Source organism: Pedobacter nyackensis (genome assembly GCF_900176505.1).
Lineage (GTDB): Bacteria > Bacteroidota > Bacteroidia > Sphingobacteriales > Sphingobacteriaceae > Pedobacter > Pedobacter nyackensis.
The window spans coordinates 25237-82907 of sequence record NZ_FWYB01000002.1 but is presented as its reverse complement, the minus strand read 5'-3'; the positions used below and the strand labels follow the sequence as shown (position 1 = coordinate 82907).

Here is a 57671-nt window from a genome sequence, read left to right as displayed (position 1 = left end):
CTAAGAAAGCAGAAACTTTCTCTACTGCTGCTGATAACCAGCCTTCAGTAGAAATCCATATCCTACAAGGAGAGCGTCCTATGGCTGCTCAAAACCGTACGATTGGTCGTTTCATCTTAGATGGTATTCCACCAGCTCCACGTGGTGTTCCTCAGGTAGAAGTTGCATTTGATATTGATGCGAATGGTATCTTACACGTAAGTGCTAAAGATAAAGCTACTGGTAAAGAGCAAAAAATCCGTATTGAAGCTTCTTCAGGTTTAACTGATGAAGAGATCAAAAGAATGAAAGAAGAAGCAGAACAAAATGCTGATGCTGATAAAGCAGCTAGAGAAGAAGCTGAAAAAATCAACAGCGCTGATGCTTTAATCTTCTCTACTGAGAAACAATTGAAAGAGTTTGGCGATAAACTTTCTGCGGATAAAAAAGCTCCTATTGAAGAGAGTTTGAATAAACTGAAAGATGCACATGCTGCAAGAAACTTTGCTGATATCGACGCAGCTCAGGCAGAATTGCAAAATGCATGGAATGTCGCTTCTGAAGAGATGTACAAAGGTGGTCAGGAAGGCGCACAGCCAGAAGCTGGTGCTGATGCTCAGGCTGGCGGACAAGCTGCTGATAGCAATGATAATGTTACTGATGTAGACTTCGAAGAAGTAAAAGACGACAAAAAGTAATCGTTAATCTCCATAAAAAGAATGGCCCCTGATGAAATTCATCAGGGGCCATTCTTTTTAGAATTTAAAACGGATTAGTTCCAAAGATTTTGAGGATAAGTTCCATTTTTCACAAGCTCATCTATACAGCTTTGTACAAAAGGTTTGTCTTCTTTATAGGTTACGCCAAACCACTGACTGTCGGTTGGGATAACTTTGAATGATGCTGTATTGGTTTTAACCAGGTTCTCACCGATTAGAGGAATAAAGAATTCAGCTTTAGGTTTGTCTTTGTTTGCTAATGCAAACGCTTTAAACATATCTTCAGTTAATTTAAAAACAGCTGGTGTGAAGCCCCAGAAGTTCATAGAAACAGGGGTGTCATACTCTAAAGGATATTCAACACCATTTTCTTCAAAAACAATGGCACCATCTTTTTTATAAACCTGCGTACGTTCTGTAATTTCTTCCAGGTAACCTGCTGAATTCGTTTTACATACTCCGCGTGAAACAGAACCAAAGTCTGACAAGGTTTTTCCAATCTTATAACCAACAATCGAATAATTGCTATCAGTAGCTTCCTCATTTAAAAAGTCTACCATTTTCTTAAAGGCGTCAAAACCATAATAGTCGTCGGCATTTATTACACAAAATGGTTCTTTTATTGCTTTTCTGGCTGCAAGAATTGCGTGTGCTGTTCCCCATGGTTTTTCACGGTATATTTCTTCTTCGATACCGAATTGTTTTAGATCGAAATTTTGAAACACGTAATCTGTTTCAATTTTGCCTTCTAATTTAGGCTCGAAAATAGCTTTAAAGTTATCGACAAATTCTTCTTTAATGATGAAGACTACTTTGCCAAAGCCTGCTTTTATCGCATCGTATATGGAATAATCGATGATGGTTTCATCGTTCGGACCGAAGCCATCAATTTGTTTCATGCTGCCATAACGGCTTGCCATCCCGGCTGCTAATATGAGTAAAGTGGGTTTCATTCAATTAAAATAATGAAAAGGTTAATAATCAATGTAGAGTGTAAATATTTTATGAAGCTAAAATACATTTTTTGATTTATGTAGCGGCAGTTTTTTAACTTAAAATCCAAATATACCCTTGCTTCCGCTACTTCTTGGCTTTTTACCGGTTAACATGCCAAACAGTCCACGCACAATTTCTTTGCCTATCTGTCTGGTTATTGTAGCACCCATTACTTGTTCAACAATACTTTTTTCTCCTTTTTTAGGAGTGGGGTCTTCAGTCTGTTGTTCGCCTTCCTGTTCTATTTGTTTATCATTAATCCTTTTGGTTAATATGTCATAAGCACTTTCCGGATCAATGGTTTCCTGATATTTCGCTGTCATAGGGCTGGCTTGAACAAGTGCATTATAATCAGCTATTGCTAAAGGGCCCATAATAGCTTTGGGAGGGGTAAGCATAGTGGCCGCTACCTCCGTAGGGATTCCTTTTTCGTTTAGTACAGTTATCAGTGCCTGTCCGGTCCCTAAGGAAGTTAATACCTGGTCTATTTTATAGAAATCTGAGCGAGGATAGGTATTGACAGTTTTCTTTAAGGCGTCAGCATCGTTAGGTGTAAATACTCTTAAAGCGTGCTGTATGCGATTGCCTAATTGCGACAATACGCTTTCAGGTATATCTGTAGGTGATTGCGTGCAAAAGAAGACGCCTATGCCTTTAGATCTAATTAGCCTGATGATGGTTTCGATTTGTTCTAAGAATGCTTTAGAGGAGTCTTTAAAGAGTAAATGGGCCTCATCAAAAAAGAATACCAATTTGGGCTTGTCAAGGTCACCTGCCTCAGGCATATTGTAGAATATTTCGGTAAGCAGGCTTAGCAGATAGGTGGAATACAAAACGGGTTGGGCCTGGACATCGGAAATGTTTAGCAGGCTGATGGTTCCTTTGCCATCAGTTCGTTCGAAAAGGTCCTGGATATCAAATGAACGTTCGCCAAACATTGCGCCTAAGCCTTGTTGTTCTATAGTAACGATCTTTCTTAGAATGGTTCCGGTGGTGGCTGTTGATATTTTTCCGTAGCTACTTTTAATTTCCTCTGCACCATCATCCTCAGATAGATAGGAAACTAGCTTTTTTAGATCGTTGAGATCGATGACAGGCATCTTGTTATCATCTGCATATTTAAAGATAACTGCAAGAACACCGGTTTGCGTATCATTTAGATCAAGGATTTTGGCTAATAAGGTCGGTCCGAATTCTAATACTGTGGCACGCATTTGTGCCCCGAGCTTACCTGATAAAGAATAAAGTTCGACAGGGAAGCCGGCTGGGTTGAACGGTTTGCTCAGTTGTGTTGCTCTTTCTTCAAGTTTAGGGTTACTTAGGCCAGGCTGATTTAAGCCGGATAAGTCGCCTTTTACATCGAGCATGAATACAGGTACACCAGCATCGGACAGCTGTTCGGCAAGCAATTGCAGCGTACGGGTTTTACCAGTGCCCGTGGCTCCGGCTACGAGGCCATGTCTGTTCATCATATGCAGCGGGAGATTCACTTCAGCCTCGGCTAAAACTTCGCCATCCAATATACCTGCTCCTAAATAAATGTACGAACCACTTGGTTTATAGGAGGCTTTAATCTTTTCTGTAAAGTTTGCTGATTGATTGCTCATAGGTAAAGTCATTTTTATAAATGTAATAAAAGTGACTTAAGTAAAAAAGGAAAGGCGTGCCTGAATTATTCAGACACGCCTTTCCTTTTGAAATTTTAAAGACTATCTATTGTATTTGAAATCGTGATCTTTCTTGATATTTAATAAAGAATGATAGATCAGGCTAATTACGTTGTCAACATCTTCTTTATGGATCATTTCAACCGTGGTATGCATATAGCGCAACGGCAGAGATATCAAGGCAGAAGGAACTCCTCCGTTAGAATACGCAAATGCATCAGTATCGGTACCAGTTGAACGTGAAGATGCTTGACGTTGGAATGGGATGTCGTTCTTTTCTGCAGTTTCGATCAATAATTTGTTCAAGTTAGTTTGAACTGCCGGTGCATAGGAAACTACTGGTCCCAGGCCACATGCAAGATCTCCTTGCGTGATTTTATTAATCATTGGTGTCGTTGTATCGTGTGTTACGTCGGTAACGATAGCTACATGAGGTTTAATCCTATCGGCAATCATTTCTGCACCACGAAGACCGATCTCTTCTTGTACAGAGTTTACGATATATAGACCAAAAGGCAATTTCTTTTTATTTTCATGAAGCAAACGAGCTACTTCAGCGATCATGAAGCCACCCGCTCTGTTGTCCAGGGCTCTGCCTACATAGTAACGGTCGTTTAAAACCATGAATTCATCTTCATAGGTAATTACGCAACCTACATGAATGCCAAGTTTTTCAACTTCATCTTTTGATGTACAGCCGCAATCCAGGAATATATTCTTTAGTGCCGGAGCTTCTTCTTTTTCTCCACCACTACGAGTGTGAATAGCTGGCCAGCCAAATACGGCTTTCACCATCCCTTTATCGGTATGTATGTTTACGCGTTTAGAAGGAGCGATCTGATGATCAGAGCCACCATTACGGATCACATAAATGAGGCCTTCAGGGGTGATGTAATTTACAAACCAGGAAATTTCATCAGCATGTGCTTCAATAACTACTTTAAATTCAGCTTTAGGGTTTATTACACCTACGGCAGTGCCATAATTGTCAATAAAACTTTCATCAATATAAGGTTTTAAATAATCCAGCCATAATTTCTGACCAGGGTACTCAAAACCAGTTGGAGAGGGATTATTGATGTATTTTTCAAAAAAAATAAGTGATTTTTTATTAACCACAGCCACGTGATTTTTCTTGTCGTCTTTCTTTTTAGCCATTATCGTTTTTTTATTGTAAGCAAATATATAAATCAGGCCGTAAGCCTCAAGTTAATTATTAAGTTGTAACTCCATAATGACAAAATCGATGCCATTACTTACTGTGCGTTGATCTGTCTGGGTGAGGCCAAATTTTTCATAAAATCCTGCAGCGGAGACACGGGCGTTGCACCATATTTTTTCTGCTCCCATATCCTTCATGTAGTTTATGATATGGTTTAGTAATAGTGAGCCATAGCCTTTGCCTTGTGCGCTTTCGATCGTCGCGAATTTTCTGAACTGATATACTTTACCTTTATTAAATACGGAAACAACAGCTGTTAACCGATTACGGGTGAAGAGTCCAAAGTGTATTCCTTCTTTATCGTTATCGAGTTTAATGGCATCATAGGGTAGGGTTGGATACATGACCTCATGTCTGATGCGCCAGGCTAAATCAACTCTGATCTGCTCAATCTGAACTTCCTCCATGTTAAGCTTTTATTTTATGACTGTAAAAATTGTAAATGAAGATGTTTAAAAGGACAACCAGGGCAGTTCCGAGGCAGAATAATGGCCATTGACCTTTATCCCAAAGCCATAAACCAAATGCCGAGCCAACGGAGGCCCCCACAAAGCTAACCGACATAAATATGGTATTCAATCGGTTTCGTGCTTCGGGTATTAGGGTATAAATTCTTGTCTGGTTGGTTACGTGTATAGCTTGTTGTCCGATATCAATCAAAATTATTCCGGCTACGAATAGATAAAGGTGACTTTTGGTGAAATAAAAGGTAGCGATACTTATGAGTTGTAAAACCAATCCGATCAGTAAATTCTTTCGAGGGTTTTTGCCGCTGCTTAGCTTGCCAACCAATGGGGCGGCGAGTGCACCTGCGGCTCCAGCGATGCCAAACAGGCCAATCTGTAAAGTTTGAAAACTAAAGGGTGGATTGGCCAGAAACAACACCATGGTTGTCCAGAATGCACTAAGAACGGAAAAGGCTAAAAAGTTAATGACTGATGCTTCGCGCAGGATTGGTTGTGTTTTTATATAATGCCACATAGACAGCATGAGTTCTCTATATGAACCTTCAAATGAAGGTCTGCTTAGAGGAAAGCGTTTAGCCATTAATAATAGGAGAAGGGAACAAATGCCTGCTGCGATGAAGTACATGGTCCTCCATCCCCATAAAAACCCGATACTACCACTTACTGCTCTTGATGCTAGGATGCCAATGAGCAATCCGCTCATGATGATGCCGATGGTTGGCCCCCGTTTTTCATCAGAAGTCAGGTTAGCTGCCATTGGCAAGATGAGTTGTGGAACGATAGAGCTTGCTCCAATCAATACACAGGCAATCTGCAGTAGTAAAAAAGAGTGTGAAAAGGCGGCTAGCAGTAGGGATGCTACTGCCAGGCCGGTTATCATTAATATTTGTTTGCGTCGCTCAAACATATCACCGAGCGGTACAATTAGAAATAAACCTAGTGCATATCCTGCCTGTGTTAAGTACGTGATTTTTCCGGCGTGACTTTCAGTCAGGTTAAATTCGCGGGCGACTAATATCACTAATGGCTGACAGTAGTAAATGTTTGCTACTATTAGTCCTGTACAAAAGGCCATTAATAATACATCCGTCCGGCTAAGTTGCATTTACAAAGGTATATTTCCGTGTTTTTTACGTGGGTTGTTTACCACTTTATTTTCCAGCATTTTAAATGCTTTAATTAATTTGTTACGGGTTTGAGCGGGCTCAATTACTTCGTCTACAAAACCACGTTCTGCAGCCCTGTAAGGGTTCGCAAAAGTATCTGAATAGAGTTTTTCTTTTTCCAACCACTTTTCTTCAGGTTTTTCGGCCGTAGTAATTTCTTTTTTGAAGATGATTTCTGCAGCACCTTTGGCTCCCATTACGGCGATTTCTGCAGTAGGCCAGGCGTAATTTAGGTCGGCGCCAATGTGTTTGGAATTCATCACATCATAGGCACCACCGTATGCTTTTCTGGTGATTACTGTGATGCGTGGGACGGTTGCTTCACTAAAAGCATAAAGTAGTTTTGCTCCATTGGTGATGATACCATTCCATTCCTGGTCAGTACCCGGTAAGAAGCCCGGTACATCTTCAAGAACAAGCAAGGGGATATTAAAGCAATCGCAAAAACGAACAAACCTTGCTGCTTTGGTAGAAGCATTGTTGTCTAATACTCCCGCCAGGTATGCAGGCTGATTGGCCACAATACCTATGCTTCTTCCAGCCAAACGTGCAAATCCTATTACAATGTTTTCTGCATAATCTTTATGCACTTCTAAAAAGCTATCGCTGTCTGTGGTTGATTCAATAATACTACGCACATCATAAGGCTGATTGGCATTTTGAGGCATAATATCATTCAGCTCCGGACGATTTTCATCGGTCATTTCATAAGGTAGCTGAGCTGGTATTTCTTCACAATTTTGTGGCATATAGCTCAATAATCTTTTTACATGGTTGATGGCATCGAGCTCATTGCTACATGCAAAATGTGTTACCCCCGACTTAGTAGCGTGGGTTGATGCTCCTCCTAGTTCTTCCGAGCTTACTTCTTCATGTGTTACTGTTTTTACCACATTTGGGCCGGTAACAAACATGTAAGAAGTGTTTTCAACCATTAATGTAAAATCGGTAATTGCCGGAGAGTACACTGCACCACCAGCACAAGGGCCCATAATGGCCGATAGCTGAGGTATAAGTCCTGAGGCCTGTACGTTTCTGTAAAAAATATCAGCATAACCACCTAATGAAACCACACCTTCCTGGATACGTGCACCACCGCTATCGTTTAAACCGATAAGCGGAGCGCCATTTTTCATGGCCATATCCATTATTTTACAGATTTTTTCGGCATGAGTTTCAGATAATGAACCTCCAAATACAGTGAAATCCTGTGAGAATATATAAACTAATTTACCATTGATATTGCCGTACCCGGTCACTACACCGTCGCCTAAATATTTTTCGCGCTCCATTCCGAAATCGGTGCTGCGATGGGTAACCATCATTCCGATTTCTTCAAAAGAATTTTCATCCATCAGGAAATGGATTCTTTCTCTGGCTGTAAGTTTACCTTTTTTATGTTGACTTGCAATTCTAGCTTCACCACCACCGGCATAAGCCTTTTTAATTTTATCTTGTAGTAATTCTATCTTATTCTTCATCAAAAAATGATTTTATCAAATGCCATAAATATATGCGTTACCAGCGATATTGCAACCTCATAGTAAACACATCGTCTTTAAGATCGCTTAAATAGCTAGGTAATTGAGTCGGGGCATTAACAACATGCTCGTTATAAACCGTTAATTTTATTCTAGAGCTAACCTGTGCGGTTATACCATAACCAAGTGTATTAAATTTAATATCGCCAGCCGTTGTATTGTTATTGTTTGCACCAATCTCTATATCTTTAACTTTTGTATTTGGATCATAAGAATCGTAAGAAACTAATGCCGTAAATCTGCTTTTTGCTATTTGTTGAGTTAACCAAAGGTAATATCCAGAAAACGAGCGTAGATAAAGATCGGTAGCCGGCTGAGCCGAGAAGCTTTGGCTTGCATAAGGACCTTTTATGCTTCCTGAGCTTGCAACTCCAGGTTGTGTTCCGCCAACAAACTCAGCTTTAAATAAGGTAGAGCCAAATGTATTGTCGTATTGTACCTGTAGATTTGCCCCTAAATAATTACGTTTTGCGTTTAAACCAACATTAGTAGGACTGGTGTTCTTTACAAAACCATTATCACCATTCGTGTAATAGCTTTCGGTATTGTTTCTCACAGTACCTTTATAAAAGGAACCGCCAAAACCTATATGCATCTTTTTGTTTGCAAGACTGTCGAATTTAAAGCCAAGGTTCCCTACCAGATCTTTTTTCGAATCGTAATCTCTTGATGAGTGTCCACTTCCATTAATTACGGCCAGTTCGGCAGTTAAAAAATGGAATTTTTTCTCAGGGTTAAAAGTTATCATAGCTCCCAAATCCCTTTCACGTGGCATTAAGGTTTGGAAGACCCTGGCTCTTTCCGGGAAATCCCTGTAACCGGATGAATATACGATGGAGTGACCAAAAGGACGGTTAAATAAACCTGCTGTAAATTCTAATGATTCTAAACCTGGTTTATGTAATTGTATGAATGCGTCCATCAGCTGAACACCATTTTGCGTAGCATCAATTTGAAAAACAATATTTGAATAATTATCCGCACGGTCAATTTTTAGTCTTCCTCTTCTAATCATAAAGCGATCTTTGGAGTTCTCTGCAAAGTCACCACCAGAGAAAGAAGAAATCCCAGCCGATTGAGCTCTTTGATATTGTGTTTGTAAATAACCTGTAATAGTTATTTCGTGTGGAATATTGGTTGAGGGAGCATTATTGCTTTGTGCAAATATTAAAAACGGGAACAAAAGCAATAAACTAAATATAAATAGTTTCATAAAAATGGTGAAAGTGAGTAAGGCGCCAAAATTACGCTTAATGCTTCATTTTATATATAATTATTAAGCTGATTTTAAACTTTCTAATTTAATTTTGGCAGTTATTATTAACGAAATTACATTTTTATTACAACTTCATTTGCTAGTTAAGTTATTTTGGAGTTATTTTTGAGAAGTTCTAAAAAACAAAACAGAGATAAATGTTCCTAAGGAAATATCGTTTATTTATTATCATCACCTTTTTGGGCATCTTTTCAGCAAAGATGATGATATCTGGTGCGCCTGTGTTTTTTAACCACATCGACAAAGAGATCATGAATTCAGTGATTATGCAAATTGAAGTAGAGCATAGTGCTGATGGCGATAGTGGGAAAGCAAAGGTGAAGCTTTGTGATTTCAAAACGGAGCTATACAACGATTATAGCTTCCTGGCTGTACTTAGTTATGGTGTCGTTAGCAATAGTTTTATTGAGCACTTTAAGCGCTACGTCGACCCATTCCACCCTTTAGTTCCTACTCCTCCTCCTAACCACTGCTAATTTTTATGGGCATAAATTCCTCTTGTAGGGATAACTATGCAATTTTTTTTAAAAATTAGTTAAATCATTAAACTTAGTTTTATGCAAAGTGGAAACTCAGTCTTTTCTAGACTGGAAGTGAAGAAGTATATCTTAAAAAAGAATTTAAAACGCGATCTGCCTTCCAGTATCGTCGTATTTTTAGTAGCATTACCCTTATGTTTGGGTATTGCGTTAGCCTCTGGTGCCCCGTTATTTGCGGGTTTAATTACAGGTATCGTTGGGGGGATCGTCGTTGCGAGCTTTAGTGGTTCGCAGTTAAGTGTGAGTGGTCCGGCTGCCGGATTAACCGCAATTGTTTTGGGAGCTATAGGTCAATTGGGAGGGTATCAAACCTTTTTACTTGCCGTAGTTCTGGCGGGAGCAATGCAACTTGTTCTGGGATTATTAAAAGGTGGTACAATTGGTAATTATTTCCCCTCCAGTGTTATTGAGGGGATGTTGGCTGCAATTGGACTGACCTTAATTCTTAAACAATTACCTCATGCCTTAGGTGTAGATTCAGATTTTTTTGGCGACGAGAGTTTTTTACAAAAAGATAGTGAGAATACTTTTTCTGCTATCGGAAGTGCCTTAAATCATTTTACGCTAGCGGCTATAGTAATTAGTAGTTTGTCTATCCTGGTGCTTATTTTTTGGCCTAAGTTTAAAAAGCTTAGTGCTATTCCAGCTCCGTTAGTAGTGGTAATTTTAGGTGTAGGCTTAAGTATTGCCTTTCAGGGGACAGGTTATGCTTTGAGTGCACAGCAGATGGTAGAGATTCCGGTAGTAAATGGATGGGGAGAATTTAAAGACCTGTTTGTAGCACCGAATTTTTCTGAGATCCTGAATGGTAAAGTATGGATTGTAGCCGCTACTATCGCAGTTGTTGCTAGTTTAGAAACCCTTTTAAGTATAGAGGCGGTAGACAAAATTGACCCGATTAAACGAGTATCACCAACCAACAGAGAATTAATGGCGCAAGGTGCCGGAAATATGTTTAGTGGTTTACTGGGTGGTTTACCTTTGACTTCGGTTATTGTACGTAGTTCGGCAAACGTTAATGCTGGCGGAAGAACCAAGATGTCAGCTATTTTTCATGGGGTATGGTTACTTTTATCTTTACTTTTTATTCCGGGTCTGATAAATATGATACCTTTGGCATGTTTAGCTGCAATACTATTGGTAACAGGTTATAAACTTACAAGAGTGGCTTTATTTAAGCATATGTTCCATAAAGGATGGGATCAGTTTATCCCGTTTGTGATTACTATTGTAGCTGTATTGCTTACCGATCTTTTGAAAGGTGTAGCCATAGGGATGTTATTCTCGGTGTTTTACCTGCTACGTACTAACATGCGTAATCCGTTCTTCTACAAAATTCAGGAAGAAGGAAATAAAAAGAATATCAGAATTAAGCTGGCAGAAGAAGTATCTTTCTTGAATAAAGCTGCCATACAAATCGTGTTGAATAAAATTCCGAAAGAAACTAATGTGATTATTGATGGAACTAATTCGAGGTATATTGACCCGGATGTGTTAGAAACCATTTTTAATTATAAGCATAATGCTTACACGAAGGGGATTATTGTTGTCTTAGAAAATGTTAAACAGCAATACATCGTTCCAAAATTGAATAATAAAGTCATTGAAGAAATTACTAATTAAAATATTATGTGCGCTAAATTAGAAAAACCAGATACAGACAAAATAACATACGAAGGTTTATTACAGGGAAATAAGGATTGGGTAGCGGAGACGCTTAAAGAGGATCCAACATTTTTCGAAAGACTTTCTGCAGGTCAGGCCCCTCCGGTTCTTTGGATTGGATGTTCTGACAGCCGTGTGCCGGCGAATCAAATTACGAATACAATGCCTGGTGATATCTTCGTACACCGTAACATTGCAAATGTAGTAGCACATACAGATATGAATATGCTGAGTGTGTTGGATTATTCTGTTAATGTATTAAAAGTAAAACACGTTATCGTGTGCGGCCATTATGGTTGCGGCGGCGTAAATGCTGCTTTGGGCGATAAGCAGGTTGGTTTGATTGACAACTGGCTAAGGAATATCAAAGACGTTATCCGAATGCACGAACGTGAGATGCAAACGATTAAGGATCCGCAAAAAAAATCGAACCGTTTGGTTGAATTGAACGCAATAGAAGGTGCTGCCAACGTTATGAGCACATCTATCGTACAGAATGCATGGGCTTCAGGGCAGGAACTAAGTGTACATGCCTGGGCATATAGTCTGGAAACCGGATTGATCAAGGATTTGCAGGTAAGCGCATCGGGGCCAGAAGATATTTCTCCGGTGTTTAAAATGCAAGCCCAAAAATAGCAGAGCATAATTTTAACATTTAAAAAGCTAAAGGCTTTTGGCATAAATTTAATGTCAAAAGCCTTTTTTATTAGTCGTTTAATCTCACTGCAAAACAGCCGATATCATGATAAAGATTGGTCTCCGGCATTCGTCTTTCATCTCAGGGTATTCGTCCAACGTGTTTTGCGAAGGTTGAGGCTCTGAGATTTGTACAATACGGAGATTTGAATCAATTAAGGTGTTAACTATGGTTTCCATAGTTCGGTGATATTTAATAACCGTATGTCCTAAAAAGTTCGTTTCCCTTATACCTTCGATTTGGTAATCATCTACGGGCCAGTGCAACCTGTTTCCTGATTGATCAGTATACCAATCTTGTTCTGAACGGCATGTGAAAATTGGATGCTCTTGCGAAAATATTAAGCTGCCCCCTGGTTTAAGGTACTTGCTGATTTTTTTGCAAACCAGGTTAAAATCTTTTACATAGTGAAATGCGAGGGAGCTGATGATAATGTCGAATTCCTGAGCTGCAAAGTCAATCTCTTCAATTGCTATCTGGAGATATTCAATGTCAAGATCTTCGGATTTCTTTTTCGCACTTTCAAGCATTTTGGCAGAAAGATCAATTCCAATCACTTTTTGTGCACCCATCTGCTTGGCATAAATACAGTGCCAGCCGAGTCCGCAACCCAGGTCAAGTACGTTTTTCCCTTTAAAATCAGGCAACATTTTTTGTAATATGTGCCATTCTCCTGCAGCATTTAGTCCGGTAACAGAACGAGGCATATCCCCATAACGTTCAAAAAAATCAGGGTCGTCGTATTTGTTTTGTTTCATATAGGCGGAAGTATAAATGTCGAAGTACAAATATAGTACTTCATTTTCACCGGTCTTGGGAGTTTAAGAGATTACAAAGACGCTTAAGCAACATCATGTTCTTCATAAGATGATCACATCCTATGCCGTAAAATAAAAGCCCTTCCGGATCACCAGAAGGGCTTTTATTTTGTCATCAAAAGTTTCGTCGCCGTATTGTAACCAAAAAAATTACCTTCTCCGAGGAGGCCTTAGGCGCTGTTGCCCTTTCGCAACAGATGCCAGACTCCGAAGAGAACGGTTATTTTTTTAATCATTAGACGACAAAAACGGATATCTGTAATCCTTTGGTGGATCAAAAGTCTCTTTAATCGCACGTGGAGAAACCCAACGTAAAAGATTGATCATCGATCCTGCTTTATCATTTGTACCAGATCCTCTGGCACCACCAAATGGTTGCTGACCAACAACTGCACCTGTACACTTATCATTGATGTAGAAGTTACCTGCTGCATTTCTTAAAGCGTGTGATGCTTTCTCAATCGCATAACGATCCTGAGCAATTACAGCACCTGTTAACGCATAGATAGAAGTAGAGTCAATAATTTCCAATACCTGATCAAAGTCTTTGTCCTCATAAACGTAAAGCGTTAAAACAGGACCAAATAACTCTTCGCACATCGTTGTGTATTTCGGATCGTCAACCACTAAAACTGTAGGCTCAATAAAGTAACCTTTAGATTTGTCGTAACCACCACCTGCCATAATTTCTACGCCTTTATCTTTTTTCGCTTCGTCGATATATTTAGTCAACTTGTCAAAAGAGTTCTCGTCGATTACCGCATTGATGAAGTTACCGAAATCTTCTGTACCGCCCATTTTAAAGGTAGCCAGGTCGCGCAACATATATTCTTTAACCTTTGGCCAGATGCTCTTAGCTACGTACACACGTGAAGCCGCAGAACATTTTTGTCCCTGGTATTCAAATGCACCACGGATAATTGCAGTACTTGATGATTCCGCTTCAGCAGAACCATGGATTAAAATGAAATCCTTACCACCTGTTTCACCAACAATACGTGGATAAGTTTTAAATTTATGAATGTTGTTACCAATAGTTTTCCAGATGTTTTGGAATACGCCGGTAGAACCAGTAAAGTGGATACCTGCAAAATCAGGGTGACTAAAAATCACATCACCTGCATCAGGACCAGATACATATACCAGGTTGATTACGCCATCAGGTAAACCAGCTTCTTTAAAGATCTGCATCAATACGTTTGCTGCATAAATTTGCGTGTTTGCTGGCTTCCATACTACCACGTTACCCATCATTGCAGCCGAAGTAGGTAAGTTACCTGCAATAGCAGTAAAGTTGAATGGTGTTAAAGCAAATACGAAACCTTCAAGCGGACGTTGCTCAACTCTGTTCCATGATCCTTTAGGAGAAACCGGAGGTTGTTGCTTGTAAATATCCGACATATAACTCACGTTGAAACGTAAGAAGTCAATCAACTCACATGCTGCATCAATTTCCGCCTGGTAAGCATTTTTACTCTGCCCAAGCATGGTTGCTGCATTTAATTTATAACGATAAGGACCAGCAATTAAATCTGCTGCCTTTAAAAATATTGCTGCACGGTGCTCCCAAGCCAGGTTTTCCCAGTTGGCTTTAGCTGCCAAAGCAGCTTCAATTGCTTGTGTTACATGAGCTTTCTCGCCCTTGCTATATTGTCCAAGAATATGCTGGTGATCGTGTGGAGGTGTAACTTTTCCTTTATTGTCAGTATGTACTTCCTTACCTGCAATATGCATTGGTATTTCAATCTGTTTAGAGCGGGCGTCTGCAATAGCCGCTTTTAAAAGTTCACGTTCTTTGCTTCCCGGAGCATAACCCAAAATGGGCTCGTTTACAGGAATTGGTACGTTAAAAAATCCTTTAAGCATGATATTATAAATTGTTTTTACAAAGGTAGTTTTTTATTTTATTAGAGAGGTAACGCTCATTCTGCATAATCTTCATAGAATACGCTGTAATAATTCTTATTTTTGAATCCCAAGCATGATTAAATACCTGAGATTACTGTTGTTCCCCTTTTCTATCCTGTACGGGATGGTAGTTATATGCAGAAATAAACTGTATGATTTAGGGGTATTTAAATCCACTAGCTTTGATATCCCTATCATTAGTGTCGGTAATCTGGTTGTTGGCGGATCGGGGAAAAGTCCGGTAACCGAATACCTGGTGCATTTGCTTGGCGATCGTAAAATAGCGATTTTAAGCAGGGGGTATGGCCGACAAACCAAGGGGTTTGTACTGGCAGATTATATGGCAACTGCAGCAACTATTGGCGATGAGCCTATGCAGTTTTATAACAAATTCCCTCAGGTAACAGTAGCCGTTTGTGAAGACCGCATAACCGGGATTAATCGGTTAAAGGATCATCACGATCTCATCCTGATGGATGATGCTTTTCAGCATCGCAAGGTAAAACCGGGGTTTAGCATCTTGCTTTTTGAATACCATAAATTATTAAGCCCCCAGTTCCTGCTACCCGCGGGAAATTTAAGGGAACCATTTAGTGGATATAAAAGGGCACAAACACTGCTCGTTACTAAAGCGCCTACGGTTATCAATGCTGCCGAAAGACTAAAATGTACCGGGAAGTTTGACGACAAAGCTGAAACAGAAGTGGCTTTTTCTTTCATCACCTATGGGAGTTTAAAGCACCTATATTCCGCTGAAGAGCGGGACTGCAATACCATTTTAGCCGAATCATCGGTTTTCTTATTAACCGGAATTGCGAATCCAACACCTTTATGCGAGCACCTAAATCGCTTTACTAGAAATATTTATCATCATGATTATCCAGACCATCACCGGTTTAGCAAGCAGAATATTCAACAGCTGGTAAATGCTTTCCAAAGTGGATCAATTAAAGAAAAAATCATTGTCACAACAGAAAAGGATGCACAACGTTTATTAGATGTTACTTTCAAAGAATTACTTGTAAATTTACCAGTCTTTTATTTGCCAATTAAAATAGAGTTGCAAAAAGAAGATAAAACTACATTTGATCAAAAGATTTTAGACTATGTATCAAGCGCTACACGAAACAGTTGAATATATAAAACGCAAAACCGATAATTTTCAACCTGAAATTGGAATTGTTTTAGGCACAGGTCTTGGTGGCCTGGTTAGTGAAATAAAGGTCGAATACAAGTTAATGTATTCCAATATCCCTAATTTTCCCATTTCTACACTGGAGTTTCATTCAGGGAAATTAATCTTTGGAACGCTGAACGGTAAAAAGGTAATTGCGATGCAAGGCCGATTACATTATTATGAAGGGTATAGCATGCAGCAAATTACTTTTCCAATCAGGGTAATGAAGGCGCTGGGAATACACTGTTTATTTGTTTCCAATGCTGCAGGTTCTTTAAATCCAGCGTTTAAAAAAGGTGATTTGATGGTCATCAATGATCACATCAACCTGCAACCTGAAAGCCCGTTAAGAGGACATAATGATGCAGATATGGGACCAAGGTTCCCGGATATGAGTCAGCCATACAGCCGAAAACTGATTAAGAACGCAATGGCAATTGCTAAAAAAGAAGGCATCAATTGCCATCAGGGCGTTTACGTTTCGGTAACAGGTCCCAACCTCGAAACTAAAGCAGAATATAAGTATCTTAGAATAATTGGTGGTGATGCCGTTGGTATGAGTACCGTGCCGGAAGTTATTGTAGCCAACCACATGAGTATCCCTGTTTTTGCCATTTCGGTATTAACTGATGAAGGTTTCCCGGAAATCCTGATGCCGGTTAGTCTGGAAGAAATATTGGCGACAGCAAGTGCTGCCGAACCTAAGATGACAAAAATATTGAGCCAGTTAATTTCAACGCTGTAATGTATAAACGCATTGTTTTATTTGTTTTATTGCTGTTTTGCATCAGTGCAGGGCAATTGTATGCCCAGGATTTAAAAACTACAGTGAGAGACAATAAGGAGCTTGATTCCTTGAGGAAGAAGGAAGAGGGGGGGCTGGACTCCGTAATTTTTACTTCAAAATACGTTAGGTATACCACGCTTAAATTATCTAAGGATAGTATACAAACCATGGCCTTGGATACAAGCTTAAATGGTTTCCAGAATTTTAGCGTGCTTGTTCAGCCTCGCCGACCAACCGTTGGTACGGGTAATATGGGACTCGCAGCAATGCCCATGTTATTTGAACCGAGAAAAAGTATCGGTTTTGACCCGGGGTTTCATGTACTTGATTATTATGCCATGACGCATGATGATGTGAAATATTATCAGGCCAGAACCCCATTTACCAGTCTTTACTATGCTACTGCAGGTGATGCGGAACAAGTTTTTAAAGTGATCCACTCGCAAAATATCAGTAAGAACTGGAATTTTGGGGCAAACTTTAACAGGCTTGGTGCTAATGGTATCTATTCCCGACAAAGGGGAGATGATCTAAATGGAGCACTTTTTACCTGGTATCAGACGCCCAATAAACGCTATAACCTTTGGGCTAGCGGCGTATTCAATACTTTAAAGGCTGCAGAAAATGGTTCGATTTATAATACAGAGGTTTTTACAAGGCCATCTATCGACAGGATTGCCGAACGAACAAGATTAAATGAATCCAGGCAAATATGGCGTCAGGGTTCATTCCTCATTAAACAATCTTATTTTGTTGGTCGCATAGACAGTACTGCTCAGGAAATATCGGATAAAATACTGCCTACCAATAAAATTGCCTATACTTTCAGTTACGATAGAAAAAACTACGCTTTCCAAAAGAATGAGGCAGATGACTTCACCGTGCTTCCAAAAGGATCTGCCGACGAGGTATTTACCAACGACAGTACCAGTTACAGCCGTATACAGAATGAGTTTGTCTATAGCTTTTTTCTAAGAGGGAAGTCGAGCAGCTTTATTAAAAATGAGCTGAAACTGGATGCTGGTATCAGACACGAATATTATAATTATACACAGCTAAGCAGGTACAGCGACAATACTGATTTTTACAACTATAACGCAACTTTTCAAAATGTTACTCTATTGGGGGCTGCGGGATATAGGTTTAGTAACCGCATTGACCTGAATGTAGATGTACAGCAGATTTTTCAAGGCAGAAATGCCGGTGATTTCCTTTATGAAGCGACAAGTAATGTGTTATTGAGTAATAAAGTAGGTAGGGTAGTACTAGGAGGATATTTTGAAAATAAATCTCCTGAGGAAATCTATAACAGATACTTTGGTAATCATTACAACTGGATTAGGAATTTCGATCGTACCAAAACAGTCAATTTATCTTTTAAATACATGAATGATAAATTAAAGTTGGACGCTTCTGCCAAATACTATCTGATTACGAATTACCTGTTTTTTAAAAATAATATTCCTGAAGGTTCAACTATTGCTGATAGTGTTACCATTTCCCCTGATCAGCTAAGTGGAAATATTAACTTATTGAAAATTGAAGTTGGCAAGAAATTCAAATTCGGTAAATTTCATTTAGATAGTTACATCGTTTATCAGAAAACGGATAATACAAGCGTGCTCCGTACGCCCGAGTTTTATACTTTTAACAGTTTTTATCTGGATCAAACCTTCTTTAAGGCACTCAAAACTAATATTGGTTTTGATATCCGTTACAATTCGCCTTATCAAAACTATTCCTATTCACCTGCTGCCGGTCAGTTTTTCGTAGGTGAAGGCAGGATATTTGATAGCACACCTATTCTGGATGTCTGGGTAAGGGCTAGTCTAAGAAAGGCCAATCTGTTTGTTAAATGCGATTATGTTAACCAGGGTTTCCCTTCTAAAGGTTATTATACCATTAACCAATATCCAATGCAGGATCGTTTGCTGTTTAAGTTCGGGGTGCAGTGGAATTTTTATGATTAAGTTTTCTGCGGTTTCTTTTTAGCCGCAGGGAACAACACATTGTTCAATATGAGTCGGTATCCCGGTGAGTTTGGATGTAAGTTTAAGTCTGTAGGCGGATCGCCTACAGCATGCTGATAATCCTCGGGATCATGGCCGCCATAAAAAGTAAATTGTCCCTTACCGATTTCTCCATTTAGGTAGCGTACTTCCTCTGCACCTTTATTTTCACCCAATACGGTTATGTTCGGTTTTACCAGGCTCTTTCTAAAAGCGGTGGTCTGCCCCATAAATCCTTTGATTACCTTATCATGGTTTTGAGTCAGCATGGTTGGCACCAGGTCCCATTTGGCTGAAAAATCAAATAGGGTAAAGAAATCATTGCTTTGAACCAACGTTCTGGTCTGGGTTACATCAATATCAGAAAATTCATAATTGGCAGGGTTCAGGTCCAGCTGAAAATCTTTAAAAGCAAAGGTCCTGTTGAAGTTGAGTTTTGCCTGTGCCTGCGCATCAGCAGGATCGCCATCAAACATGCTTTCACAAATGTCTAATCCTTCGGCACTCAAGGCAATGTCATAACTGTCCGTTCCCGAGCACATGGCAAATAAAAATCCGCCTCCGGAACAAAATTCTTTTATCCTTTTGGCTACAGCCAATTTCATTTCAGAAACCTTTTTAAAACCGTTTCTTTTCGCTGCGGCCTCCTGGTTTTTTACATCTTCACGGTACCAGGTCGCATTTCTGAAAGCACTCCAGAAACGGCCATACTGACCTGTAAAATCTTCATGGTGCATGTGTAGCCAGTCGTAGCCCGATAGTTTATCTTTTAATACTTCATCGTCGTATAGGACGTCGTAAGGAATCTCTGCATAGGTAAGCACCAGTGTTACGGCATCATCCCAGGGTAGTTTGCTTTTTGGTGAATACACGGCTATTTTAGGCGCTTTTTCGAGCTTAACCATTTCCATGTTTACCTGAGGATCGCTAATCTCGTTTAATATGGCAGTGACTTTCCCGTCGGCCAGTACCTGGTACGATACGCCCCGTGCTTTGCATTCATCTTCAACAGCTTTATTGTACTTAATTAAAAAGCTTCCCCCTCTGTAATTTAAAAGCCAGCTTACATCTGCTTGCTGTTTAATGCCCCAATAGGCTATGCCATAAGCCTTCAAATGGTTTTTCTGATCCTCATCCATATAAATCAGAATAGAGGAGGCCTTAAGCCCTATACTGAAGCATAACAAGGCCAATAAAAGACTTAAACGTTTTGATGTGATAAAGCCACGCATAGATACGAATCTAATTATATAACGCTGTAAAAAGAAGAAATGATCTTCATTAAGTTTGGTTTTTTATTTTAGGCATAGGGGATGATCGAATAATTAGTTAACATTGAGTTGAATTTTAATTAACTTTAGTTAGGGATGTTTGCTTAACTTTAATGGGGAAATAATTATTATGGCTGCTTATGGCGCATACACGGATCAGGAATTAACCGTCTTATTAAAGGAAGGGGATCGTTTGGCGTATACTGAAATCTATGATCGGTATTGGCCAATTATGTTCAGACACTCCCGAAAAATGTTAAGAGATGATGAAGAGGCTACTGATGTTGTACAGGATATTTTTACCTTACTTTGGGCCAAAGCATCTGAAATGGTTTTTACCACCTCAATCCGCTCGTTTCTTTATGCCGCTACCCGCAATAAGGTGATCGATCTGATCAACAGAAATAAAGTAAAAGTAAACTACCTCGCTAATCTGCAGGAGTTTTATGATAAAGGAGAGTTTGTTACAGAAAATAGTGTTAGGGAACGTGAACTGATTAACAGAATTGAACTGGAAGTGGCAAAGCTTCCCAAAAAGATGCGAAAAGTGTTTGAACTGAGCCGTAAACATCATTTGTCATATAAAGAGATTTCGGATGTGACAAGCATTTCAGAAGGTACGGTTAAAAAGCAGGTACATAACGCTATAAAAATACTCCGCTTAAAATTACACCTGACGGTACTATTGGGCATCACTCAAATGCTCATGTTGATCAACAGAATATTTTCTTAAAATAAATCTACCACTTTGATTTAAGCTATTCGTCATAACCTTAGATGGATGTAATAGCATCTTGTTGCGTATGGAAAATGAAATTGCTAAAGGTTTAATTGAAAAATATGTAAATGGTACCTGCACTGCGGAGGAAAAGGCTATTGTAGAAAGCTGGTATTTGAATTTAGCACTTGAAGCAAATGATGATGACCTGGATGCTCCTGATTTTGAAAAGGCTTTCTCCAGACTGAGTAAATCACTTCCCTTACAAAGAGAGAAGCAATTTAATTTTAAAAGGCTGACAGCTGCGGCGGCAGTATTGTTGTTACTGGCTGCGGGAGGCTGGTTTTTTAAGGCAAGATATGAAAATGAAAGTGGTAAAGAAGCCAGTCTGAGTTTAAAAAGAAATGATGTAGCTCCGGGTAAAAATATTGCAGTGCTTACCCTGGCAAATGGTAAAACAATTCGCTTAAGTGATGCAAAAACCGGAGTTGTTATTGATGCCGATGCTCTGACCTATAATGATGGCAGTAAAATTTCATCCGCTTCTGCGGAATCTTCAATCCTAGATAAAGCGCTGTTGAAAGCAAGTACCCCACGTGGAGGTACCTATCAGATTACTTTACCAGATGATACTAAAGTATGGTTAAATTCGGCTTCATCACTTAAATTTCCGCCATCTTTTAAAGGTCATAGCACGCGGAGGGTGGAGTTAAGTGGAGAGGCTTATTTTGAAGTGGCTAAGATGGAACGAATGCCTTTTGTAGTGGTTACGGATAAACAGGAAGTTGAGGTCTTGGGCACGCATTTTAACGTGAATAGTTATGCTGATGAAGAGGTTACTAAAACCACCTTATTGGAGGGGAGTGTAAAGGTTAGTGCTATTGGTAAAAATATGGTTAAGGCCATTAATAAGCTTAAGCCGGGTCAGCAATCAAGGATAAATAATAGCCTACCAGGGAAAATGATTATTGAACCAGCTAATATAGAACAGGTAATGGCCTGGAAGAATGGATACTTTCACTTTGAGAATGATAACCTGCCTACGGTTATGCGCCAGCTATCGCGTTGGTACGACATAGAAATTGTTTATCAGGTCGACAGGATGGATGATGAGTTTATCGGGGATATTCCGCGAAATGTAAAGCTTTCGGAAGTGCTAAAGGTACTTGAATATGGCAGTGGAGTACATTTTAAAATTGAAAACAGAAAATTGATCGTAACAAAATAAAAGAGCAGTATTACCAAACAACCCAAATATAAACTTAAACCAAACGGCATATGAAAAGATAAATACAAACCCGTACAGATCTTTTTGAAGGAAAGAACCGGACCCTGGTGACACAGGGGCCGGTTTGTCCATCCAAATTAGAATGGAACATAGTTCCGGTCGATCGCAGAAAATACCTTGTTAAATAATTAATGGATAAACCAAAACATTCAAAAATATGAATTTTAATTTATGTAGGAAAGCCCCTGCCTTAAGGTGGCTGTTCTCACCCAAGAATTTATTGAAAATGAAACTTATAGTAATCTTACTTATCATTGGCTGCCTCCAGGTATCAGCTGAAGGCTATTCCCAGAAGATTACGCTCAACGAAAAGAACGCAACTTTCAATAACCTATTTGGAAGTATCAAAAAACAAAGTGGTTATACTTTTTTTTACAATAATAAACTCATCAAACAGGAAGGAAGAATAAGTGTATCGATAAAAGATGGAAGCATTGAAGATGCACTTAACCTGATTTTTAAGAACAGACCTTTTTCTTATGCCATTATGAATAAAATGGTGGTGATTAAAAAGAAAACCCCGGGGTTAATTGAATTTATAAATATCTCCTCTTTTATAAATATTAAGGGGAAAGTGGTGGATAAAGAGGGCAACCCCCTGCCAGGTGCATCTATCCTGGTTAAAGGTTCGGGTAAAGGTACTTCTTCCGGCCCATCTGGCGAGTTTGCTATTGATGCAAAAGCTGGGGATGTATTGGTGGTAAAATTTTTAGGCTATGTATCGAAGGAAGTAAGCGTAACTGCTGCTACCAGTACTTTGAATATTGTGCTTGAAGCAGAATTACAGGATCTTTCTGAAGTCGTGGTAACTGCATTGGGCGTCAAGAGATCTGAAAAGGCCCTGGGCTATGCAGTGCAAAAAGTTGCAGGAAAAGAATTACAAACGGTTAAAGGTGTAGATTTGGGTACTTCATTAACAGGAAGGGTTGCAGGATTGGTAATCAAAAATTCAACAGAATTTAATGCCCGCCCAGCTATTGAGCTTCGGGGAGAAAGTGCGCTGCTCGTGATTGATGGTGTTCCTTATGAAAATATGACTTTGCGGGATGTGCCAACGGATGACATTGAAAGCATGGATTTATTGAAAGGGTCAACAGCTTCTTCATTGTATGGTTCACGTGCAAAAGGTGGGGTGTTAATGATCACCACAAAAAAAGGAGCTGCCAGCAATGGCTTCTCTGTAGACGTGAACAGTAATACCATGTTTCAATTGGGCTATCTGGCTATTCCAGAAGTGCAAAGTTCGTATGGACGTGGTCAGAATGGACAAATTGATAACGATTATGTTTGGGGCCCAAGGTTAAATGCCGGAAATACAGCCAGGGATTGGAATCCTGAAACCAAGCAATTTGAAGAAGGCAGACCATTGGTATCTGTAGGAAAGGATAACCTGAAGAATTTTATGAACACAGGTATCGTTACCAATAATAATGTCGCGCTGGCACAAAGCAGTGAAAATGGAAGTTTCAGAGTAGGCTTAAACCATATTTTCCAGAAAGGTCAGTTTCCAAATCAGAAGTTGAATATTTTGAACTTCACTTCTGGTGGGGAAATAAAGATCAACGATCAGTTTAAAGTAGAAGGTCGCTTTGGAATCAGTAGGGGCTCTACCCCTCAAATGTGGGGTAGTGGATACGGTGATCAGGGTTATTTATACCAGTTGATCATGTGGACCGGTACAGAATATGATATCCGGGATTATAAAGATTACTGGGTGGTACCTGATAAAACGCAGAATTGGATGTATACCAATTGGTATGATAACCCATACTTAATTGCAAACGAAAAGTTGAACGGTGAGACCAAGAACAAGTTGAATGCCAGCGTAACAGCTAATTATAAATTCAACAGCGACTTTAACCTGATGCTGCGTTTGGGCTACGACAATTTTAACGACCGGATTACCAAACAGAATCCTAGAGCCAATATTTTTTCTACAAGAGGAGGATGGGATGCAAGAGGTATGTACCAGGCGATTGATCGAACGGGTTTGTCTACAAATAATGATCTGATCCTGACCTATAACAAAAAAATAAGCAAATGGTCGGTAAGCGGACTTGCCGGTGGGACTTTGTTTTATTATAATAAGGATAATGTTATCGCTACAACTAAAGGCGGACTGATCTCACCAAGGTACTTTTCTTTAAAAGGTTCTGTTGAACCGGTCAACATTATTTATGATACGTTTTCAGATGCCAGGGATAATTGGGCGCAACAAATTAATAGTCTTTATGGTCGTGCATCCATAGGCTGGAATGACGCTGTATTCTTTGATGCAACAGGAAGAAACGATTGGAATTCCAGTCAGCCTAAAGCTTCAAGATCTTTCTTCTATCCTTCACTGGGATCCAGTATTGTTGTGTCTGAATTGGTTAAACTACCTTCAATGGTGGATATGTTTAAATTGAGAGGTTCCTGGACCCTATTTAAAAATGCTTTTGATCCATTTGCAATCAATAAATATTATGGTACTACCACTGCCGCATGGAATACTCTGAATGCTGCCAGTTATCCTTCAAAACTAATTGCTGAGGGGTTACTTCCAAGTACACAACGCACATGGGAATTAGGTGCTGCGGGCTATTTGTTTGGAAGGCGTTTGCACTTTGATGTAGCTTATTTCGATAAATACTATTATAACAGGCAGGTAAACCCGGTTATTCCGGGATCATCAGGTTTTTCAACCATACTGGTCAATACTTTAGAAACCTATAACAGGAAAGGGTTGGAAATTACATTGGACGGTCCTATAATCAGGAACAAAGATTTCGAATGGAATGCCATTGTGAATTGGTCAAACCAGCACCGGTATTATAATGAGCTGGATCCTATTTATTCGCCAGACAATCTTTGGGTAAGGAAAGGAGAACGATTGGATACTTACACCAGTTCATATTGGCTTACCGATCCTAACGGGAACGTCATCTACAATAATGGCTCTCCCGTGGAAAGCGATTACAGCAAAAAGTATGGATATGGAGAACCTGATTTCAGCTTTGGTTTTATCAATAATTTCAGGTATAAAAACTGGAACCTGGGTATCAATATAGATGGTCGAATAGGTGGTTTAATGTACAATTATATGTACGATAAAATGTGGGATACCGGAACCAACCCTGAATCGGATAACCAATATCGTTATGACCAGGTTGTAAATGGATTGAACAATTATGTAGGAAAAGGGGTGAAAGTGATTTCCGGTGAAGCTAAGTACGATAAGTATGGTAACATCACCAGCGATACCCGTCAATATGCTGCAAATGATGTACAGGTGGGCTACCAGGATTTCGCTCAGACCTTCAGAGGTGGCGATATGGGCATACAGAATGAAACTTTTGTTAAGCTGCGTGAGGTTTCTTTGGGGTATAATATACCTGCTAATCTGGCCAAAAAGTTGGGGGCAAAAACTGCTTCTTTCACTGTTACCGGACAAAACCTTTTATTGCTCACCAATTTTAAGTTTTCAGATCCTGATGAGGATAATGAAGATCTGAATTCGCCGTCTTCGCGTATGGTAGGTTTTAACTTCAGAATTGGTTTTTAATAATGATATGGTTATAGACATTTCACAAGTAAATCGTAAGATGATGAAAAATAATTTTTTAAAATATATGTTGCTGACGGTGGTGGTAATGAGCAGCGGCTGTAATAAGTTTGAAGAGATCAACACTAATCCTAATGATGCGACGCAGGTCAGCTCGGCTATGCTGGCCAGTGGTATGATCTTAAATATTACACGTTCGGATATCAGCTCAACCAAAGGTTTTATGCAACCGTTTTTATTAGGAAAGTATATTACCTGGGGCGAGGGACAGGAAGGTTTCCAATACAATAGATTAGGCCGTACAGATTTTAACCGCATTACCTTGCTCAGGAATATTACTCCTATGGAAGCTAATGCTACAAGTGAAGGCTTAAGGAAATCCTACCAGGCATTGGGGCACTTTATGCGGGCCTGGCAGTTTTTTATGACTACCATGCAGGTTGGGGACATCCCTTATTCTGATGCGGTGAAAGGAGAAAGTAGTGTGCTGAAGCCTAAATATGATACACAGAAAGCCGTGTTTTTAGGTGTTTTGAATGAACTGGATCAAGCCAATCAGTTGTTTGCTGAAGGAGTAAACTTTGAAGGTGATCCGATCTATGGTGGAAAGACCGACAACTGGAGGAGGTTAACCAATAGTTTTCAGCTTCATGTGCTGATCAATCTGTATAAGAAAACAGCTGATGCAGACCTGAAAGTTGTTGAGCGGTTTAAAGATATTGTGACTAATCGTCCTCTGATGCGTGATTATAAGGATAATTTTGCATTAGTTTACAACAATACGGCCGGTCAGAATTACCCATGGTCTGATGTTCCGGCCGGTTCAAGTAATTCATTCGTAAAGTCGAACTATACCATGCTGAGCAACACTTTGCTGGGACCGCTAAAAGCTATGAATGACAGACGTTTGTTTTATTATGCCAAGCCATCTTCGGTAAAAATAACTGCGGGCGTGTCTGAATCTGATTTTAATGCCTATCCTGGTGTTGAGCCCTCAGATGCTTTTTCTGCTTTACAAACCAGGCGGGTAGGTAAGGATTATGCAGATTTGAACAACCGTTATGTACAATTGGTAAATGCCGAGCCAGTTAGTGTATTCAGTTACTGGGATCAGCAGTTTATCCTGGCAGAAGCAGCTGTCAGGGGTTGGATTACAGGTGTTCCGGCGCAGACTTATTATGCTGCGGGGATCGTCAATTCCATGAATTTTGTGGCAGCTTATACGCCGGATCTGGCAGATTACCATCACAATATGAAGATGGATGCAACTTATATTAACGCATTCCCTGGCACAGCTCCGGTAGTGTTGGCTGGAACAAATGAACAGCAGATTGCACAGATCATCACACAAAAATATCTGGCAAACTTTTTACAAGGTGTTAAATATGGATCATGGTTTGAAAATCGTAGAACTGGCTATCCGGTATTTACCTTAAATGCCTCAACCAATTTAAATACCCCATCTTCTAAATTACCATTGCGTTGGCTTTACCCATCAAATGAGCTGAGCTATAATTCGGTAAATATGGATGCTGCAGTTCAAAGTCAATATGGAGGTAGCGATGATACCAATCAAACTATGTGGATTTTAAGAAATTAGGTCGTTTGTTCTTTTTAACATTCATTGTCTTCGGTAATCATTTCATTTTACTATTTTTGCTTTTTACATAAAATATCATGAGCAAAGCAATAATTAAAACAGAGAAAGGCGAGTTGACCGTTCAATTCTACGATCAGGATGCACCAAATACTGTTGCTAACTTTAAAAAATTAGCTAACGAAGGTTTTTATAACGGAGTAACATTTCACAGGGTGATCCCTAATTTTGTTGTTCAGGCAGGATGCCCTAACTCTAAAGATGCTGCTACAGCACATTTAGCAGGTACAGGTGGCCCGGGTTATAAAATTGATTGCGAATTGACTGGCGAAAACCAACACCATGAGCGTGGTGTGTTATCTATGGCTCACGCCGGAAGAAATACAGGTGGTTCTCAGTTCTTTATTTGCCACAGCAGAGATAATACTGCACACCTTGACAGAAATCACACTTGCTTCGGTAAAGTGGTTGAAAATGTTGATCTTGTGGACAGTATTAAACAAGGAGACAAGATTTTAAGCATTGAAGTTATTGAAGATTAATTCTTAACTTCTCAAAAACAAACGATATGAATTTAAGAGGAATTGTAGCAGTATCTGGAAGACCAGGTTTATTTAAGCTTGTTGGTCAGAATAAAGCAGGATATGTTCTTGAAAGTCTGGATGCACAGAAAGTTAAAATTGTAGCCAATATGACTTCAACTAAACTGGCATCATTAGAGGATATTACAGTATATGGTGAGGATGATGATTTGAAATTAACTGATGTTTTAGCAAATATGGTTAGCGCAAACGGAAATGTTCCTGATGCAAAAGCTGAGTCAACTGTGTTAAAAGCATTTTTTAAAGAAGTTGCTCCAGGTCATGACGAAGAGAAAGTTTACGCTTCAGATATGAAGAAAATTGTAAGCTGGTTCCATATCCTTAAAGATCTGCCTTTATTTAGCGAGGAAGCTCCTGCATTAAGTGAGGAACACGAAGCATTGAAAGCTGAAGAGAAGTTGGAGAAAAAGCCTAAAGCTGCACCAAAGCCGTCAAACGCTAAGGCACCAAGCAAAGCTAATCAACCAGCTAAAAAAGCAAATATGACAAGTAAAAAAGGCGTTTAGTTAGCCTTAAGTAATATACCTATTATCGGAAGGGTACCCCACAAGGGTGCCCTTTTGTTTTTTAAAACAAATACCAGATCAGCAAAAATGCAATCACTGATATAATGATGGCAATAATATAACTCAGTTTGTCTTTATTTTTATCACTTTTAAACCTGTAATTTCTCTTAAAATCGCCGGGTACCATAATAACCTCCTTTTAATAATGATGCTTTGTAGCTTTAATTTCCACAAGCTGTTTTTTAAATTTATTCGTGGTGATAGGGCTCACCTTTTAATATACTGAATGCTCTGTAAAGCTGCTCTACAAAGAACAAGCGAACCATTTGATGTGAGAAAGTCATATCAGAGAGTGACATGCTACCATTGGCCCGTTTGTAAATGCTCTCGTCAAACCCATACGGACCGCCAATAACAAATACTAAATGCTGAACACTCCCAATCATCTGTTTGTTTAGATAATTTGAAAAGGCTACAGACGTATATTTTTTACCTTTTTCATCCATTAAAATTACCGTGTCAAGGTTACTGATCTGCTTCAGGATCAATTCCGCTTCCTTCGATTTTTGTTGCGCCTCAGTCAGGTTCTTGGTATTTTTTACATCCGGAATGACCAGCAGGTTAAAACCGATATAATGCTTTAGCCTGTTCAGATATTTCTCAATACCCTCAATCAGATACTTATCTTCTGTTTTTCCTACAACCAGTAGTGTTATCTTCATTTATTGATCTATTGTTTAACTTTATTACCTAAATATTATCGTAACAACTTATCTTGACCGAGGTCAAAGGTTAAAAGCAATAAATTATTCAGGAATTTCAAAGATAATGGTAAAAACAAAACATAGCATCCTTACAGACTATCAAAATAAAGCAGACCAGCAACAAAAACAGATTAACGATCTCAAACGCAAACTAAACACCATCTCCTTTTCACGTTTAGGCCTTTTCCTCGCAGAGATTCTGATTATTGCACTCATCATTAACTTAGGCTTTGCATGGCCATTCGGGGTATTGTTAGCCCTACCTTTTGTGTTGTTTCTGTTTCTGGTTAAAAAGCAGGCTGCCGTACAAAATGAACTGGTTTATGCCGGACAATTGCTATGGGTTTACCAGAATGAAGTAAATCACATGAGGACGGGTAAAAATGGCTACGACGATGGGACTGTCTATGCTGATGAATACCATCCATATGCTTCCGACCTTGATATTTTTGGTCAGGGTTCCCTTTACGCTTTTATTAATCGTTGCAACACCCAGGCAGGTTTGGATCTTCTGGCTGCTAATCTGAGGAGACCCAATGATAAAGTAACCATCCTGCAACGGCAGGAGGCTATTACTGAATTAAAGAACCATATTGAACAGACTTGCCATTTCAGGGCTGAACTGCAGAACCATAAACCGGGACAGCTGCGGGTAATTAAAGATAAGTTGCAGCATGAGTTACCGGAACAGCTGAAGTTTACCCGTAATGCTGCATTGCGATTATATGTTAAACTCGTTCCTTTTGTTACCTTTGGAATGCTGGCCTTGGGTATAGCATTTGGTGAATTGCTTTGGCACGCCTTTGCATTGGTATTACTCTTTAATTCGGGACTTACCTTTTTCAACCTTTCTAAAATCAATCTGGTGTATAATGGCTTTGGCAAGGGATCAGCCATGTTAAATGCTTTTGCCGGAACCGTCAAATGGACAGAAGAGGTAACCTGGAAGAGTGAATACATTAAGGGATTTTTTGATAACAATACATCCACTAAGCCATTAAGCGCCCAGATCAAACAACTGTCGTCTATTATTGTCGATTTTGATGCCCGATTGAATCAGCTCGTAGGGGCCTTTCTGAACTTCTTTTTATTGTGGGACCTCAAATGTTCTATTGCCTTAGGCAATTGGCACGACCAATCCGCAGAACAGGTAGTAAGCGGGATGGCGCGGATCAGTCGTTTCGAAGAGCTCATAGCTTTCGCAACCTTAAGCTATAACCAGCCTGATTGGAATTTTCCTGTCATTGAAAGTGATTTCCATTTGAGCGCTACCGATTTGGGTCATCCATTGATCCATGAAAGCGAGCGCGTAATGAATAGTTTTAATTTGGAAGCACATCCTACGGTCGATATTGTTACAGGCTCTAATATGGCCGGAAAAAGTACTTTCCTGCGTACAGTAGGTATCAATATGTCGCTAGCTTTTGCCGGTGCGCCAGTATGTGCCACCCAAATGTCGGTTTCTATCTTTAAAATCCTTTCCTACATGCGGATTAAGGATTCTTTAAATGACCATACTTCAACTTTTAAGGCCGAGCTTAATCGCCTTAAAATGATCCTTGATGCCATACAGGCTGATAAAAATTCTTTCGTATTGATTGATGAGATGTTAAGGGGGACTAATAGCAGGGATAAATACCTCGGTTCAAAAGTGTTTATTGAGAAGCTGATAGAACAGCAAACTCCCGCATTGTTTGCTACACACGATCTGCAGTTATCTGAGATGGAAGCCAACCATACGCATCAGGTGAGGAATTATCATTTTGATATTCAGATTGCCGAAGGTGAAATGAAATTCGATTATAAGTTGAAACATGGCCCTTGCAAAACATTTAATGCAGCATTACTGTTGAAAGAGATTGGCTTAACATTAACTTCATAAGAGATTACCATCTTGCCTTTTTATACTAAAACAATATGATCAAGGCTTCTGATTTTGGAAAGGATTTTTTATGGGGCATAGCGACGGCTGCTGCACAGATTGAAGGGGCTGCGCAAGGATATGGAAAGGGGAAGTCTATCTGGGATACCTTCTCTAAACGATCAGGAAAGATTAAAAAGGGACATGATCCTGCTATTGCCTGCGATTTCTATCACCGATATAAGGAAGATATTGCGCTGATTAAATTAATGGGCTTTAGTGGCTTTCGCTTTTCTATTTCATGGCCACGCATTCTGCCCCAGGGTAAAGGTCGCATCAATAGGGAGGGGATTCGCTTTTATCATGCTGTGATAGACGAATGTTTAGCACAAGGTATTATACCATACATTACCTTATACCATTGGGATATGCCCGATGCCCTGGAGGATGAGGGCGGCTGGACGGCTTATTCAGTGAATGATAGCTTTAATCATTTTGTAATTACATGTGCAAAGGAATATGGGGATAAAGTAAAGAACTGGATCGTGTTGAATGAGCCCTTTGGCTTTACTTCCCTTGGCTATATGCTGGGTATTCATGCACCGGGAAAAACTGGTTTAACCAATTTCTTTTCTGCTGTCCATCATACGGCAATAGCCCAGGCCGACGGTGGAAGGATATTGCGGACTGAAGTTAAAAATGCGCATATCGGAACTAGCTTTTCCTGTTCGGAGATTATACCGTATACCCAGAATGAATCAGACCTGCTGGCTGCTAAGCGAGTAGATTGCCTGATGAACCGTCTGTTTATAGAACCCTTGCTGGGGATGGGTTATCCTACTGCCAACTGGGATGTGTTGGAGAAATTTGCCATTCAGCATTCCACATGGCGACATACGGAGCGACTTACTTTCGACTTTGATTTCATCGGTATCCAAAATTATTTCCCTATAACCATCAGGTACAATGCTTTTATTCCGGTGGTGCAAGCCTGGGAGGTAAAAGCCAAAAGTCGTAGAAAGCCGCATACCGCTATGGGCTGGGAAATTAATCCCGACAGTTTTTACAACATTATCAAGCAAATTGCATCTTATCCAAACATTCCGCCTTTAATGATCACCGAAAATGGCGCAGCTTATCATGATAAGGTGGTGAATAACAAAGTTCACGATCAGGATCGCATACATTACTTCCAGCAGTATTTGGCAGCCTTACTAAAAGCAAAGCAGGAGGGACTTAACATTACCGGGTATATGGCCTGGACACTCATGGATAATTTTGAATGGGCTGAAGGTTATACTGCCCGTTTCGGATTGGTGCATACCGACTTTAAAACACAGCAACGTACAGTTAAAGATTCGGGCCTTTGGTTCAAAGATTTTTTGAGTCATTAGTCTTTTTTACTATATTAAGGGAAACACACAAATTCATGGATAAGATTATTGTATTCGAAACTTTTTATAATCCTATAGAAGCCAATATTGTAAAATCAAGATTGCTGGATAGTGGTGTGCAATGTTTTCTTTCTGATGAAAACACGATCACCATTAATCCCTTGTATACGCAGGCATTGGGGGGCGTTAAGCTGCATTTATTTGAAAAAGATGTAGAACTGGCTAAAAGCATTCTGGAAGATCAGGATGTTCCGATCCCGTTAACAGAAGAAGCCGAAACAGCAACTGTGGCTATTTGTCCTAACTGCGACTCTTCTAATGTAGGTTATGTGCAGGCTACCAAAAAGCGCTTTGGCATATTTACGATAATCGTTTCTTTCCTGCTGATGGTATATCCATTTCATGCAAAGAAGACCTATCACTGTTTTAACTGCGAACACGAGTTTTAAAAGATACCGGCCTTCGCTATAAAAAAGGGGCTGTACCATTGGCACAACCCCTTTAATTTTTTTAATCTATTGCTGATTAAGCGTTTTTAGCTGCAGCTTCTCTACGGATGATATTTAAAGCACCACCTGCTTTAAACCATTCGATTTGTTGTGCATTATAGCTATGGTTAACAACGATTTCTTCTTTAGATCCATCAGCATGGTTTAAAACCAAAGTCAATGGAACATCAGGGCTGAAAGTCGTTAAGCCAAGGATATCGATTGTATCATCTTCTAAAATCTTGTCGTAATCGTCTTTGTTGGCAAAAGTTAAACCAAGCATACCTTGTTTTTTAAGGTTGGTTTCATGGATACGGGCAAAAGATTTTACCAATACCGCACGTACCCCTAAGTGACGTGGCTCCATCGCCGCATGTTCACGACTTGAACCTTCACCGTAGTTTTCATCACCAACTACAATAGAACCAATTCCTGCTGCTTTGTAAGCACGTTGTGTTGCAGGTACCGGACCGTATTCGCCAGTCAGTTCGTTTTTAACGTTGTCGGTTTTCTCATTAAAGAAGTTGACCGCACCGATTAGCATGTTGTTAGAAATGTTATCTAAGTGACCACGGAATTTCAACCATGGACCAGCCATAGAGATATGATCTGTAGTACATTTACCTTTTGCTTTGATCAGTAATTTTAATCCCTTAAGATCAGTACCTTCCCAAGGTGTAAATGGATCTAGCAATTGTAGCCTGTGTGAAGTAGGAGATACAATTACGTTTACACCACTACCATCTGCAGCTGGTTCCTGATAACCTGCGTCTTCAACAGCATAACCATTTACAGGAAGTTCGTCACCTTTTGGTGCATCTAATTTAACCTGCTCACCTTTATCATTTGTTAAAGTATCAGTTAATGGGTTAAAGCTAAGATCACCTGCAATAGCAATTGCAGCTACAATTTCCGGAGAAGTTACAAAGGCATAAGTATTAGGGTTACCATCGGCACGTTTAGCAAAGTTTCTGTTAAACGAGTGAACGATCGTGTTTTTCTCTTGTTTCTCAGCACCAACCCTGTCCCACATACCAATACATGGTCCGCAGGCATTCGTAAAGATTGTTGCATTCAAATCTTCGAAAGTTTTTAATAAACCATCGCGGTTTGCAGTGTAACGTACCTGCTCAGATCCTGGGTTGATACCAAAATCTGCTTTAGTAACTAAGCCTTTATCAATCGCTTGTTTAGCAATAGATGCTGCTCTTGATAAATCTTCGTATGAAGAGTTGGTACAAGAACCAATTAATCCCCATTCTACTTTTAAAGGCCATCCGTTTGCAGTAGCTACTTCTTTCATCTTAGAGATCGGCGTAGCCAAATCTGGAGTGAAAGGACCGTTTATGTAAGGCTCAAGCTCAGAAAGGTTGATCTCAATCAGTTGGTCAAAATATTTTTCAGGATCAGCATAAACTTCAGCATCACCAGTTAAGTGTTCTTTAATTGCATTTGCAGCATCAGCTATATCAGCTCTGTTGGTTGCACGTAAATAACGCTCCATGCTCTCATCATAACCGAAAGTAGAAGTAGTTGCACCAATTTCAGCACCCATATTACAAATGGTACCTTTACCAGTACAGCTTAGGTTTTCTGCACCTTCGCCAAAATATTCAACAATTGCACCTGTACCACCTTTTACAGTTAAGATACCAGCAACTTTAAGGATTACATCTTTTGCAGAAGCCCATCCATTTAGTTTTCCTGTTAATTTAACCCCAATCAGCTTAGGGAATTTAAGCTCCCATGGCAAACCAGCCATTACATCACAGGCATCAGCCCCACCAACACCAATAGCAACCATACCCAAACCACCTGCGTTTACAGTGTGTGAGTCAGTACCGATCATCATACCACCCGGGAAAGCATAGTTTTCTAATACTACCTGGTGAATGATACCTGCACCTGGTTTCCAGAAACCAATGCCGTATTTGTTTGAAACTGAAGCTAAAAAGTCGAAAACCTCTTTACTCTCTGTGTTTGCTGCTGGTAAATCAATTTCAGCACCAAACTTAGCAGTAATTAAGTGATCACAGTGAACTGTAGAAGGAACAGCCACCTGTGGTCTGCCTGCCTGCATAAATTGCAATAAAGCCATTTGAGCAGTCGCATCTTGCATGGCCACACGGTCAGGAGCAAAATCTACATAATCAACACCCCTGTTGTAAGAAGTATTCGTGTTTCCCTCCCAAAGGTGGGTATAAAGTATTTTTTCTGAAAGTGTTAAAGGTCTGCCTACTAATTTACGGGCCGCCTCTACACGGGGGCCAAAGTTTGCATACACCTTTTTGATCATTTCTATATCAAAAGCCATTGATAATATGTGTTAAAAGGGTAAGTTATTACGATAATTGGTAGCGAATTTACAAAAAAAAACAGGCGATAATGATCATATGCCGATCATTATATTATTTATACCTGTTCTAAATAACAGAGAAGTGCATTCTGACTACAACAGTCCGAATTGATACCCTTGCTCCTTAAAATATTTTAAAGCTAAAGGCAATGCATATTCTAATCTTTCAAAAGCCTTTAAGCTGTCGTGGAACACGATAACAGAGCCGTTTTGTGTATGTTTAATGACGTTTTCGTAGCATTTTTCAGGAGATAGCTCCTTATCAAAATCGCCACTTAAAACATCCCACATGATGATCTGCATTTCAGGGTTTGCGGACCTTATCGCCGAAATTTGAGATTTTTTTATGCGCCCATAAGGCGGACGAAACAAATTTGTTCCGGTTAATTCCTGACATTTTTTGAAATTTCCCAGATATACCTGATCTTCAGTTTTCCAGCCTTTAAGATGGTTAAAAGTATGGTTGCCTATGCGATGTCCTTCTTTTTTAATCTGCTCAAAAACATCAGGATGTTTAACAATGTTATCCCCGATGCAAAAGAAGGTGGCCTTTGCATCGAAGCTTTTCAAAGTTTTTAAAACGAAGGCTGTAACATCGGGTATAGGTCCATCGTCAAAGGTTAAGTAAATAACACTTTCATTGCGAGGCTTATTCCAGGTTAGAGATGGATAATACCATTTTAACAATAGCGGGGATTTGACCAGGTACATAGTCAAATGTAAGTTGTTTATGCTAATATTGTGAAAAAATCTATGAAGACAATCATCTCCAATACCACTTTTACTAAGCTTACCCTGGCTTCATCTGTGTTTTTTTTTAGTACTTTTTCACAGCAAGCGCTCGCCCAGGAAGTGATTACCGTACAACGCGCAATTGAAGTAACGCTGCAAAATAACCTGCAGGTTACCAAGTCTAAACTCAGCGAAGATCTGGCAACAGAGAATTATAAGCAGTCAAAGCTGGCACAATATCCGCGTTTAAATGGATCAGCTGGCCAAGGTATGAACTGGGGACGTAATAACGTTGGTTCGGGTGTTTTTGTAAATACACAGATTTATAGTTTTAGTCCGGGAATAGGGCTCGGGGTTGATTTGTTTAATGGCTTTGCTAAAGTTAACCAGGTCAGACAAAATAAGATGCTGCTCGAAGCAGGGAAAGTAAATACAGATAAGGTTAAGAATGATCTGGTGCTGCAGGTGGTTACTTCCTATATGGAGATTTTGTTCAATAAGGATCGTTTAAAAGCTGCAAAAGAGCAGTTAGCCGTGGCTCAGAAACAATTGAAGCAACAGCAGGAGCTTTTTAATGTGGGGAATAAAACCCTGGCAGACCTGGCCGAATCAAAATCTCAGGAAGCTAAAGCAGAGTTGACCGTAACCACTGCCGATAATGCGCTAACCATTTCATTGATTACACTGGCCCAATTGATGGATATTCCTTCTTCAACTAAGTACGAGGTTCAAATGCCCGATGCTTCGGGTATAGCTGCTTCATCCTCAGTGTACAATGCTGAAGAGGTATATACTGAAGCATTAAGATTGTTCCCGGATGTTAAATTGGCCGGCATCCAAACTGAAGTTGCCAAAAAGGGAATTGACGTGGCAAAAGGGAGTCTGTACCCCAGTTTGTCTTTCAGCGGGAACTATGGTACCTCTTATCTTTATTCCTACAACATTCCGAATAATCCATCCTTTAGCACACAAATAGAAAATAACATTTCAAAAGGGGTAGGGCTAAGTCTGAGCATTCCTATCTTTAATGGTTTACAGGCCAGATCCGGGGTTAAAAAAGCACAGATCAATTTACTGCAGACCCAGGCTGATGAGCAGCTGATAAAAAATAGCCTGAATAAAATTATATACCAGGCCGTGGCCGATTTTAGAGCTGCAGGTAGTACTTATGCTTCCTCAATTAAAGCTTTTGAAGCACAGAAAGAAGCTTTTTCAGTAATCGAGCAGCGTTACAATGTAGGTCTTGCGAATTCACTGGATTTAAGTACCTCGCAAACCAATAAAAATACCGCTGAAATAGATATGATAAGAGCTAAATACGATTTGCTGTTCAAGGCAAAGGTGATTGATTACTACTTAGGCAAACAAATAGTTTTTTAACGTTCAGGGAAACCAAATAATATATTAAAAGCATGAAACTAAAACCCATATTAATTATAGTAGGAATTATCATCGTCCTGATTGCAGTTGGTGTATATGCAGGTGTGATCGGTGGTGATAAAAGTGAAAAGGTAACCACTGAAAAGGCCGCTGAAAGAAAGGTTGTAGAAACCGTTACTGCGAGTGGAAAAATTCAGCCTGAAACAGAGGTGAAACTGAGTGCAGAGGTGTCTGGTGAGGTTACCGAACTGTTGGTTAAGGAAGGCGATATCGTAAAGAAAGGTCAGCTGTTGGTGAAAGTACGTCCGGATGTACTTAAGTCGGGGTACGACCGTGCAGTGGCTTCTTATAGCGCTCAAAAGGCTGGTGTGGCTGGTTCTTCACAATTACTTAAACAAGCCGAAGCAAACTTCGTGAACGCAGAGGCAACCTACAAACGTAATGTTGAGCTGTTCAATAAAAAAGTGATTTCTGCTTCAGAATTTGATGCAGCGAAAGCGGCTTACTTAACGGCAAAAACAAATCTGGGCAGGGCTAAAGAAGATTTTACAGGTGCTAAGTTTAACCTGGAGCAATCAGGTGCCAATGTTCAGGAAGCTAGCGCTAACCTGGCAAAGGCAACTATTTTTGCACCCGTTGATGGCGTAATCTCAAAACTGTCTGTAGAACTTGGCGACCGTATTTTGGGTACCATTCAAAATGCAGGAACGGAAATCATGCGTATCTCTAATCTTTCTACTATGGAGGTGAATGTAGATGTAAACGAGAACGATATCAATAGAGTTAAGGTCGGTGATCAGGCCAGCATTGAGGTAGATGCCTTTGCGGATAAGAAATTTAAGGGAGTAGTAACGGAAATTGCCAGCTCATCCAAAGATGTAGGTTCGGCTACCAGTACGGTAGATCAGGTGACTAACTTTAATGTAAAGGTGCGTATCCTTGCGGAGTCTTACAGTAACATCAAAGGTGGGGCTAAAGATCTTCCTTCGCCATTCAGACCGGGTTTATCAGCCACAGTGGATATTGAAAGTGAAACTGTAAATGGTTTGTCTGTGCCAATACAAGCTGTTTTTACGGCAGATAAAAAGAAAGATGGAGATAAAGACAAGAAGCCAGAAGAGAATAGCCAGAATGATGCTGAAAAGCAAAAGTCTAAACTCACCGATAAGAAAGTGAAACAGTACGTTTATCTGTACAGTACTGATGAGACTGTAAAGCAGGTAGAGGTGACTACCGGTATTCAGAACGATCAGTTTATCATTATTAAATCCGGACTTAAAGCAGGTCAGGAAGTGGTAACTGCCCCATATTCGGCCATACAAAACAAATTGAAAGACGGAATGAAGGTAAAGAAAGTTACTAAGGATCAGTTGTTTGCTGAGCCTGGTAAAAAGTAAACTTTATCAATCCTTTTTAAATAAGTAAATTGTCCCGGTTTAAAACATTAAACCGGGATTTTTTATTTATAATGTATGATACCTAAAGTCGCAATGATTGGTGGGGGTAGTTGGGCTACTGCTATTATAAAAATGCTCTCTGATAATATTTCAACGAAGGAGATCTATTGGTGGATGCGAAACACCGAAGCTATAACGCATTTACAGAAGTATAAGCACAACCCAAATTACCTGAGTTCAGTAGAAATTAGGCTTCCTGAAAATAATATCTCTGGTGATATCGCGGGCGTCATTAAACAAGCCGATTATATTATCCTGAATGTGCCTGCAGCCTTTTTAAAAGAAACACTTAAGGGGGTTACTGCTGAGCATCTAAAAGGCAAAAAGATCGTTTCTGCCATCAAGGGGATTGTTCCTGACGAAAATCAAATCATCGGCGAATTCCTGAACGAAAAATACGGTGTACCTTTGTCGGATATTTTAGTCATCAGCGGACCATGTCATGCTGAAGAAGTTGCTTTAGAAAAACTATCTTATCTAACTATTGCCTCTATAAATACAGATGCAGCATCCTTTTTTGCGTCGCTACTGCAAACACGTTACATTAAAACCAATGTATCGGATGATATTTTCGGGACAGAGTACGCTGCTGTATTGAAAAATATTTATGCGGTTGCCAGCGGCATCTGTCATGGTATCGGCTATGGTGATAATTTCCAGGCGGTATTGATTTCCAATGCAATCAGAGAGATCAAACGTTTTGTTGATGCTGTTCATCCAATTTCGAGGGACATCAAGGAATCGGCCTATCTGGGCGATTTGTTGGTAACCGCCTATTCGCAGTTTAGCCGCAATCGCACTTTCGGTAATATGATCGGAAAGGGATATACCGTGAAGTCCGCACAACTGGAGATGAATATGGTGGCCGAAGGCTATTATGCTGTTAGTTGTATGCATTACATCAATAAGAAGTATAAAGTAGATATGCCGATCAGTCGTGCGGTATATGCCATTCTTTATGAAAAGCATTCGCCGCAAATTGAAATGCGTTTGCTTACAGAGCAGTTGAATTAGTCCTGCAAACAAAATACTTTGTTGATGGTTTTATATGGTATAAAACCATACAGCTATGAAAAAAAAGTATTTGTTGGGGATGTTAACCCTGGCCATGTGCAGTGCATCAATTTTTAGTGTTAGTGCGCAGGACAAAAAGAAAGAAACGGGCGTAGGTAAGGCAATCGACAAAACAGGCAAAACTATTGGTAAAACCGCTACAAAGGTTGGCAATAAAACAGCGGAGGTAGCAGTAAAAGGTACAGCTAAAGTTGCTGATCAGGTTTATAAAGGTAAGATGGCCCCTGATGGGAGCAATGTATATATCGATGGTAAAAACAGAAAATACTATATTAATAAAAAAGGTGGGAAGGTTTATCTGAAAGCTTCAGAGATCAAAACCCGTCCGGTAAAGAAAAGCAATTAAAATTAAATAGCGCTGGCCAGATCAGATTACTGATAAATAGAAAAGGCCTCCGGAATTCCGGAGGCCTTTTTTGTATATGATTGGTTGGGTATTAAGACCTGCGTCTTCTGTCGCCACCGTTTCCGCCTTCGCGTCTGCCAGCACCAGATCCACCTTTGTCTTCACGGCTTCTTCCAGAGAAATCTCTGAAACCACCACCGCTGTTACCGCCACGGTCTCCGCCTTCGCGTCTACCGCCGCCGCCACCACCGTAGCTTTTGCGCTCGCCGCCTTCGCGTCTTCCGCCACCGTAGCTTCCGCCTTCACGTCTGCCACCGCCACCAAAGCCACCACGACTACGACCACCGCCGCCACCTTCGCCATCAGCTGTTTTTTCGATTCTTACACCGCGGTTGTTAAATTCAACTCCTTTAAAGTTGTTGAATAACGACTCAACAGATGCATTTTCAACCTCGAAGAATGAATAAACACCTTTAAGATCAATTTTACCAATGCCTTTTCCGCTGATTTTACCGTTGTTACAAACAAAAGATAACAAGTCACCTCTTGTAAAGTCATCAACAGAACCAAGGTTAATGAACAGACGGGTATAGCCTTCGCTGCTTCTTGGACCTCTTTCTCCGCGCTCACCACGTTCACCTCTGTCATCTGCAGAAGAGTTCAAATCAGGTGCATTTTTGTAATACTCCAAAAAGCGGTTAAATTCTAAAGAAGCAAAACGTTTGATCACCTCATCTTTGCTCAGTTCAGCAAACTCATCCATGATACGAGGCATGTACTGCTCGATCTGACTTTCGTTAACTTCAACATTGTGAACCTTGTGAACCAAAGCAAACAATTGTTTCTCGCAAACATCAAAACCTGTAGGAAGTTCAGCTTTAGTAAACTGTTTTCCAATGATTCTTTCAATCTGACGGATTTTACCAAGTTCTTTTGAGTTTACAATACAGATAGAGATACCTGTCTTACCAGCACGGCCTGTACGACCACTACGGTGTGTGTAACTTTCAATTTCATCAGGTAAAGAGTAGTTGATTACGTGAGTAACGTTGTTTACATCGATACCACGCGCAGCAACATCAGTAGCAATTAACAACTGCATGTTACGATCGCGGAAACGTTGCATTACTTTATCACGTTGTTGTTGAGATAAATCTCCGTGCAAAGCATCAGCATTGTAACCATCTTTAATCAAGTGCTCAGCTACATCCTGGGTATCCAGTTTAGTTTTACAGAATACTACTGCAAAAATCTCCGGATTGAAATCCACAATGCGTTTTAAAGCAGCGTATTTATCTCTGGCACGTACAATATAGTACTCATGCTCAATATTTACGTTACCTGTGTTTTTAGTACCCATGGTTAACTCAACAGGTGAGTCCATGTAGTTCTTAGCTATTCTTCTTACCTCAGGAGGCATAGTTGCAGAGAATAACCATGTTTTTTTATCGTCAGGTGTAGTAGACAAAATATCGTTAATGTCTTCCTGGAAACCCATGTTCAACATTTCGTCAGCTTCATCAAGCACTACAAATTTCACGTTACTGAAATCGATAGCCTTACGGCCGATAATGTCCAACATGCGGCCCGGTGTAGCCACTACAATTTGTACACCGTTTCTAATTTCACGCAGCTGCTGCATAATGTTTGCGCCACCGTAAACGGCAACGACATTAGCACCACTGATGTTTTTTGAGAAATTCTTGATGTCGCTAGTAATTTGCAAGCAAAGCTCTCTGGTAGGGCATAAAATCAATGCCTGAGGCTTATTGCTCTTAAAGTCTATCAATTCTAACAGCGGCAAACCAAATGCTGCTGTCTTTCCTGTTCCTGTTTGGGCCAAACCAACAAAATCGTTATTGCCCTCTAACAGTACAGGAATACTTTGTTCCTGAATAGGAGTTGGGTTTTCGAAACCTAAATCCTTTACGGCATTAACAACGTCATCACTTATCCCCAATTTACTAAATGGGTTTATCATGTATAATAATTTATTAAGCCGCAAAGGTAAGTTTAATTATTGGTATTTCAATCCCTTGTAACTAAATAAAAATCAGGCAATTAATTATCTTAGTCTGTCGGCCGACCTCAATAATTGCTCATCTTTGCGGATTCCGCGGACAGCAAGCACACAAAACAAGATCGCTAAAACAAATAAAGAAGAGGCGATATGGAGTGATGCTCCACCGATTCCACCAGGGAATAAAGATGCATTTAAAGCTGTCAATACAGCTGTAGCAATGATTAATACCATATTGATCATGATCAGACGTTTTTGCATCGGACGATTTTTAAATTGGAAAATACAAACCAGACACAATAAAATAGCTACGCCATTTAAAATCATCGCACCAATCGGTGTAACACTAATGACATTGGTACTTGCCTCTTTAATCGACTGATGATGCCCATCTATATATAATAAATATTCCGTGTTGTTAACGCTTTTAGTCATTAAAGGGAAAAAAAACAGACTAACCAGTGTTAATGCAGCCAAAAGCAGCCAGATAGATTGGACTCTTTGTATCATATCAGTTCAATAATTTCAACAAATATATCAAAAGGCCGATACTAACCAATCCGATATCCGATTAAAAAGATAATTTTGTACCATTGAACATGCAACGGTATTTTATCGAATTGTCGTACAACGGCACCGCTTATCATGGCTGGCAAATACAGCCCAACGCCTCCACTGTGCAGGAATGCCTGGATAAAGCTTTATCTGTTTATTTCCGTCAGCCGATTAGCTCATTGGGCTGCGGGCGGACAGATAGTGGCGTGCATGCCACGCAGTTTTATGCGCATTTTGACTTGCAAACAGCAATCGATCCTTTAAAATCTGTTACCGGTATCAATTCTTTATTGCCCTACCAGATCGCAGTAAAGCGTGTTTTTGAAGTAGATAATGAGGCTCATGCACGTTTCGGAGCTACCGAACGCGCTTATCATTACCATCTTCATTTTCACAAAGATCCCTTTAAACTGGATCGTTCCTGGTTATATAAAGGCGATTTAGATATGGAGGCCATGAACGAAGCTGCAAAGTTGCTTTTAACTTATACCGATTTTTCCTGCTTCAGTAAGTCGAACACCCAGACCTTTACCAATAACTGTAATGTTATGGAAGCCTTTTTCGTAAAAGAGGACGAAGGTTTAAAGTTTACCATCAGGGCTGATAGGTTTTTAAGAAACATGGTACGTGCAATTGTGGGTACACTCATCAGAGTAGGTAAAAAGGAATTAAGCCTTGCACAGTTTAAAGAAATCGTCGAAAGTAAAAACAGATGCAATGCAGGGCAGTCTGTTCCTGCATGTGGTTTGTATTTAGTTAATGTAATTTATCCTTTTGTAAAATAGATATGTCTAAAATAGCAGGTGATGCATTTAATGTAAGTTTATTGAAAAGAGTTTTTCAATATGTAAGGCCTTACCGTAAAATTTTCATCCTGTCTATCGTTCTAACCGTGTTACTGGCTCTAATTGCTCCGGCCAGACCATATCTGATTCAGCATACGCTGGATAATTACATCATGACCGGTCATTACAATGGTTTATTAACCATGACCATCCTGATGTTGGTACTGCTGGTGCTGCAGGCAGGTATACAATTTAGTCATACCTTATTGACAAACACGCTGGGACAATCCGCAATCCGGGATTTGAGGATCAATGTGTTTAATCACATTACCAAGCTGAGATTAAAGTATTTCGATAATACGCCGATCGGCCAGTTGATCACCCGTACGGTATCTGACCTGGAAACCATTGCCGAGATTTTCTCTGAAGGCTTAATCGTTATCATTGGTGATATTCTAATGGTGATTGTAATCATTGGAGTAATGGTTTACAGGGATTGGGCGCTTACCCTCGTGGTGTTATTACCTATGCCTTTGCTTATTATAGCTACTTCTATTTTCCAGAAAGCCATTAAATCTGCCTTCCAGGAAATCCGTACAGAGGTTTCTAACCTTAATACTTATTTGCAGGAGCACATTTCAGGGGTTTCTATCATTCAGTATTTTGCAAGGGAAGAGCAGGAGTATAAGAAGTTTGTAAAGATCAATGCGCGCTACCGCGATGCCAATATCCGTTCCAACTGGTATTACTCGATTTTCTTTCCGGTTGTAGAGATCATTTCTGCCATGTCATTAGGTTTATTGGTTTGGTATGGTTCCAGAAGTATTCTGGCAAAGCCATTGGCGGTAACCCCTGGTACCATTGCCGAGTTTATCTTATACATCAACATGTTGTTCAGGCCAATCCGGGAGCTTGCTGATAAGTTCAATACGCTGCAAATGGGGATGGTAGGAGCAGAGCGTGTTTTTAAAGTATTGGATACAGATGAAATAACGGCTAATAAAGGTTCGTTCGTGCCTGAAAGGATGCATGGGGCTATATCTTTCGATAAGGTTTGGTTTGCTTATAATGAGGATAATTATGTGCTTAGGGACATTTCATTTCAGGTACCTGCTGGTAAAACCATTGCACTTGTAGGCGCTACAGGAGCCGGAAAATCTTCTACCATCAATATCCTGAACAGGTTCTACGAAATCCAAAAAGGAGAAATTAAGATTGATGGAGTAAAAATTCAGGAGTACGAACTCAATCATCTGCGTAGCAACATTGCTACTGTTTTGCAGGATGTCTTCCTGTTTTCAGATACAATTTTCAACAACATCACGCTAAATAATCCTGATATCAGTATGGGGGAGGTAGTTGATGCAGCCAGAAAAGTTGGGGCACATGATTTTATCATGCGCTTGCCTGGAGGCTATCAGTACAACGTGATGGAAAGAGGAGCAACACTGTCGGCAGGTCAGGCCCAGTTGATTTCATTTATTCGGGCGCTGGTATACAACCCTTCTATCTTAGTGTTGGACGAGGCCACTTCTTCAGTGGATACAGAAACTGAGATGTTGATTCAAAGGGCCATAGAGAACTTGATGCAGGGCCGTACCTCAATTGTAATCGCCCACCGCTTGTCGACCATACAAAAAGCCGATAAAATACTCGTATTAGATAAAGGGGAGATTATGGAAATGGGGACCCACCAGGAATTGCTGAAATTAAACGGTTATTATAAAAGATTATATGATTTACAGTTTAACTCTATCGGTGTTGAAAAATAATCGGAATTAATGCCACTGGTTGCGGAGGGTCATTCGCATATGCTGCTGGAACATCTGTTCTCTGTATGCTCTTTGTGCAGCCTTCTTTGAACGCCTGGATAAACCCCAGATAAACAGCACTAACATCGCTAACCCTACTGCATATACAGGTATTGGGTTTTCCATGTTAATAGCAGCAAAATATAGTCCAGCAAAAATTACGGAGGTAAGAATTATATAAAATCCAGTCTTCATCCTGTAAAACTACTAAGAACTTTAGTCATTAAAGAGGGTTTTTATCAACTTATCCACATTTTCACATAAGCAGATGTTAATTAATGGTATGTGCCTATTGATCAAGCCAGTTTTTAAATGCTTCGGCACGTTCTTCACTAACGATGACTTCAATTCCATCGGCAGGAGCGGGGATAAGCACAATCCTTACCCTGTTTCTTGAGAGCTTATACATCTCCTTGATGGCGCTGATGTTGATGATAAACTTGCGGTTGATGCGAAAAAAAACGAACTGGTCGAGCTGGGGTTCAAGACTGCTAATTGTCTCTTCAATGATGTAATTTTGCTTATCCTTGGTAATCAGGAAAAGGTATTTGTCCTCTGCCATGAAATAAGCCACGTCTTCTGCCTGAACGGTTTTAATGAGCTGACCCATTTTTACCATGAAGCGGTTACGTAATTTGCCGGCAGGCGTTCCTGACCTATGCAGTACTTGTTGCAGGGGCATTTCTGAAGCTTTTCTAATGGTGTTAAGCTTGGTAAGTGCAGTCCGTACATCATCCTCATCAAAGGGTTTCAACAGGTAATCAATACCCTGATTTTTAAAAGCCTTTAAGGTGTATTGATCGTAAGCGGTAGTGAAAATAACAGGGCTGTCGACAATCACTTGTTGAAAGATCTCAAAACTCTCCCCGTCACCAAGATGGATGTCCATGAACAACAAATCAGCAGTGTTCTTACTTAGCCAGTTTACAGCCACCTCAACTGTGCCTAAAATGGCCAGTACCTGTATGTTGGGATTAATGTGCACGAGCATTTTCTCCAGCGTATCAGCTGCCAGTTCTTCATCCTCAATAATTAATACCCTCATTAATTTTTATGCTTGAGCGTAAAAGTAAAAAAAAACTCCGGTCTGAGAAAATACAGACCGGAGTTTAAATTCCTGTTTTCGTTAATGACTATTGCAAGTTAGGGTTATTTGCAATGGCATCTTTAGGGAAACGAATCGTATATCTTGGATCGTTTTTTTGAAGTATGAAAGCCTCTCCACCTACAGTGTGCGTAATTTGTGGTTGACCATAACGTCTTAAATCATACCAACGCTGACCTTCCAGCGCCAACTCTCTTTCTCTTTCTACCAGGATTTCCTGTAAAAGGGCGTTTTTATCCAGTGCTGAAATTCTGGTTGCTTCAGTTGTATAGTACGCAGGAGTTAATCGTTTCGCTTTTAAAGCCAATAAACTCTGAACTGCCAAAGCCTGATCATTGGTTTGTAAAGCTGCCTCAGCCTGTATCAGATATAACTCTCCATTGCGGAAGGAAATCTTATTTGCATCTGAAGCTCCTTTTAGCGCAACATAGTTACTGCCGGATTTGCTGAAGTATTTCGCAAAGCGAAGATCGTCGGTCTGATTATATAGGCCAATCAGGTGTGCTGAAATTCTGGCCAGTCTGTTGATACCATTGTTAAATGGTGATTCCATCGACATGATGTTTTCTTTAGCTAAATAGTTGTTCGGAAGTACGGCGCCAGCGGCATTTAAATCTTCCAATTGATTGTCTAAAGCTAATGCATCCTTACTTGCTTTTAAAGCTTCAGCATACTCTCCTCTGAATTCGCGTACCCTTGCCAACAAAGCAAAAGCAGCACGTGTAGTAAAGCGGTAGTTTTTACCAGCCTCAAAAGTTTTAACATTTAATAGTTTTTGCCCTTCTGCAATATCAGCAAGTACCTGGTCATATACCACAGCTACTGTTGCTGGTGTATAAATGTGTTCCAGATCTACTTTTAAAGAAAGAGGAATACCACGATCTGTTGCTGCTGTGTTTTTATCATAAGGCTTCGCATATAAGTTAAGCAACTCGAAATGACTGTAGGCACGTAACAAATAAGCTTCACCCTTAAGTTGTGCAGTTTCAGTATTTACACCTGCTCTTGCTTCAACATCAGAGATTACTGTATTGGCGTTGAAAATGGTCCTGTAAAAATCAATATAATGGAATTGAATAGACAAGACATCAGGATTGATGTCATTCCATTTATAAATATCACGATACAATGGGAAATCATCATTGAATTCGTTCAAAACCAATTCGTCAGTACGTGCGGCTAATAAAGATTTATGCTGGGCAAAGCCCGCATACCCTGCATTCAATAATGCTCTGAAATCCTCTGCAGTGGTAGGAATTACTCTTCCCACAGGCTCTATATCTAAATATTTTTTACAGCTGCTTAAACTTAATGAAAGTAGTACAGCGCTTAATATGATTAATTTCTTCATCTCGTTATTAATTAAAAAGTAGCATTTAAACCAATCGAAATACTTCTTGATATCGGTTGAGCATAAATATTACCGTAGGTTTCAGGATCAAAATATCCTTTATAATCGGTACTGATTACAAATGGATTTCTTGCTTCAATGCTTACTCTTAAGGTATTTGCTTTAACTTTTCCAGCAATAGCTGCAGGAAGTGAGTATCCCAAACGCATACTGCTTACACGCATATAGCTTATCTTTTTAGAGAAAACATCCAGATTGTTGTAAGAATTACTCGCATCAAAGCCTGTTAGCCAGTTGTAAGCCATATATCTTTCACCATCAAAGCTGTCTTTCCCAAAAATACCAGGCATGTTGCTGCCAGCATTAGTTGGTGACCATGCATTTAAAATATCAGTAGAATAATTTCTTCCTCTATCCACTTGTGCAGGGTTATATTGTGGTCTGGCCAATACGGTTTGTCCGATGTTAAAAGTTGCTGTTACAGCGAAATCAAAGTTGTTATAACGTAAGCGGTTGGTAATACCTCCAGTAAACTTAGGTTCCATATCACCTGCATAAGTATATAGATTTCTAAATTCTTCATTAGATAATGCTGTGCTGGTTAATTCCCCAGGGAAGAAATCTGCCCATGGATCATATAGCTTATAGAAATTCTCTAAAGAAACTACCTGACCATCTTTCATAAATTGAGGAATACCGTTGGCATCTAATCCTGCAGTTTTCAATACAAATATTGCCCCAACAGGGAATCCTTCTCTTGAAGGAGTCAGCTGATTCGGACGAATTTTCTCCTGAACGACTTTACTCTTATTCTGGGCAATGTTGAAATCAGTTGACCACTGGAAATTGTTTGTTTGAATGTTTCTGGTAGAGATACTTAATTCCAAGCCTTTGTTTTTTACCCTTGCAAAGTTAGCATTGGTAAAATCAAATCCATTTTCCAATTGTAAAGCCTCTGTACCGATTAGGTCTTTACTGTAACGGTTGTAATAGTCAAAAGTTACCTGTACCACATTGTTAAATAAACCTAGGTCTAAACCTGCATTGAAAGTTGATGTTTTCTCCCAGCGAAGTTTATTGTTTGGAGGACTGGTTACCGAAATGGTAGGTTGGTTTCCTCCTGGTAAAATATTTGCATTGCTATAATTACCTACCACAAATGGTGAAGTAGTTTTGTCTATGTTTCCTTGAATACCGTAAGAACTACGAAGACGGAGGTTAGAGATCCAGTTGATGTCTTTGATAAACTTTTCCTCCTTAGCATTCCATGCACCCGAAACGGAATAAATAGGTAGATATCTGTATTTAGGATCTACACCGAATAGATCTGATCCATCGTAACGGATACTTCCATATAATGTATATTTCCTGTCGTAAGTGTATGATAAAGTACCGTAGAATGATGCATAGGCATTCTCCTGTTTCCCTTTTTGATAGCTATTGAAGTTTGGATTCTTCGCAAAATCCGCATTTGGAAATACAATGTTCTGATTGGTTAAAGTACGTTCATTAAAACCAAAACCTCTGGTCAGCACGTCTTCGTTATAAGTCCTTCTTAGCTCAGTTCCTGCAAGGGCTTCAACTTCATGGTTTTCAGCAAATACTTTTTTATACTCCAGGATTGATTTCCAGTTGTATTGGAAAAATGAAGTGTTCTGGTTGGTAATTACACCACCAAGAGGTAAGAAGTAATCGGTTTTACCAAGCCCAGAATTAAAGTAACTACTGCTTTGTCTCAGTTTACGGGTATTGTAACTTTCCTGCCCTGCATATTTTTCAACTCCGGTATCTTCAAACTGTAAACCTAACTCTGTACGGATGTTAAAGGCTCTATTGATCTCATAATTTAGGTCCATTACAGTTTTAACACTTTTATTACCCAGCGTATAACGAGTGTTTGCACGTTCTTCCAGGAAATTGTACGGAAGGTAAACATCGCCATTTACGGTACCCAAAATGTCAAGGTCATATGCATAATTGCCATTGGCATCTCTAACCGTTTGATAAGGGTTTACATTTCTTGAATACGTACTTACATTGGTGTAACCATCGGGATCTGTAAGGTAATTCTTGCGATTTGTTTTAGACCCAAATACTGCAACACCTGCTTTTAACTTCTGACTAAGGTTGAAATCTGTTTTTAAGGTAATGTTATAACGTTCCATACCGGTTCCGATCGTGGTACCTTTTTCGTTATAATATCCTGAAGAAAAATAATAATTAGCCTGATCACTACCACCAGATAAGCTTAAACCGTATTGTTGGTTTAGAGCGGTTTGATATAATTCATTAGCCCAGTTTGTGTTATTGCCTCTTAATGCATTGATTGCATCCTGTGTGCCTGCCGTTAAGCCTGAAAAACCATTAGTTCTATAATTGCTCAGTTCTCCGCTTTTATTCAAAATCCTGGCAACAGAACCTTGATTATCTCTGTAAATAAGATCTGGTCTTGAAGCCATTCCTAATTCAAAATCTACCTTTTGGTTGGAGTTCATCAGGTTAAGCTTAGATAAGTCCGGACGATCTGAAATAAAAGTATTTGCAGAAAAGTTAACTGCCATAGGACCTTTTTTACCTTTTTTGGTTGTAATTACAATTACACCATTTGCTGCCCGCGCACCATAAATGGCAGTTGCAGCCGCATCTTTAAGGATCGTAATGTCGGCAATATCATCAGGATTTAATCCGGCAATAGGCAAATTACGTAACTGATCGATGTTGTCTTTATCAGTAAGTTTGTTGGGCAAGTTTGTTCCTTCTAAAGGAAGACCATCCAATACCCATAGAGGATCTTGTGTTCCATTTAATGAAACGGTACCACGGATTTTGATTTTTGGAGCTGCACCTGGTCCACCGTTTAAGTTAGCTACAGATACACCTGCGATTTGCCCTTCCAGCATTTGATCAACACCAGCAACACCATTCTGGCGAACCTTCTCGTAATCTAATTTTGCTACTGAAGTCGTGTTTTTACGCTTGGCAATGTCTGCATAACCAGTTACAATTACCTCACCTAATACTTTATCGTCGTTTTTTAATGAAACTGTGATTTTGGTTTTGTTGGTGATGTCTACCATTGTGGTAGTATACCCCAGATAACTTACTTTTAAATAAGTAGTTCTAGCAGGAACTTTTAAGATAAAGTGACCGTTAGCATCAGTCATAGCTCCGATAACGGTATTTTGTATTACACCTGGACTCGACTGTTCGCCAATGCCAGATTTGTCAACGAAAACCGAAGCTCCGGGAATGGGTTTTCCGTCTTCGGCCGACAGCACCGTTCCGGTAACCGTGGTTTGTTCCTGAGTATAGCCTTTAAAGCCAACCGAGAGCAGGAAAAGAAAAAGTAGTAATTTGTTCATTATTACAAAATTATGGATAGTTTAATTGATTTTTAAGCTTTGGCGGATCCTTAAGATCAGATCCATGTAATGATTTTGAGTTTCCTCACCAGCACGGGTTTTATTTTTTTCTAAAAGGGTTAGAATCTTCAATAGTTCACCTCTTTTAGCAGATGCTACATCTGAAGTCCTGGTCATTGCATTTACGTAAACATTTCTCAGTTCATCGCCTCTAACAGCAGCGTTTTCTTGAAAAGCGCGAGGAGTAAGATCACAAAGTTCAGGTAAGTTGTTTTTTACAGTATTTAAAGACTTAATGGCTTTTTTGTTTATTTTTTCCATCAGTTTATCAGAACTCACCAATAATGCATCAACATAGTTCTGTTGAGTCATGCGCTGATCCAACGTAAGTGATTTGCCACTTACCGTTTGTTTAAATATCGTTTCTCTAATCTCCTTCAACAATTGTGAAACCGTGTACACTTTATCCTTCCCATGAAGCGATTCCATTTCCAGCAATCTTAATAAGCGCTCATCATTTACTAAATTGTACATCAGGGATGCTTGTTGCTCACGTTTTAAGTTATAAGGACCGTATTCGTAAGGACCAACCGGCGTATCTTTAATCGCAAATGTGCTTGATAACAACTCCGGATTAAACAACCATTGCGGAAGGTTAAACAATTCCCTTTTAAGGTAGTTCAAGGCTTCTTGTTGTTTTTCTTTAGGAACCGGGGTGTAAGTTTTTTTACCATCTCCGGCTACAGGGCTTTCCAGATAGTAACCACCAATGTTTGACATCACGTGATCAGCATAGGTGTTCCACTGCCATACGGTTGCCATATAAAGTTTCCCTGCCTGATAGTAAGAATCTCCCGGTTCTGCTGCCCAGTCTAAAATCTGAGGAACCAAACGCTGCAGGTTTTTTAAACCATATTCACTTGCTTTCACCGAATTGTCGCCCAGATCTTCTGATTGTGATCTTGGATCTACTACATTTAAACCGCTTTGCTGCTCACCATAGTGATACAAAGGATCGTGTTGGTGCGCTTTAATCCATTCTTTCTGGATTTCCAGTTCTTTACGTGGATCTTCAGTATCCAACCATCTGTAACCCCATGCAATTGCATATTTATCGTATACGCCAATTTGTGGGGTGATGTTGGTTACCTGATCTTCAGGTTGTGCCACATAGTTAAAACGGGCATAATCCATAATCGAAGGAGCTGTGCCACCCATTTTAGCTGTATAAGTCTTCGAACGTAGAGAATCTACAGGGTATGCTGCAGAAGCGCCCATATTGTGTTTGAGACCTAAAGTATGACCTATTTCATGTGAGGATACAAAACGGATAGCATGCCCCATTTGCTTTACACTAAAGTTGTTTTTTCTTGCTCCGGGATCAATAACACCTGTTTGTACACGCATCCAATACTGTAAAGAGGTCATCACATTGTGCCACCAGATTACATCTGATTCCAGAATTTCTCCAGTACGTGGATCCACAACAGATGGCCCCATGGCGTTTGATTTTGGAGAAGCAGCATAAGTAACCATCGAATAGCGAACATCGTCACCGTCAAAATCAGCAGTGTCTGTTACCTCTTTCGCCTGAATAGCATTTTTAAAACCTGCGGCTTCGAATGCTTCCTGCCAGTCTTTTATCCCTTCAATAATATAAGGTACCCATTGTCTTGGGGTAGATGGGTCAACATAATATACGATTGGTTTTTCCGGCTCTACCAGTTCACCTTTCAGGTACCGTGCTCTGTCGGCTGCTTTTGGCTCCAGCTTCCATTTGGTAATCAGTTCTCTGGTTTCCAGTTTTTGCTGTGTATCTGAGAAATACCATCTTGGTGTAGTGAAATAGCCAACTCTGGCATCTGAAAAGCGAGGCTTCATTGGTTTTTCCGGTAATAGCAATAGGTTAGTGGTTACCGCAACGCTGATAGCGATTGTACTTTGTCCCTCTGTAACCGAAGTGCTTAATAACGAGCGTACCACTACGTTTCCAGGGAAGCTCTTCATGTGCTCAATGCCAGATAAAGCGGTTTTAGGACTGGTACCTAAGCCAATGTTGGTAAACACATCGTTAAAGCTCTTCTCTGTACCATCAAATACTTTATTTACTTTGATGACTACAGCTGATGAGTCAGGTGAGTAAGCTTCAATTTTAAAGGTTTCAATTACAGAACCTACGAAATTGTCTTTTACCGATTGGGTAATTGCATCTCCTGCGGGCGATTCTACCTGGGGAACGATGGTTTTTACCCATACCGTTTTAGCTAGTTTGTTAGGGTGAAAACGAATTACTTTATTTTCGTAATTCATTCCCTTGTTTACACCGGCTTCGTTAATGGCCAATGGCACTGAAGATATTTTGTTGACTAATAAAAAGTCTTTATCCATCAGTTTTAAGGGGATCTCAAAATAATAATCCGTCTCTACCTGATGTACTTTGAAAACACCATTAAGCGTTTTTGCATTTTTTAAAAGGCTTTTATAATCCTTTAAAGTGTTTTTCTTAGTCGTATCCTGCTCTGCTTTCTTTGGCGTTTTAACAGTGACTTTTTTTGCTGCAACTTTAGGAAGTTTTTTAGAAGTTTGCGCATTTATACTAATCGCTGAGATAAGAATAAATAAAGCTATAAGCGAAGTCTTATTTAAAATCATAACTCTAAAATGCCTGAATGTTTGTGTATTATGAAACTATACAGCGTGAGCAGGCACTTTAGTAGTGTGAAGGCGCAGTTTTAAGGAGTGAAGAAAATGTTAATTAGATGTTATAACATCGTTAAACTTAAATGTTTTTTACTACGCTTATTCAGTAGCCTTTAACAGAGGTAGATAAACTTTGTAAACATCTCCCTCTTCACCATAGCTAAATTGTTTCGAACCAAAATATGCATAAGTACTTTGAAGGTAGCTTAGTCCTTGCTTTCCCGAATCCTTTACATCATTGCGTAACTGGAGGTTATTGCTGGTTACAATATAGTCATCTTCACTTTTTATGCTGATTTTAAGCGGCATCATTTTGGAAAGCACATTGTGTTTCACTGCATTTTCAATTAGTGTTTGCAGACTCATGAATGGAATAAAAGCCTGTAAATGTGCTTCAGACACCTGTATGTCTAAAGGCTCCAGCGCATCACCAAATCTTATTCTCAACAGGAAGAAGTATTCATTTGCAAAGCGAAGTTCTTCGGCCACAGTGGCCAGACCATTGGGGTACGACTCAAGCACATATCGGTAAACCCGGGATAATTTTACAACAAATGATTGTGCCAGTTCCGGGTCCTTCTCTATTAATGCATTTAAAGAGCTTAACGAGTTGAATAAGAAATGTGGGTTCACCTTTTCCTTAAGCGTATTGAGCTGAAGCAACGCATTGTCTTTTTGCTGACGTTCAGCAACAAGACTCAACGCTTGTTTTTCAGCAAATTCCTTTTGCCATTTAGCCTGTGCCCAGGCAATCAACAACAGGATCACCAAGGCCGTTGTAGCGAACATAAACATCAAATATTTCTCAATTGCTTTTACATCCTCATCTACCGATAATACCAGGGTATCTATTACCATAGTCCATCTCATTCCGGAAATATTCAAGGGAGTATAGTAACGTATTACGGGGAGTTCGAGATAGGAAGAAAATACCATTTCATAGCTGCTGAGGCTATCGCGTAGGAAGATCTTCCCAGATAAGGGATTTACTGGGGAAGGTATTTTTGTTCCAATCAACTTTTCCTCAGGATTGGTCACATAATAGCCATCCTCGTCTACTATGAAAGGGTAGGCCATACCATAAGCATCTACATCCCTTAAATAATACTGAAGTTGTTTGAGGTTGATGTCCAGACCGAACATTAATATTGTAGAATCTGCAAGTTGATGTTTTGAGCCAACCAGCCAATGCATGGTATCTGCTACAGAAACAAGTTTTCCTCTGTTTACTATTGTATCTTTTAGTGCAAGCTGGCTTTGGATCCAATTTTTTTGGTGTTTTAAAATAGGAGTATGATGATAAGTATTTCCGATTTTTTGAATAGCCCTATAAACAGTATCGTTTTTACCGGCAATAGCGTACCACCCTTTATCTACTTTTGAATGGTTAAGTAAGATCGCCTCCAAAGTACCCTCATGATTTCTGAAATCATCTTTATTGTTGATCTGGGGCAGGATAGCTTCTGAGTTGCTGATCCCTTTTATCAGATCCTTAAACTCATTGTGCATGATGTTTGATTTCAGCTGATAGCTTTTTGTAGCCAATTCTATACTGATCTGCTCCGCCCGCTTACTGAATTTTAACGAAATGAAAATCCCTATCGCTGTGAAACACAGTAATATAAAAAGGCCTATAACGATGAAGTATCTTGAGCTGAAGATGGGGGATTTCATCCTGCAAAGATGTAGAAAATAACTATTAAGGTAATTTTTTCTTTAAACAAGTTAAAAACATATAAACTGAATGTAAACAATTATGCACGCTTGGTTTCTTTGAAACATTCTTAATATCAGTTTGTTACAATTGTATAGTCGCGTTGTTTGATGAAAGCACAAATCAACATATTGCTTTTACTGTGGGGGATATCAATTTGTTTATCCTGTGGGGTTAAGCGTGCTGTTGTCTCGCCTCCGCCTGCACATGAGGCGAGTGCCTTATTTGTAAATGAGGTGTCTTTAAAAGCCATTCCCAGGGAGAAGGTAATCGACTTCCAGTCGGTGTTTAAGAAAGTGCTGGAGAATAACCTGAACGACTTGAGCTATCCTGAAGTGATCAGGAATTTTTATGTGAACAAGGGATTTCAACCTGTATTGGTTCCGAAGTTTTTACCGGATGGGGAACTGGCAGTAATGGTCTCTTATCTTGATTCAGCAGGGATGCATGGACTGGACCCTAAACTGTTTTTTACAGATGATGTTAAAAAAAGAATGGAGGAGCTTTCCAGTAAAAAATCGGTTGTAAATAAGTACAAGGACACTGTTGAACTGGAATTAACGGTAGCCAGTGCCTTGCTTAAATACAGCAATACTTTGCAGTTTGGACTTGTCGACCCATCTAAAATTGATTCAAATTATTTTTCTGTAACAGGAAAGGCGGATAGCGTTTCCATGCTGCAGGTGCTGGAAGTGAAAAATCTTAAAAACTACCTCGATAGTATCCAACCCAAAAGCGCTCAGTATGTTGCTTTGCAAATGGCCTTAAAGAAACAGATCGAGATGCCAGGAAAAAGTACTGCCGAAATAGATGAGATTTTAAAAGTAAACCTGGAACGACTTAGGTGGAAAAATATGCCGCTTGAATCCAAGTATGTAGTCATCAATATTGCGGATTATAGTCTGGACGTGATGGATAAGGGGAAATCAATATTGAATATGAAGGTTTGCGTAGGAGAGGCCGATAAGCAAACACCCCAGCTGAATAGTCACATTTACAGTGTGCAGGTAAACCCGATTTGGCATATACCGGCAAGTATTGTAAGAAATGAAATCAGCAAATATGTCGCGAATGATAGGTATTATCTCGACAATAATAACATTATTGTATACAAGCAAGATAAGCGGGTGTATAATACCGAATCAATAGATTGGTCGACAGTGGATGTTGGCAGTTATTCATTTAAACAACGGCCAGGTCAACAAAATTCATTGGGTAAAATAAAGTTCTTATTTAAAAATGAAAGCAGTGTTTATTTACATGATACGCCAGTGAAATCTGCTTTTAAAAAGAAAGTTCGTGCTGTGAGTCATGGATGCGTCCGTGTAGAGAAGCCACTGGAATTAGCATTTGCCCTTTTTGATAAAGGTCCTAAGTACGATCAAATCAAAAGCGGTATGCAAAGTGGATATCCAAGAGCTAAGTATATCGGTTTGCCAGCGCAGGTTCCAATTAGTATTACGTATTATACCGCAAGAGCGGATGGAAAAGGAGGGATTCTGTTTAGCCCTGATATTTACGAACTTGATGAGATTTTATATATGGCAATGAGGGATCAGCTTTAGAGTTGTTAGTTCATACGAGCCGCAGGAACCGATTTTTTCGTCATCTTATCCAAACCCACAGCATAGCTGTCGAATTCTGCCGTTAACTGCTCGATCAAAGCCTTTTTGGCTTCTTCGTTACCATTAATTTTGGCTCTCCAAATCACAGCCGTTTTGCTGTCTTTGGCTTTGATAAATATGGCATATTCTGCTGATTTAATTCCTTTAGGTAGGTTGGTGTCAGAAAAATTTATTGCGATCAGCTTATTGTGCGCTTCATTCTGAGTGATATTTTCCACACGGCTACCGCTATTTGAAAAGACAATTTTTCTGGATACAGGCATATTTGCATCTATCACCTCAATGGCACTTACATATCCATTTGAGGCTTTTTTCTGCAGCTCATTGTTGTTGAAAATTTCCCATACATTATCCATTTCCATATTGATGACCACGTCTTTTTCTATGTCCCATTTAACTTTTGTGGCTGCCCCCATTTGTGCGTTGGCTTTAATAGCTGATAAACCAGTTAGCAGCAATAATGATAATATGATCTTCTTCATTTGATATAAGATTTAAATAATTGAAAAAGGGCTACGCCAATTGACGCAGCCCATATAATTTTACTTGCCAAAAATCTCTTTCAGTTTTTTATCTAATGTTTCTCCACGAAGGTTTTTCTCGATGATGTTTCCTTCTTTATCAACTACAAC

The 57671-nt window shown here is 39.7% G+C and carries 44 protein-coding genes (1 of these 44 running past the window's edge); 23 read left to right on the top strand and 21 right to left on the bottom strand.

Features of this window, described 5'->3' with window-relative positions; genetic code table 11:
* Positions 1-677, top strand: partial view of a molecular chaperone DnaK gene (gene dnaK, locus B9A18_RS04575; RefSeq protein WP_084287511.1) — the 3' portion only. 1240 nt of this gene lie to the left of the window's left edge; only the last 677 of its 1917 coding nucleotides appear in the window; the start codon falls outside the window, past its left edge; its stop codon occupies positions 675-677.
* Between the two features lie 74 nt (positions 678-751).
* Here the strand turns inward: dnaK and B9A18_RS04570 are convergent, their stop codons facing one another.
* From B9A18_RS04570 to B9A18_RS04540, 7 genes are all read right to left on the bottom strand, one after another.
* Positions 752-1651 carry a nucleotidyltransferase family protein gene (locus tag B9A18_RS04570; protein ID WP_084287510.1) on the bottom strand — a complete coding sequence of 300 codons (900 nt, stop codon included), beginning with the start codon at positions 1649-1651 and terminating at the stop codon, positions 752-754.
* Between the two features lie 99 nt (positions 1652-1750).
* Positions 1751-3301 (bottom strand): helicase HerA-like domain-containing protein, encoded by a 1551-nt coding sequence (locus B9A18_RS04565; RefSeq protein WP_084288750.1) that lies wholly within the window; start codon positions 3299-3301, stop codon positions 1751-1753.
* A gap of 102 nt (positions 3302-3403) precedes the next feature.
* Positions 3404-4519, bottom strand: a complete 1116-nt coding sequence (locus B9A18_RS04560; RefSeq protein ID WP_084287509.1) for a M42 family metallopeptidase — start codon at positions 4517-4519, stop codon at positions 3404-3406.
* A gap of 51 nt (positions 4520-4570) precedes the next feature.
* Positions 4571-4990, bottom strand: coding sequence for a GNAT family N-acetyltransferase (locus B9A18_RS04555; protein ID WP_084287508.1), 420 nt, complete (start codon positions 4988-4990; stop codon positions 4571-4573).
* Position 4991: 1 nt separating this feature from the next.
* Positions 4992-6155, bottom strand: a complete 1164-nt coding sequence (locus B9A18_RS04550; protein ID WP_084287507.1) for an MFS transporter — start codon at positions 6153-6155, stop codon at positions 4992-4994.
* Positions 6156-7697, bottom strand: coding sequence for an acyl-CoA carboxylase subunit beta (locus B9A18_RS04545; protein WP_084287506.1), 1542 nt, complete (start codon positions 7695-7697; stop codon positions 6156-6158).
* A 37-nt stretch (positions 7698-7734) separates the two neighbouring features.
* The gene (locus tag B9A18_RS04540; RefSeq protein ID WP_084287505.1) at positions 7735-8970 is read right to left on the bottom strand and encodes a porin; all 1236 of its coding nucleotides are present in this window, start codon (positions 8968-8970) and stop codon (positions 7735-7737) included.
* 200 nt (positions 8971-9170) lie between these two features.
* Between B9A18_RS04540 and B9A18_RS04535 the strand changes: the two genes are divergently transcribed.
* The 3 genes from B9A18_RS04535 (at position 9171) to B9A18_RS04525 (ending at position 11873) form a co-directional block, all read left to right on the top strand.
* On the top strand, positions 9171-9509 hold the full coding sequence (locus B9A18_RS04535; protein WP_084287504.1) for a hypothetical protein: 339 nt from the start codon (positions 9171-9173) through the stop codon (positions 9507-9509).
* Between the two features lie 81 nt (positions 9510-9590).
* Entirely contained in the window at positions 9591-11195 is a 1605-nt protein-coding gene (locus B9A18_RS04530) for a SulP family inorganic anion transporter (protein WP_084287503.1), read from the top strand.
* A gap of 6 nt (positions 11196-11201) precedes the next feature.
* The gene (locus B9A18_RS04525) at positions 11202-11873 is read left to right on the top strand and encodes a carbonic anhydrase (protein ID WP_084287502.1); all 672 of its coding nucleotides are present in this window, start codon (positions 11202-11204) and stop codon (positions 11871-11873) included.
* Positions 11874-11957: 84 nt separating this feature from the next.
* On the opposite strand, the gene B9A18_RS04520 is transcribed toward B9A18_RS04525, so the two are convergent.
* The gene (locus tag B9A18_RS04520) at positions 11958-12692 is read right to left on the bottom strand and encodes a class I SAM-dependent methyltransferase (RefSeq protein ID WP_084287501.1); all 735 of its coding nucleotides are present in this window, start codon (positions 12690-12692) and stop codon (positions 11958-11960) included.
* Positions 12693-12980: 288 nt separating this feature from the next.
* A complete protein-coding gene (pruA, locus tag B9A18_RS04515) occupies positions 12981-14618 on the bottom strand; it encodes an L-glutamate gamma-semialdehyde dehydrogenase (RefSeq protein WP_084287500.1) in 1638 nt (545 codons plus the stop codon).
* Positions 14619-14733: 115 nt separating this feature from the next.
* Here pruA and lpxK point away from each other — a divergent pair, with 115 nt between their 5' ends.
* Genes lpxK through B9A18_RS04500 form a run of 3 tightly spaced genes read left to right on the top strand, consistent with a single transcriptional unit; the run spans position 14734 to position 18594 of the window.
* Complete coding sequence (gene lpxK / locus B9A18_RS04510; protein WP_084287499.1) at positions 14734-15795, top strand: tetraacyldisaccharide 4'-kinase; 1062 nt, start codon at positions 14734-14736, stop codon at positions 15793-15795.
* The gene (locus B9A18_RS04505; protein WP_084287498.1) at positions 15767-16582 is read left to right on the top strand and encodes a purine-nucleoside phosphorylase; all 816 of its coding nucleotides are present in this window, start codon (positions 15767-15769) and stop codon (positions 16580-16582) included. Before lpxK ends, B9A18_RS04505 begins: the two co-directional genes overlap by 29 nt.
* Complete coding sequence (locus tag B9A18_RS04500) at positions 16582-18594, top strand: putative porin (RefSeq protein WP_084287497.1); 2013 nt, start codon at positions 16582-16584, stop codon at positions 18592-18594. The genes B9A18_RS04505 and B9A18_RS04500 overlap by 1 nt, the downstream gene beginning before the upstream one ends.
* On the opposite strand, the gene B9A18_RS04495 is transcribed toward B9A18_RS04500, so the two are convergent.
* Positions 18591-19772, bottom strand: coding sequence for an asparagine synthetase B (locus B9A18_RS04495; RefSeq protein ID WP_200816325.1), 1182 nt, complete (start codon positions 19770-19772; stop codon positions 18591-18593). The two genes, B9A18_RS04500 and B9A18_RS04495, sit on opposite strands and share 4 nt — an antisense overlap.
* Positions 19773-20004: 232 nt before the next feature.
* On the opposite strand from B9A18_RS04495, the gene B9A18_RS04490 reads away from it, so the two are divergent.
* The 6 genes from B9A18_RS04490 (at position 20005) to B9A18_RS04465 (ending at position 28159) form a co-directional block, all read left to right on the top strand.
* Positions 20005-20637: an RNA polymerase sigma factor gene (locus tag B9A18_RS04490; protein ID WP_235005231.1), complete on the top strand. Its 633-nt coding sequence runs from the start codon at positions 20005-20007 to the stop codon at positions 20635-20637.
* Positions 20638-20707: 70 nt separating this feature from the next.
* Positions 20708-21850, top strand: a complete 1143-nt coding sequence (locus B9A18_RS04485; RefSeq protein WP_084287495.1) for a FecR family protein — start codon at positions 20708-20710, stop codon at positions 21848-21850.
* A gap of 286 nt (positions 21851-22136) precedes the next feature.
* Entirely contained in the window at positions 22137-25454 is a 3318-nt protein-coding gene (locus B9A18_RS04480) for a SusC/RagA family TonB-linked outer membrane protein (protein ID WP_144009402.1), read from the top strand.
* 40 nt (positions 25455-25494) lie between these two features.
* Entirely contained in the window at positions 25495-27054 is a 1560-nt protein-coding gene (locus tag B9A18_RS04475; protein ID WP_200816311.1) for a SusD/RagB family nutrient-binding outer membrane lipoprotein, read from the top strand.
* 77 nt (positions 27055-27131) lie between these two features.
* A complete protein-coding gene (locus tag B9A18_RS04470; protein ID WP_084287493.1) occupies positions 27132-27593 on the top strand; it encodes a peptidylprolyl isomerase in 462 nt (153 codons plus the stop codon).
* Positions 27594-27619: 26 nt separating this feature from the next.
* Positions 27620-28159, top strand: coding sequence for a DUF5606 family protein (locus B9A18_RS04465; protein ID WP_084287492.1), 540 nt, complete (start codon positions 27620-27622; stop codon positions 28157-28159).
* 248 nt (positions 28160-28407) lie between these two features.
* Here B9A18_RS04465 and rlmH read toward each other — a convergent pair whose 3' ends face one another.
* Complete coding sequence (gene rlmH / locus B9A18_RS04460) at positions 28408-28881, bottom strand: 23S rRNA (pseudouridine(1915)-N(3))-methyltransferase RlmH (protein WP_084287491.1); 474 nt, start codon at positions 28879-28881, stop codon at positions 28408-28410.
* Positions 28882-28987: 106 nt separating this feature from the next.
* Between rlmH and B9A18_RS04455 the strand changes: the two genes are divergently transcribed.
* From B9A18_RS04455 to B9A18_RS04445, 3 genes are read left to right on the top strand one after another with little or no spacing between them, the layout of a single operon-like run.
* Positions 28988-30805 (top strand): MutS-related protein, encoded by a 1818-nt coding sequence (locus tag B9A18_RS04455; RefSeq protein WP_084287490.1) that lies wholly within the window; start codon positions 28988-28990, stop codon positions 30803-30805.
* A 35-nt stretch (positions 30806-30840) separates the two neighbouring features.
* Positions 30841-32178, top strand: a complete 1338-nt coding sequence (locus B9A18_RS04450; RefSeq protein ID WP_084287489.1) for a GH1 family beta-glucosidase — start codon at positions 30841-30843, stop codon at positions 32176-32178.
* A gap of 35 nt (positions 32179-32213) precedes the next feature.
* The gene (locus tag B9A18_RS04445) at positions 32214-32627 is read left to right on the top strand and encodes a putative signal transducing protein (RefSeq protein ID WP_084287488.1); all 414 of its coding nucleotides are present in this window, start codon (positions 32214-32216) and stop codon (positions 32625-32627) included.
* A 76-nt stretch (positions 32628-32703) separates the two neighbouring features.
* Here B9A18_RS04445 and B9A18_RS04440 read toward each other — a convergent pair whose 3' ends face one another.
* Both B9A18_RS04440 and B9A18_RS04435 read right to left on the bottom strand, forming a co-directional pair.
* Positions 32704-34980: an aconitate hydratase gene (locus B9A18_RS04440; RefSeq protein WP_084287487.1), complete on the bottom strand. Its 2277-nt coding sequence runs from the start codon at positions 34978-34980 to the stop codon at positions 32704-32706.
* A 135-nt stretch (positions 34981-35115) separates the two neighbouring features.
* Positions 35116-35733, bottom strand: coding sequence for a polysaccharide deacetylase family protein (locus tag B9A18_RS04435; protein WP_084287486.1), 618 nt, complete (start codon positions 35731-35733; stop codon positions 35116-35118).
* Positions 35734-35775: 42 nt separating this feature from the next.
* On the opposite strand from B9A18_RS04435, the gene B9A18_RS04430 reads away from it, so the two are divergent.
* From B9A18_RS04430 to B9A18_RS04415, 4 genes are all read left to right on the top strand, one after another.
* On the top strand, positions 35776-37134 hold the full coding sequence (locus B9A18_RS04430) for a TolC family protein (protein ID WP_084287485.1): 1359 nt from the start codon (positions 35776-35778) through the stop codon (positions 37132-37134).
* A gap of 32 nt (positions 37135-37166) precedes the next feature.
* Positions 37167-38531, top strand: a complete 1365-nt coding sequence (locus tag B9A18_RS04425) for an efflux RND transporter periplasmic adaptor subunit (RefSeq protein ID WP_084287484.1) — start codon at positions 37167-37169, stop codon at positions 38529-38531.
* 75 nt (positions 38532-38606) lie between these two features.
* Positions 38607-39605, top strand: a complete 999-nt coding sequence (locus tag B9A18_RS04420) for an NAD(P)H-dependent glycerol-3-phosphate dehydrogenase (protein ID WP_084287483.1) — start codon at positions 38607-38609, stop codon at positions 39603-39605.
* Positions 39606-39660: 55 nt separating this feature from the next.
* On the top strand, positions 39661-40011 hold the full coding sequence (locus tag B9A18_RS04415) for a hypothetical protein (RefSeq protein ID WP_084287482.1): 351 nt from the start codon (positions 39661-39663) through the stop codon (positions 40009-40011).
* Positions 40012-40102: 91 nt separating this feature from the next.
* On the opposite strand, the gene B9A18_RS04410 is transcribed toward B9A18_RS04415, so the two are convergent.
* Both B9A18_RS04410 and B9A18_RS04405 read right to left on the bottom strand, forming a co-directional pair.
* Complete coding sequence (locus B9A18_RS04410; RefSeq protein ID WP_200816310.1) at positions 40103-41992, bottom strand: DEAD/DEAH box helicase; 1890 nt, start codon at positions 41990-41992, stop codon at positions 40103-40105.
* Positions 41993-42076: 84 nt separating this feature from the next.
* Positions 42077-42541, bottom strand: a complete 465-nt coding sequence (locus B9A18_RS04405) for a DUF4293 domain-containing protein (protein ID WP_084287481.1) — start codon at positions 42539-42541, stop codon at positions 42077-42079.
* Between the two features lie 89 nt (positions 42542-42630).
* Here B9A18_RS04405 and truA point away from each other — a divergent pair, with 89 nt between their 5' ends.
* Together truA and B9A18_RS04395 are read left to right on the top strand one after the other, a co-directional pair.
* A complete protein-coding gene (gene truA / locus B9A18_RS04400; protein ID WP_084287480.1) occupies positions 42631-43371 on the top strand; it encodes a tRNA pseudouridine(38-40) synthase TruA in 741 nt (246 codons plus the stop codon).
* Positions 43372-43373: 2 nt separating this feature from the next.
* Entirely contained in the window at positions 43374-45143 is a 1770-nt protein-coding gene (locus tag B9A18_RS04395; RefSeq protein ID WP_084287479.1) for an ABC transporter ATP-binding protein, read from the top strand.
* Between the two features lie 328 nt (positions 45144-45471).
* Here B9A18_RS04395 and B9A18_RS04385 read toward each other — a convergent pair whose 3' ends face one another.
* From B9A18_RS04385 to B9A18_RS04365, 5 genes are all read right to left on the bottom strand, one after another.
* On the bottom strand, positions 45472-46227 hold the full coding sequence (locus B9A18_RS04385; protein WP_084287477.1) for a LytR/AlgR family response regulator transcription factor: 756 nt from the start codon (positions 46225-46227) through the stop codon (positions 45472-45474).
* An 88-nt stretch (positions 46228-46315) separates the two neighbouring features.
* Complete coding sequence (locus B9A18_RS04380) at positions 46316-47638, bottom strand: RagB/SusD family nutrient uptake outer membrane protein (protein ID WP_084287476.1); 1323 nt, start codon at positions 47636-47638, stop codon at positions 46316-46318.
* An 11-nt stretch (positions 47639-47649) separates the two neighbouring features.
* Positions 47650-51000 (bottom strand): SusC/RagA family TonB-linked outer membrane protein, encoded by a 3351-nt coding sequence (locus B9A18_RS04375; protein ID WP_084287475.1) that lies wholly within the window; start codon positions 50998-51000, stop codon positions 47650-47652.
* A gap of 21 nt (positions 51001-51021) precedes the next feature.
* The gene (locus B9A18_RS04370) at positions 51022-53652 is read right to left on the bottom strand and encodes a zinc-dependent metalloprotease (protein ID WP_084287474.1); all 2631 of its coding nucleotides are present in this window, start codon (positions 53650-53652) and stop codon (positions 51022-51024) included.
* A gap of 147 nt (positions 53653-53799) precedes the next feature.
* Positions 53800-55374, bottom strand: a complete 1575-nt coding sequence (locus tag B9A18_RS04365; protein WP_084287473.1) for a histidine kinase — start codon at positions 55372-55374, stop codon at positions 53800-53802.
* 150 nt (positions 55375-55524) lie between these two features.
* Between B9A18_RS04365 and B9A18_RS04360 the strand changes: the two genes are divergently transcribed.
* Positions 55525-56979, top strand: a complete 1455-nt coding sequence (locus B9A18_RS04360; RefSeq protein ID WP_084287472.1) for a L,D-transpeptidase family protein — start codon at positions 55525-55527, stop codon at positions 56977-56979.
* Between the two features lie 5 nt (positions 56980-56984).
* Here B9A18_RS04360 and B9A18_RS04355 read toward each other — a convergent pair whose 3' ends face one another.
* The gene (locus B9A18_RS04355) at positions 56985-57521 is read right to left on the bottom strand and encodes a hypothetical protein (RefSeq protein WP_084287471.1); all 537 of its coding nucleotides are present in this window, start codon (positions 57519-57521) and stop codon (positions 56985-56987) included.
* Positions 57522-57671: the final 150 nt, after the last annotated feature.

Excerpts from the sequence above, each read along its gene's own strand:
- B9A18_RS04570 (WP_084287510.1), bottom strand. The coding sequence starts at position 1,651 with ATGAAACCCACTTTACTCATATTAGCAGCCGGGATGGCAAGCCGTTAT.
- B9A18_RS04565 (WP_084288750.1), bottom strand. The coding sequence starts at position 3,301 with ATGAGCAATCAATCAGCAAACTTTACAGAAAAGATTAAAGCCTCCTAT.
- B9A18_RS04560 (WP_084287509.1), bottom strand. The coding sequence starts at position 4,519 with ATGGCTAAAAAGAAAGACGACAAGAAAAATCACGTGGCTGTGGTTAAT.
- B9A18_RS04555 (WP_084287508.1), bottom strand. The coding sequence starts at position 4,990 with ATGGAGGAAGTTCAGATTGAGCAGATCAGAGTTGATTTAGCCTGGCGC.
- B9A18_RS04550 (WP_084287507.1), bottom strand. The coding sequence starts at position 6,155 with ATGCAACTTAGCCGGACGGATGTATTATTAATGGCCTTTTGTACAGGA.
- B9A18_RS04545 (WP_084287506.1), bottom strand. The coding sequence starts at position 7,697 with ATGAAGAATAAGATAGAATTACTACAAGATAAAATTAAAAAGGCTTAT.
- B9A18_RS04540 (WP_084287505.1), bottom strand. The coding sequence starts at position 8,970 with ATGAAACTATTTATATTTAGTTTATTGCTTTTGTTCCCGTTTTTAATA.
- B9A18_RS04535 (WP_084287504.1), top strand. The coding sequence starts at position 9,171 with ATGTTCCTAAGGAAATATCGTTTATTTATTATCATCACCTTTTTGGGC.
- B9A18_RS04530 (WP_084287503.1), top strand. The coding sequence starts at position 9,591 with ATGCAAAGTGGAAACTCAGTCTTTTCTAGACTGGAAGTGAAGAAGTAT.
- B9A18_RS04525 (WP_084287502.1), top strand. The coding sequence starts at position 11,202 with ATGTGCGCTAAATTAGAAAAACCAGATACAGACAAAATAACATACGAA.
- B9A18_RS04520 (WP_084287501.1), bottom strand. The coding sequence starts at position 12,692 with ATGAAACAAAACAAATACGACGACCCTGATTTTTTTGAACGTTATGGG.
- pruA (WP_084287500.1), bottom strand. The coding sequence starts at position 14,618 with ATGCTTAAAGGATTTTTTAACGTACCAATTCCTGTAAACGAGCCCATT.
- lpxK (WP_084287499.1), top strand. The coding sequence starts at position 14,734 with ATGATTAAATACCTGAGATTACTGTTGTTCCCCTTTTCTATCCTGTAC.
- B9A18_RS04505 (WP_084287498.1), top strand. The coding sequence starts at position 15,767 with ATGTATCAAGCGCTACACGAAACAGTTGAATATATAAAACGCAAAACC.
- B9A18_RS04500 (WP_084287497.1), top strand. The coding sequence starts at position 16,582 with ATGTATAAACGCATTGTTTTATTTGTTTTATTGCTGTTTTGCATCAGT.
- B9A18_RS04495 (WP_200816325.1), bottom strand. The coding sequence starts at position 19,772 with ATGGATGAGGATCAGAAAAACCATTTGAAGGCTTATGGCATAGCCTAT.
- B9A18_RS04485 (WP_084287495.1), top strand. The coding sequence starts at position 20,708 with ATGGAAAATGAAATTGCTAAAGGTTTAATTGAAAAATATGTAAATGGT.
- B9A18_RS04480 (WP_144009402.1), top strand. The coding sequence starts at position 22,137 with ATGAAACTTATAGTAATCTTACTTATCATTGGCTGCCTCCAGGTATCA.
- B9A18_RS04475 (WP_200816311.1), top strand. The coding sequence starts at position 25,495 with ATGATGAAAAATAATTTTTTAAAATATATGTTGCTGACGGTGGTGGTA.
- B9A18_RS04470 (WP_084287493.1), top strand. The coding sequence starts at position 27,132 with ATGAGCAAAGCAATAATTAAAACAGAGAAAGGCGAGTTGACCGTTCAA.
- B9A18_RS04465 (WP_084287492.1), top strand. The coding sequence starts at position 27,620 with ATGAATTTAAGAGGAATTGTAGCAGTATCTGGAAGACCAGGTTTATTT.
- rlmH (WP_084287491.1), bottom strand. The coding sequence starts at position 28,881 with ATGAAGATAACACTACTGGTTGTAGGAAAAACAGAAGATAAGTATCTG.
- B9A18_RS04455 (WP_084287490.1), top strand. The coding sequence starts at position 28,988 with ATGGTAAAAACAAAACATAGCATCCTTACAGACTATCAAAATAAAGCA.
- B9A18_RS04450 (WP_084287489.1), top strand. The coding sequence starts at position 30,841 with ATGATCAAGGCTTCTGATTTTGGAAAGGATTTTTTATGGGGCATAGCG.
- B9A18_RS04445 (WP_084287488.1), top strand. The coding sequence starts at position 32,214 with ATGGATAAGATTATTGTATTCGAAACTTTTTATAATCCTATAGAAGCC.
- B9A18_RS04440 (WP_084287487.1), bottom strand. The coding sequence starts at position 34,980 with ATGGCTTTTGATATAGAAATGATCAAAAAGGTGTATGCAAACTTTGGC.
- B9A18_RS04435 (WP_084287486.1), bottom strand. The coding sequence starts at position 35,733 with ATGTACCTGGTCAAATCCCCGCTATTGTTAAAATGGTATTATCCATCT.
- B9A18_RS04430 (WP_084287485.1), top strand. The coding sequence starts at position 35,776 with ATGAAGACAATCATCTCCAATACCACTTTTACTAAGCTTACCCTGGCT.
- B9A18_RS04425 (WP_084287484.1), top strand. The coding sequence starts at position 37,167 with ATGAAACTAAAACCCATATTAATTATAGTAGGAATTATCATCGTCCTG.
- B9A18_RS04420 (WP_084287483.1), top strand. The coding sequence starts at position 38,607 with ATGATACCTAAAGTCGCAATGATTGGTGGGGGTAGTTGGGCTACTGCT.
- B9A18_RS04415 (WP_084287482.1), top strand. The coding sequence starts at position 39,661 with ATGAAAAAAAAGTATTTGTTGGGGATGTTAACCCTGGCCATGTGCAGT.
- B9A18_RS04410 (WP_200816310.1), bottom strand. The coding sequence starts at position 41,992 with ATGATAAACCCATTTAGTAAATTGGGGATAAGTGATGACGTTGTTAAT.
- B9A18_RS04405 (WP_084287481.1), bottom strand. The coding sequence starts at position 42,541 with ATGATACAAAGAGTCCAATCTATCTGGCTGCTTTTGGCTGCATTAACA.
- truA (WP_084287480.1), top strand. The coding sequence starts at position 42,631 with ATGCAACGGTATTTTATCGAATTGTCGTACAACGGCACCGCTTATCAT.
- B9A18_RS04395 (WP_084287479.1), top strand. The coding sequence starts at position 43,374 with ATGTCTAAAATAGCAGGTGATGCATTTAATGTAAGTTTATTGAAAAGA.
- B9A18_RS04385 (WP_084287477.1), bottom strand. The coding sequence starts at position 46,227 with ATGAGGGTATTAATTATTGAGGATGAAGAACTGGCAGCTGATACGCTG.
- B9A18_RS04380 (WP_084287476.1), bottom strand. The coding sequence starts at position 47,638 with ATGAAGAAATTAATCATATTAAGCGCTGTACTACTTTCATTAAGTTTA.
- B9A18_RS04375 (WP_084287475.1), bottom strand. The coding sequence starts at position 51,000 with ATGAACAAATTACTACTTTTTCTTTTCCTGCTCTCGGTTGGCTTTAAA.
- B9A18_RS04370 (WP_084287474.1), bottom strand. The coding sequence starts at position 53,652 with ATGATTTTAAATAAGACTTCGCTTATAGCTTTATTTATTCTTATCTCA.
- B9A18_RS04365 (WP_084287473.1), bottom strand. The coding sequence starts at position 55,374 with ATGAAATCCCCCATCTTCAGCTCAAGATACTTCATCGTTATAGGCCTT.
- B9A18_RS04360 (WP_084287472.1), top strand. The coding sequence starts at position 55,525 with ATGAAAGCACAAATCAACATATTGCTTTTACTGTGGGGGATATCAATT.
- B9A18_RS04355 (WP_084287471.1), bottom strand. The coding sequence starts at position 57,521 with ATGAAGAAGATCATATTATCATTATTGCTGCTAACTGGTTTATCAGCT.